The 54,809-nt window shown below is 71.0% G+C and carries 54 protein-coding genes, 1 tRNA gene and 4 pseudogenes (1 of these 59 running past the window's edge); 26 read left to right on the top strand and 33 right to left on the bottom strand.

Features of this window, described 5'->3' with window-relative positions; genetic code table 11:
* Positions 1-158: 158 nt before the first annotated feature.
* The 4 genes and pseudogenes from VG296_RS33125 to VG296_RS00210 form a co-directional block, all read left to right on the top strand.
* A pseudogene (locus VG296_RS33125) lies at positions 159-314 on the top strand (IS481 family transposase); the annotation flags it as partial.
* Between the two features lie 193 nt (positions 315-507).
* On the top strand, positions 508-1,419 hold the full coding sequence (locus VG296_RS00200) for an AraC family transcriptional regulator (RefSeq protein ID WP_349259409.1): 912 nt from the start codon (positions 508-510) through the stop codon (positions 1,417-1,419).
* A gap of 113 nt (positions 1,420-1,532) precedes the next feature.
* Entirely contained in the window at positions 1,533-2,012 is a 480-nt protein-coding gene (locus tag VG296_RS00205) for a nitroreductase/quinone reductase family protein (protein ID WP_325561700.1), read from the top strand.
* A pseudogene (locus VG296_RS00210) lies at positions 2,009-2,221 on the top strand (aldo/keto reductase); the annotation flags it as partial. The gene VG296_RS00205 and the pseudogene VG296_RS00210, both read left to right, overlap by 4 nt.
* A 137-nt stretch (positions 2,222-2,358) precedes the next feature.
* Here VG296_RS00210 and VG296_RS00215 read toward each other — a convergent pair.
* Together VG296_RS00215 and VG296_RS00220 are read right to left on the bottom strand one after the other, a co-directional pair.
* Positions 2,359-2,433: transfer RNA gene (locus VG296_RS00215), tRNA-Val, on the bottom strand.
* Positions 2,434-2,506: 73 nt separating this feature from the next.
* Positions 2,507-3,244 (bottom strand): helix-turn-helix domain-containing protein, encoded by a 738-nt coding sequence (locus tag VG296_RS00220; protein WP_325561704.1) that lies wholly within the window; start codon positions 3,242-3,244, stop codon positions 2,507-2,509.
* A 164-nt stretch (positions 3,245-3,408) separates the two neighbouring features.
* On the opposite strand from VG296_RS00220, the gene VG296_RS00225 reads away from it, so the two are divergent.
* The 4 genes from VG296_RS00225 to VG296_RS00240 all read left to right on the top strand — a co-directional run bounded on the left by VG296_RS00225 (position 3,409) and on the right by VG296_RS00240 (position 9,047).
* Positions 3,409-4,932 carry an MFS transporter gene (locus VG296_RS00225; protein WP_325561706.1) on the top strand — a complete coding sequence of 508 codons (1,524 nt, stop codon included), beginning with the start codon at positions 3,409-3,411 and terminating at the stop codon, positions 4,930-4,932.
* Between the two features lie 126 nt (positions 4,933-5,058).
* On the top strand, positions 5,059-6,018 hold the full coding sequence (locus VG296_RS00230; protein WP_325561709.1) for a cation diffusion facilitator family transporter: 960 nt from the start codon (positions 5,059-5,061) through the stop codon (positions 6,016-6,018).
* Positions 6,019-6,135: 117 nt separating this feature from the next.
* Entirely contained in the window at positions 6,136-7,647 is a 1,512-nt protein-coding gene (locus VG296_RS00235; RefSeq protein ID WP_325561710.1) for a TldD/PmbA family protein, read from the top strand.
* A complete protein-coding gene (locus VG296_RS00240) occupies positions 7,644-9,047 on the top strand; it encodes a metallopeptidase TldD-related protein (protein ID WP_325561712.1) in 1,404 nt (467 codons plus the stop codon). Before VG296_RS00235 ends, VG296_RS00240 begins: the two co-directional genes overlap by 4 nt.
* Here the strand turns inward: VG296_RS00240 and VG296_RS00245 are convergent.
* Positions 9,027-9,638: a hypothetical protein gene (locus VG296_RS00245; protein WP_325561714.1), complete on the bottom strand. Its 612-nt coding sequence runs from the start codon at positions 9,636-9,638 to the stop codon at positions 9,027-9,029. The genes VG296_RS00240 and VG296_RS00245 overlap by 21 nt on opposite strands.
* 80 nt (positions 9,639-9,718) lie before the next feature.
* Here VG296_RS00245 and VG296_RS00250 point away from each other — a divergent pair, with 80 nt between their 5' ends.
* Complete coding sequence (locus tag VG296_RS00250) at positions 9,719-10,204, top strand: GNAT family N-acetyltransferase (protein ID WP_325561715.1); 486 nt, start codon at positions 9,719-9,721, stop codon at positions 10,202-10,204.
* Between the two features lie 45 nt (positions 10,205-10,249).
* Here the strand turns inward: VG296_RS00250 and VG296_RS00255 are convergent, their stop codons facing one another.
* Positions 10,250-10,963: an HAD family hydrolase gene (locus tag VG296_RS00255; protein WP_325561716.1), complete on the bottom strand. Its 714-nt coding sequence runs from the start codon at positions 10,961-10,963 to the stop codon at positions 10,250-10,252.
* A 75-nt stretch (positions 10,964-11,038) separates the two neighbouring features.
* On the opposite strand from VG296_RS00255, the gene VG296_RS00260 reads away from it, so the two are divergent.
* Complete coding sequence (locus tag VG296_RS00260; RefSeq protein WP_325561718.1) at positions 11,039-11,443, top strand: YccF domain-containing protein; 405 nt, start codon at positions 11,039-11,041, stop codon at positions 11,441-11,443.
* Between the two features lie 107 nt (positions 11,444-11,550).
* On the top strand, positions 11,551-12,393 hold the full coding sequence (locus VG296_RS00265; protein WP_325561720.1) for a methyltransferase domain-containing protein: 843 nt from the start codon (positions 11,551-11,553) through the stop codon (positions 12,391-12,393).
* 12 nt (positions 12,394-12,405) lie between these two features.
* Here VG296_RS00265 and VG296_RS00270 read toward each other — a convergent pair whose 3' ends face one another.
* From VG296_RS00270 to VG296_RS00280, 3 genes are read right to left on the bottom strand one after another with little or no spacing between them, the layout of a single operon-like run.
* Positions 12,406-13,074: a M15 family metallopeptidase gene (locus tag VG296_RS00270; RefSeq protein ID WP_325561722.1), complete on the bottom strand. Its 669-nt coding sequence runs from the start codon at positions 13,072-13,074 to the stop codon at positions 12,406-12,408.
* 10 nt (positions 13,075-13,084) lie between these two features.
* Positions 13,085-13,453, bottom strand: a complete 369-nt coding sequence (locus tag VG296_RS00275; protein WP_349259410.1) for an MmcQ/YjbR family DNA-binding protein — start codon at positions 13,451-13,453, stop codon at positions 13,085-13,087.
* Positions 13,443-14,318, bottom strand: a complete 876-nt coding sequence (locus tag VG296_RS00280) for an LLM class flavin-dependent oxidoreductase (RefSeq protein WP_325561726.1) — start codon at positions 14,316-14,318, stop codon at positions 13,443-13,445. The genes VG296_RS00275 and VG296_RS00280 overlap by 11 nt, the downstream gene beginning before the upstream one ends.
* A 218-nt stretch (positions 14,319-14,536) precedes the next feature.
* Here VG296_RS00280 and VG296_RS00285 point away from each other — a divergent pair, with 218 nt between their 5' ends.
* Positions 14,537-15,490, top strand: coding sequence for a 3D domain-containing protein (locus VG296_RS00285; protein WP_325561728.1), 954 nt, complete (start codon positions 14,537-14,539; stop codon positions 15,488-15,490).
* On the opposite strand, the gene VG296_RS00290 is transcribed toward VG296_RS00285, so the two are convergent.
* The 9 genes from VG296_RS00290 to VG296_RS00330 form a co-directional block, all read right to left on the bottom strand.
* On the bottom strand, positions 15,465-16,169 hold the full coding sequence (locus tag VG296_RS00290) for a GntR family transcriptional regulator (RefSeq protein ID WP_349259411.1): 705 nt from the start codon (positions 16,167-16,169) through the stop codon (positions 15,465-15,467). The two genes, VG296_RS00285 and VG296_RS00290, sit on opposite strands and share 26 nt — an antisense overlap.
* Positions 16,170-16,234: 65 nt before the next feature.
* Positions 16,235-17,236 (bottom strand): proline racemase family protein, encoded by a 1,002-nt coding sequence (locus VG296_RS00295; RefSeq protein WP_325561731.1) that lies wholly within the window; start codon positions 17,234-17,236, stop codon positions 16,235-16,237.
* Between the two features lie 75 nt (positions 17,237-17,311).
* Positions 17,312-18,211 (bottom strand): dihydrodipicolinate synthase family protein, encoded by a 900-nt coding sequence (locus tag VG296_RS00300; protein WP_349259412.1) that lies wholly within the window; start codon positions 18,209-18,211, stop codon positions 17,312-17,314.
* A 14-nt stretch (positions 18,212-18,225) separates the two neighbouring features.
* Positions 18,226-19,635, bottom strand: coding sequence for an FAD-dependent oxidoreductase (locus tag VG296_RS00305; RefSeq protein WP_325561735.1), 1,410 nt, complete (start codon positions 19,633-19,635; stop codon positions 18,226-18,228).
* A complete protein-coding gene (locus VG296_RS00310) occupies positions 19,622-19,930 on the bottom strand; it encodes a (2Fe-2S)-binding protein (protein WP_325561737.1) in 309 nt (102 codons plus the stop codon). Before VG296_RS00310 ends, VG296_RS00305 begins: the two co-directional genes overlap by 14 nt.
* Complete coding sequence (locus VG296_RS00315) at positions 19,927-21,096, bottom strand: FAD-dependent oxidoreductase (RefSeq protein ID WP_325561739.1); 1,170 nt, start codon at positions 21,094-21,096, stop codon at positions 19,927-19,929. The genes VG296_RS00310 and VG296_RS00315 overlap by 4 nt, the downstream gene beginning before the upstream one ends.
* Before the next feature lie 127 nt (positions 21,097-21,223).
* Entirely contained in the window at positions 21,224-22,069 is an 846-nt protein-coding gene (locus tag VG296_RS00320; RefSeq protein WP_325561741.1) for a class II fructose-bisphosphate aldolase, read from the bottom strand.
* Positions 22,066-22,968, bottom strand: coding sequence for an ROK family protein (locus VG296_RS00325; protein WP_325561743.1), 903 nt, complete (start codon positions 22,966-22,968; stop codon positions 22,066-22,068). Before VG296_RS00325 ends, VG296_RS00320 begins: the two co-directional genes overlap by 4 nt.
* Entirely contained in the window at positions 22,965-23,840 is an 876-nt protein-coding gene (locus VG296_RS00330) for an SIS domain-containing protein (RefSeq protein ID WP_325561745.1), read from the bottom strand. Before VG296_RS00330 ends, VG296_RS00325 begins: the two co-directional genes overlap by 4 nt.
* A gap of 174 nt (positions 23,841-24,014) precedes the next feature.
* Here VG296_RS00330 and VG296_RS33130 point away from each other — a divergent pair.
* The 6 genes and pseudogenes from VG296_RS33130 to VG296_RS00360 form a co-directional block, all read left to right on the top strand.
* Positions 24,015-24,080, top strand: a pseudogene (locus VG296_RS33130) (hypothetical protein); the annotation flags it as partial.
* Positions 24,074-24,654 (top strand): annotated as a pseudogene (locus VG296_RS32635) (hypothetical protein); the annotation flags it as partial. The pseudogenes VG296_RS33130 and VG296_RS32635, both read left to right, overlap by 7 nt.
* Before the next feature lie 40 nt (positions 24,655-24,694).
* Positions 24,695-24,886: an AAA family ATPase gene (locus VG296_RS00345; RefSeq protein ID WP_325561750.1), complete on the top strand. Its 192-nt coding sequence runs from the start codon at positions 24,695-24,697 to the stop codon at positions 24,884-24,886.
* Entirely contained in the window at positions 24,835-25,062 is a 228-nt protein-coding gene (locus VG296_RS00350) for an AAA family ATPase (protein ID WP_325561807.1), read from the top strand. Before VG296_RS00345 ends, VG296_RS00350 begins: the two co-directional genes overlap by 52 nt.
* Positions 24,999-25,301 carry a hypothetical protein gene (locus VG296_RS00355; RefSeq protein WP_325561751.1) on the top strand — a complete coding sequence of 101 codons (303 nt, stop codon included), beginning with the start codon at positions 24,999-25,001 and terminating at the stop codon, positions 25,299-25,301. The genes VG296_RS00350 and VG296_RS00355 overlap by 64 nt, the downstream gene beginning before the upstream one ends.
* A 290-nt stretch (positions 25,302-25,591) precedes the next feature.
* A complete protein-coding gene (locus VG296_RS00360; RefSeq protein ID WP_325561753.1) occupies positions 25,592-26,320 on the top strand; it encodes a hypothetical protein in 729 nt (242 codons plus the stop codon).
* Positions 26,321-26,452: 132 nt separating this feature from the next.
* On the opposite strand, the gene VG296_RS00365 is transcribed toward VG296_RS00360, so the two are convergent.
* The 3 genes from VG296_RS00365 to VG296_RS00375 form a co-directional block, all read right to left on the bottom strand.
* Complete coding sequence (locus VG296_RS00365) at positions 26,453-28,093, bottom strand: plasmid pRiA4b ORF-3 family protein (RefSeq protein WP_325561755.1); 1,641 nt, start codon at positions 28,091-28,093, stop codon at positions 26,453-26,455.
* Positions 28,094-28,346: 253 nt separating this feature from the next.
* Positions 28,347-29,345 (bottom strand): hypothetical protein, encoded by a 999-nt coding sequence (locus VG296_RS00370; protein ID WP_325561757.1) that lies wholly within the window; start codon positions 29,343-29,345, stop codon positions 28,347-28,349.
* A complete protein-coding gene (locus VG296_RS00375; protein ID WP_325561759.1) occupies positions 29,342-30,052 on the bottom strand; it encodes a 5'-methylthioadenosine/S-adenosylhomocysteine nucleosidase in 711 nt (236 codons plus the stop codon). The genes VG296_RS00370 and VG296_RS00375 overlap by 4 nt, the downstream gene beginning before the upstream one ends.
* A gap of 105 nt (positions 30,053-30,157) precedes the next feature.
* Here VG296_RS00375 and VG296_RS00380 point away from each other — a divergent pair, with 105 nt between their 5' ends.
* Both VG296_RS00380 and VG296_RS00385 read left to right on the top strand, forming a co-directional pair.
* On the top strand, positions 30,158-30,853 hold the full coding sequence (locus VG296_RS00380) for a PhzF family phenazine biosynthesis protein (protein ID WP_325561761.1): 696 nt from the start codon (positions 30,158-30,160) through the stop codon (positions 30,851-30,853).
* A 65-nt stretch (positions 30,854-30,918) separates the two neighbouring features.
* Positions 30,919-31,908, top strand: a complete 990-nt coding sequence (locus VG296_RS00385) for an aminoglycoside phosphotransferase family protein (RefSeq protein WP_325561763.1) — start codon at positions 30,919-30,921, stop codon at positions 31,906-31,908.
* A 1-nt stretch (position 31,909) separates the two neighbouring features.
* On the opposite strand, the gene VG296_RS00390 is transcribed toward VG296_RS00385, so the two are convergent.
* From VG296_RS00390 to VG296_RS00400, 3 genes are all read right to left on the bottom strand, one after another.
* On the bottom strand, positions 31,910-33,649 hold the full coding sequence (locus tag VG296_RS00390) for a bifunctional 3'-5' exonuclease/DNA polymerase (RefSeq protein ID WP_325561765.1): 1,740 nt from the start codon (positions 33,647-33,649) through the stop codon (positions 31,910-31,912).
* A gap of 40 nt (positions 33,650-33,689) precedes the next feature.
* Positions 33,690-35,825 carry a prolyl oligopeptidase family serine peptidase gene (locus VG296_RS00395; RefSeq protein ID WP_325561767.1) on the bottom strand — a complete coding sequence of 712 codons (2,136 nt, stop codon included), beginning with the start codon at positions 35,823-35,825 and terminating at the stop codon, positions 33,690-33,692.
* Between the two features lie 99 nt (positions 35,826-35,924).
* On the bottom strand, positions 35,925-37,355 hold the full coding sequence (locus VG296_RS00400) for an alkaline phosphatase family protein (protein WP_325561769.1): 1,431 nt from the start codon (positions 37,353-37,355) through the stop codon (positions 35,925-35,927).
* A gap of 259 nt (positions 37,356-37,614) precedes the next feature.
* On the opposite strand from VG296_RS00400, the gene VG296_RS00405 reads away from it, so the two are divergent.
* Both VG296_RS00405 and VG296_RS00410 read left to right on the top strand, forming a co-directional pair.
* Positions 37,615-38,361 carry a hypothetical protein gene (locus VG296_RS00405; protein ID WP_325561771.1) on the top strand — a complete coding sequence of 249 codons (747 nt, stop codon included), beginning with the start codon at positions 37,615-37,617 and terminating at the stop codon, positions 38,359-38,361.
* 1 nt (position 38,362) lies between these two features.
* The gene (locus VG296_RS00410) at positions 38,363-38,968 is read left to right on the top strand and encodes a hypothetical protein (RefSeq protein WP_325561773.1); all 606 of its coding nucleotides are present in this window, start codon (positions 38,363-38,365) and stop codon (positions 38,966-38,968) included.
* Between the two features lie 41 nt (positions 38,969-39,009).
* Here VG296_RS00410 and VG296_RS00415 read toward each other — a convergent pair whose 3' ends face one another.
* The 3 genes from VG296_RS00415 to VG296_RS00425 all read right to left on the bottom strand — a co-directional run bounded on the left by VG296_RS00415 (position 39,010) and on the right by VG296_RS00425 (position 41,470).
* Positions 39,010-39,471 carry a MarR family winged helix-turn-helix transcriptional regulator gene (locus tag VG296_RS00415; RefSeq protein WP_325561775.1) on the bottom strand — a complete coding sequence of 154 codons (462 nt, stop codon included), beginning with the start codon at positions 39,469-39,471 and terminating at the stop codon, positions 39,010-39,012.
* Positions 39,468-40,907, bottom strand: coding sequence for an MFS transporter (locus VG296_RS00420; protein ID WP_325561777.1), 1,440 nt, complete (start codon positions 40,905-40,907; stop codon positions 39,468-39,470). Before VG296_RS00420 ends, VG296_RS00415 begins: the two co-directional genes overlap by 4 nt.
* Positions 40,908-41,035: 128 nt before the next feature.
* The gene (locus VG296_RS00425) at positions 41,036-41,470 is read right to left on the bottom strand and encodes a cystatin domain-containing protein (RefSeq protein ID WP_325561779.1); all 435 of its coding nucleotides are present in this window, start codon (positions 41,468-41,470) and stop codon (positions 41,036-41,038) included.
* A 322-nt stretch (positions 41,471-41,792) separates the two neighbouring features.
* On the opposite strand from VG296_RS00425, the gene VG296_RS00430 reads away from it, so the two are divergent.
* Together VG296_RS00430 and VG296_RS00435 are read left to right on the top strand one after the other, a co-directional pair.
* Positions 41,793-42,233, top strand: a complete 441-nt coding sequence (locus VG296_RS00430) for a thioredoxin family protein (RefSeq protein ID WP_325561781.1) — start codon at positions 41,793-41,795, stop codon at positions 42,231-42,233.
* Positions 42,234-42,272: 39 nt separating this feature from the next.
* On the top strand, positions 42,273-42,761 hold the full coding sequence (locus VG296_RS00435; protein ID WP_325561783.1) for a DUF4395 domain-containing protein: 489 nt from the start codon (positions 42,273-42,275) through the stop codon (positions 42,759-42,761).
* A gap of 7 nt (positions 42,762-42,768) precedes the next feature.
* Here VG296_RS00435 and VG296_RS00440 read toward each other — a convergent pair whose 3' ends face one another.
* Positions 42,769-44,577, bottom strand: a complete 1,809-nt coding sequence (locus VG296_RS00440; RefSeq protein WP_325561785.1) for a gamma-glutamyltransferase family protein — start codon at positions 44,575-44,577, stop codon at positions 42,769-42,771.
* An 82-nt stretch (positions 44,578-44,659) separates the two neighbouring features.
* Between VG296_RS00440 and pip the strand changes: the two genes are divergently transcribed.
* Positions 44,660-45,655, top strand: coding sequence for a prolyl aminopeptidase (gene pip / locus VG296_RS00445; protein WP_325561787.1), 996 nt, complete (start codon positions 44,660-44,662; stop codon positions 45,653-45,655).
* Here the strand turns inward: pip and VG296_RS00450 are convergent.
* From VG296_RS00450 to VG296_RS00465, 4 genes are all read right to left on the bottom strand, one after another.
* Complete coding sequence (locus VG296_RS00450; protein WP_325561789.1) at positions 45,652-46,209, bottom strand: low molecular weight protein-tyrosine-phosphatase; 558 nt, start codon at positions 46,207-46,209, stop codon at positions 45,652-45,654. The genes pip and VG296_RS00450 overlap by 4 nt on opposite strands.
* Before the next feature lie 220 nt (positions 46,210-46,429).
* The gene (locus VG296_RS00455) at positions 46,430-47,278 is read right to left on the bottom strand and encodes an ABC transporter permease (RefSeq protein WP_325561791.1); all 849 of its coding nucleotides are present in this window, start codon (positions 47,276-47,278) and stop codon (positions 46,430-46,432) included.
* Positions 47,238-48,092, bottom strand: a complete 855-nt coding sequence (locus VG296_RS00460; protein WP_325561793.1) for an ABC transporter ATP-binding protein — start codon at positions 48,090-48,092, stop codon at positions 47,238-47,240. Before VG296_RS00460 ends, VG296_RS00455 begins: the two co-directional genes overlap by 41 nt.
* Positions 48,092-48,547 carry a MarR family winged helix-turn-helix transcriptional regulator gene (locus VG296_RS00465; protein ID WP_325561795.1) on the bottom strand — a complete coding sequence of 152 codons (456 nt, stop codon included), beginning with the start codon at positions 48,545-48,547 and terminating at the stop codon, positions 48,092-48,094. The genes VG296_RS00460 and VG296_RS00465 overlap by 1 nt, the downstream gene beginning before the upstream one ends.
* Positions 48,548-48,645: 98 nt before the next feature.
* Between VG296_RS00465 and VG296_RS00470 the strand changes: the two genes are divergently transcribed.
* Positions 48,646-51,801: a putative bifunctional diguanylate cyclase/phosphodiesterase gene (locus VG296_RS00470; RefSeq protein WP_325561797.1), complete on the top strand. Its 3,156-nt coding sequence runs from the start codon at positions 48,646-48,648 to the stop codon at positions 51,799-51,801.
* Here VG296_RS00470 and VG296_RS00475 read toward each other — a convergent pair.
* The 3 genes from VG296_RS00475 to VG296_RS00485 all read right to left on the bottom strand — a co-directional run.
* A complete protein-coding gene (locus VG296_RS00475) occupies positions 51,798-52,547 on the bottom strand; it encodes a class I SAM-dependent methyltransferase (protein WP_325561799.1) in 750 nt (249 codons plus the stop codon). The two genes, VG296_RS00470 and VG296_RS00475, sit on opposite strands and share 4 nt — an antisense overlap.
* A 134-nt stretch (positions 52,548-52,681) precedes the next feature.
* Positions 52,682-54,361, bottom strand: coding sequence for a SpoIIE family protein phosphatase (locus tag VG296_RS00480; RefSeq protein WP_325561801.1), 1,680 nt, complete (start codon positions 54,359-54,361; stop codon positions 52,682-52,684).
* 86 nt (positions 54,362-54,447) lie between these two features.
* Positions 54,448-54,809, bottom strand: the 3' portion of a protein-coding gene (locus tag VG296_RS00485) for a helix-turn-helix domain-containing protein (protein ID WP_325561803.1). 196 nt of this gene lie beyond the right edge of the window; only the last 362 of its 558 coding nucleotides appear in the window; its start codon lies beyond the right edge, outside the window; the stop codon is at positions 54,448-54,450.

Here is a 54,809-nt window from a genome sequence, read left to right on the forward strand (position 1 = left end):
AATCTGATCCACTACGGCGAGGCCGACAAGGGCGGGCACTTCGCGGCCTTGGAACAGCCCGAGATCCTGGTCAGCGAAATCCGCACCGGCCTGCGCACCCTTCGTTCCTGACGCCAACGCGCGAGCTCAGGAGCGCACGCGTCTCACTCGGGCTCAACTTGGGAATGACCCCGGTTCCCTCGACAGCGGCGCCGGCGCGAATCTTCCGCGACGCGAACGTCGTCCGGGCCGAGCCGCGGAAGAAGCCGCGGGCCTCCTACCGACGATTCGTCTATCCCGCCCCGAACGCGTCCTGGCAGCTGGACGCGACCGACAAGTTCCGCGCCCTCGGATGGCCGACGGACGATGATCGCCAGGGCGTGCAGCGAGAAAGCCGACCGCCCCGCTCGACCGCACTGGCAGGGACAACTCGCCGTGCTTGTCCGAAACGCGCGACTTCTTGCACGATCCTCCCGCAGGCGGCCCGCCGACGCGCCGGGGGCAGCGGGTTCGTGCTGGAATCGTGGAATGCCGACTGCCGTCGAACCCCTTCTGGTCGAGCTTCGCGACCGGCTGGAGCGGCATGCGCGCCCCGATATGGCCACGGCGGTTGAGGGCGTGCGTATCTGCAGGATCGGGCCGGACGCTCAACCGGGATCGTCGATGTCGGGCACGGTGCTCGCGCTCGTCGCCCTGGGCGGCAAGCGGCTCGCCCTCGGCGACCGCGTCTACGATTACGGTCCCGGCCAGTACCTGGTGGCCTCGGCCGACCTGCCGGTGACGGGCAGCGTCATGCCCGGCAGTCCGGCGCTCGGCTTCGGGATGAGCTTGGATCCGGCTGTCATCGCGGAACTACTCGTCCAAGCCCAGCCGGGCGACCTGCCCGGGTCCACCGGCGCGGCCCGCCCCGGCATCGCGGTCAGCGACGCCTCGCCGGACCTGCTCGAGGCCGTCGTGCGCCTGCTGCGGCTGCTGGACCGGCCGGGCGATCGCAGGGTGCTGGCACCGCTCGTCACCCGCGAGATCCACTGGTTGCTCATGACCGGCGCGCAGGGCGAGGCAGTACGACAACTCGGCCTCGTGGACAGCAGCCTCAGCCACATCACCCGGGCGGTGCGGTGGATCCGGGAGAACTACACCGAGGCGTTCCGGGTCGAGGATCTGGCGCGGCTGTCCGGGATGAGCGTCTCGGCGTTCCACCGCAACTTCCAGGCGGTGACGGCGATGAGCCCGATCCAGTTCCAGAAGCAGTTCCGGCTTCAGGCCGCACGGCTGCTGCTGGCCAGCCACCCGCATGACGTGACCGGCGTCGGCTCGCAGGTCGGCTACGACAGCCCCTCGCAGTTCAGCAGGGAATACCGGCGCCAGTTCGGTCTCCCTCCGAGCGCCGACGCCGCGCACCTGCGCGAGCACCCGGATCTCGCCACCGCACTGCCGTAACCCGACAGGTTTGTGCAACGATGCGAGCCGATCTTGCTGTCGTCGCCCCGCCAACGCTGATTATCTGGACTTGCCCGGAGCGGATCGCGCAGCGAGCACACAGGAGGATGATCATGGAAGAGGCGACTCTCGCCGCCGTCGCCCGCGCCCTGGCGATCGGGCCGGACTCGACCCGAGCCGAGCGCACGATCGACATCACCACGATGGGACGGCGCACCGGCCGAGCGCGCCGGATCGAGGTGTGGTTCCACCGCGTCGACGAGCGCTGGTACATCACCGGCATGCCACACCCGCCACGCAGCTGGTACGCGAACCTGCGCGCCGAACCGCGCTTTACCGTGCACCTCAAACACGGGATCACCGCCGATCTGCCCGCGACCGCGATGCCGGTCGACGGACCAACCCGGCGCCGGGTGATCACCTCCGTGCTCGACCTGCAGAACCGCCCCGAGGTCGCCGGCCGGCCGGCCAGGCGGCAGGACTTCGGCGACTGGCTCGCCCACAGCCCGCTGGTCGAGATCGTGTTCGACGACGAGCGGCTGCGCGTGAACGCGCCCGACCAGACCCGTAAGGAAGGCGTGAACCAGGCATGAAGTACCGCACGCTGGGCCGGACCGGAATCCAGGTCAGCCCCTGCGCCCTGGGCACGATGATGTTCGGCGCCGCCGGAAACCCCGACCACGACGAGTCGATCCGCATCATCCACCACGCGCTCGATGCCGGGATCAACTTCGTCGACACCGCCGACATCTACTCCGACGGTGAGTCAGAGGAAATCGTGGGCAAGGCGCTCAAGGACCGCCACCGGCTCCGCAACGGCGAACGACCTTGCGTGGATAAAACCGCCGCATTTCGCTGACCGATGGCTTTGCGCAACGGCACAGACACTCGCGCGAGTGAAAAGTTGATAACTCCTGGTCGGAGCATACGTGCAGACTATGGTGGGCGATACTGGGATCGAACCAGTGACCTCTTCGGTGTGAACGAAGCGCTCTCCCGCTGAGCTAATCGCCCGGGACGGGGAAAACAGTAGCAGCCGCCGGGGCGGGCTGGCCAATTGCTTGTGACGGGCGGGTGAACGCGCAGTTCAGCACGGCTTGGGGCGCTGCCTGGGGGTTTGCCGGGAGCCGTACTTCCAGCCGGTCATGCAGACGTCGAGCTGGGCGTCGTCGATGGGGGGCTGGGTGAGCGGGATGGTGGCGCCGGCGGGGCGGGCGCGCAGGCCGTCGAGGGTGATGGACAGCTGGCGGCGCCAGATGTCGGGGGCGACGGCGGCGGTGAACTCGACCATGCTCACGCTCGCGATCATTATGATGCCGAGATCGGTGGTGGCCACGTCCTCCCGCAGGTCGCCCTCCTGCTGGGCCCGGCGTACGAGGTGGTCGACGACGGGAGTCACCTTCGCGCGGATGATGTCGTCCTTCTCCGGGCCCCATTCGTTCAGGTGGGACTCCCGGGTGAGCATCACGTCCCGCAGGCCCTTGTCGTTTCCCTGCTTCTCGAGCATCTCCGTGATGAAGTACACCAGTCCGTCCCAGGCGCGCGGCAGTTCGGCGGCCTCGTCGACGATGCGCTCGATGGAGGCGACCGTGTCGTCGAGCAGGGCGTCGATCAGCGCGTCGCGGTTCGGGAAGCGGCGGTAGACGGTGCCCACGCCGAGCCCCGCCTCCTTCGCGATCTCGTCGAGCGACGCCTCGAGGCCTCGCTGGGCGAAGACGACCTTCGCCGCGCCGAGGATCAGCTGGCGGTTGCGCTCGGCGTCCCGGCGCAGCGGACGGGTCGCGGTCGCCGCGTCCGGCGCCGCCATCTCGGATTTCGCGTTCATTACGGCTTGCTCCTGCCTGTGTTCCGCCTCCCGGGCCACCCGGGTAAACCTTCGGCGCACCTAAATGGAACACCTGCCTCCATGTGGAGGCAAGCTCTCCGCTTCCATGGTACAGTCAATTTTAGAAACGGAACGATCTCCTCCGGATGCATGGGAAAAGATCCATGGCAGAAATCCAGACGACGGGGACGGGCGCGCAGATAGCCGACGCCGGCCCCGCATCCCAGCAGCACGACGAGAACCACTCCAAGCGTTGGCTCATCCTGGCCGTCATCGGCCTGGCCCAGCTGATGATCGTGCTGGACGTCACCATCGTGAACATCGCGTTGCCCGACGCGCAGAAGGCGCTCGGCTTCTCGAACGGCGACCGGCAGTGGATCGTCACCGCCTACTCGCTCGCGTTCGGCAGCCTGCTGCTCCTGTTCGGCCGCGTCTCCGACGTCATCGGCCGGCGCGCGATGTTCCTGATCGGCCTGGTCGGCTTCGCCGCGGCCTCCGCGCTCGGCGGCTCGGCACCCAACTTCGACGTGCTGGTCCTCGCCCGTGCGCTGCAGGGTGTCGCCGGCGCGATGCTGGCCCCGGCCGCGCTCTCGCTGCTGTCGACGACGTTCACCGAGGCCAAGGAGCGCGCCACCGCGTTCGCCGTGTTCGGCGGCATCGCCGGTTCGGGTGCCGCGATCGGCATGCTGCTCGGCGGCGTGCTCACCGAGTACCTCAACTGGCGCTGGACGCTGTTCGTCAACGTCGCCATCAGCGTCATCGCGATCGCCGGCGCCTTCAGCCTGATCCCGCGCCACCCGCGCGAGGCCAACCGGCCCTCGCTCGACATCCCGGGCACGGTCCTGGTCTCGGCGGGCCTGTTCGGCATCGTCTACGGCTTCTCCAACGCCGAGTCGCACCCGTGGAGCGCGCCGGGCACCTGGGGCTTCCTGCTCGGCGGCATCCTGCTGATCGTGGCCTTCACCTGGTGGCAGACCCGCAGCAAGCACCCGCTGCTCCCGCTGCGCGTCATCCTCGAGCGCAACCGAGGCGGCTCGTACCTGGCGATGTTCCTCACCGGCATCGGCATGTTCGGCGTGTTCCTCTTCCTGAACTACTACCTGCAGGAGATCCTCAAGTACTCGCCGGTCATGACCGGCGTGGCGTTCCTGCCGATGGTCGCCGCCCTGATGGTCACCGCGACGATCAGCACCACGCAGCTCTACCCGAGGATGGGCGCGAAGATCCTGGTCTTCGGCGGCATGCTGATGGCCGGCGGCGGCATGGCCTGGCTCACCGGCATCAGCCTGACATCCAGCTACGCCGCGAACATCCTCGGCCCGCTGCTGGTGATCGGCGTCGGCATGGGAGCGGTCTTCGCCCCCGCGATGAACGCGGCCACCTCAGGCGTCCAGGCCCACGACGCGGGCGTCGCCTCGGCGATGGTGAACACCGCCCAGCAGATCGGCGGCTCGATCGGCACCGCGCTGCTCAACTCGCTGGCGACCACCGCGCTGACGAGCTACCTGGTCGGCAAGAACGCCTCCAGCCAGATCGTGCAGGCCAACGCGGCGATCCACAGCTACATCGTGGCCTTCTGGTGGGCCGCGGCGATCTTCGGGGTCGGCGCCATCGTCTGCGGCCTGATTCTCCGGTCGGGCAAGCCGGATCCGGCCGATCCGGACGCGGCCCCGGCCATCCACGCGTAACGACGAGGCGTAAAGACGAGGCGTAACGACGAGGCTGCGCATCCGGAGCAAAACAGAATATGAACACTGTTGTGGTCCCCTCTCACAGGAGAGGGGACCACAGCGTTTTCGAGTACGATCTCTCCGGTGAGCACATCGGGAGGCAGCAAGGCGGTCGTTGCCGCGCTCGGGTCGAACGTGGCGATCGCCGTGGCGAAGTTCGTGGCCTGGGGGATCAGCGGATCCTCGTCGATGCTGGCGGAGGGCGTGCACTCGCTGGCCGACTCCGGCAACCAGATCCTGCTGCTGATCGGCGGCCGCAAGGCGCAGCGCGCCGCGGACGAGGAGCACCCCTTCGGCTACGGGCGCGAGCGCTACATCTTCGGATTCCTCGTCTCCATGGTGCTTTTCACCATCGGCGGCCTGTTCGCCGTCTACGAGGGCGTCGAGAAGATCAGCCACCCGCATCCGCTCGACGACTGGTACTGGCCGCTCGGTGTCCTGCTGTTCGCGGTCTGCGCCGAGGGCTACTCCTTCCGCACCGCCGTGGGCGAGTCGAGGCACGCCAAGGGCGCCCAGAGCTGGGTCGGGTTCATCCGCACGGCCAAGGCGCCCGAACTGCCGGTCGTGCTGTTCGAGGACTTCGGCGCACTGATCGGCCTCGCGCTCGCGCTCATCGGCGTCGTGCTGTCCGTGGTCACACATGACGGGGTGTGGGACGGCGCGGGCACGCTCGCGATCGGCGTGCTGCTGGTGTGCGTCGCGCTGGTGCTCGCCGTGGAGACCAAGTCGCTGCTGCTCGGCGAGGCCGCGGCACCGGCCGTCGTCGCGGGCATAAGGAAGGTCCTGGCGGACGGCGATCTGGTCACCCGGGTGATCCACATGCGGACGCTGCACCTCGGCCCGGAGGAACTGCTCGTCGCCGCGAAGATCGCCGTGCGTCCGGACGCCTCCGCCGTGGACATCGCGAGCGCGATCAACAAGGCCGAGGCGCGGGTCCGCGCGGCCTACCCCGTCGCCCGGGCGATCTACCTCGAGCCGGACATCTACAGCGTCGCCGAGGCCGCCGCCGGACCCGACCCGGAGGCCACGCCCGGCGGCCGGTGAGAGCTCGCATATCAGCACACGACCGGGCACTGTCCTTCACGGCGCAGAGATCATTATTCTCCCACTCGGGTAGTCAATTGGTGCGCGAAGTCAGGGGCGCGTAGTAGTTTCGGTCCCATGCCTAGTCTTGATCCGACTTTCGCCGCGCTGCCGCTGCGGGAACTGGCCGAGGCCGCACTGGCCAAGGCCCGAGAGCTCGGCGTTGACCACGCCGACCTGCGCTCCGAACGCATCCGCGAGCAGTCCATCCGCCTGCGCGACGCCGAACTCGACGGCGTCAACGAGTCCGTGGACAGCGGTCTCGCCGTGCGCGTCGTGCACCGCGGCACCTGGGGCTTCGCCGCCGGGACCGTGCAGACGCCCGAGGCCGCCGTGCGGCTGGTGGAGCAGGCCGTCCGGGTGGCCGAGGTCTCCGCGCCGGTGAACACCGAGCCGGTGGTCCTGGCCCCGGAGCCCTCGCACGGCGAGCGGGAGTGGATCTCCGCGTACGAGGTCGACCCCTTCGAGGTCTCGGACGACGAGAAGATCGCGCTGCTCGGCGGCTGGTCGAAGCGGCTGCTCGAGCACGACGCGGTCGCGCACGTCGACGCGTTCGTGCTCGCGGTCAAGGAGAACAAGTTCTACGCCGACACCAACGGCACCGTGACCACGCAGCAGCGGGTCCGGATGCACGCGGCGATCGAGGCGGTCGCGATCGACAAGGCGACCGGCGCGTTCGAGACGATGCGCACCCTCGCCCCGCCGGTCGGCCGCGGCTGGGAGTTCCTGCGCGGCGTCGGCTGGGACTGGGAGGCGGAGCTCGCCGCATTGCCCGGCCTGCTCGCCGAGAAGCTGGCCGCGCCGTCGGTCGAGCCGGGGGAGTACGACCTCGTCATCGAGCCGTCGAACCTGTGGCTGACCATCCATGAGTCGATCGGCCACGCGACCGAGCTGGACCGCGCGCTCGGCTACGAAGCCGCGTACGCGGGCACCTCCTTCGCCACGTTCGACAAGCTCGGCGCGCTCAAGTACGGCTCCCCGGTGATGCACGTGACCGGCGACCGTACGGTCGAGAACGGCCTGGCCACCGTCGGCTTCGACGACGAGGGCGTGCAGACCCAGCAGTGGGACCTGGTGAAGGACGGCATCCTGACGGGCTATCAGCTCGACCGGCGGATCGCCCAGCTCAAGGGCCTTAACGGCGGCCGCTCCAACGGCTGCGGGTTCGCCGACTCGCCGGGCCACGCGCCGATCCAGCGGATGGCGAACGTCTCGCTGCAGCCCGCCGCGGACGGACCGTCCGCCGCGGAGCTGATCGCGAAGGTCAAAAACGGCCTGTACATCCAGGGTGACAAGTCCTGGTCGATCGACATGCAGCGCTACAACTTCCAGTTCACCGGCCAGCGCGCCTACCTGATCAGGGACGGCAAGCTCGCCGGGCAGGTCAAGGACTTCGCCTACCAGGCGACGACGACCGACTTCTGGGGCGCCATGGAGGCGGTCGGCGGGCCCGGGACCTACGTGCTCGGCGGCGCGTTCAACTGCGGCAAGGGCCAGCCGGGGCAGGTCGCCCCGGTCTCGCACGGCTGCCCCACGGCGCTGTTCCGCGGAATCAGGATCCTCAACACGGTGCAGGAGGCGGGCAAGTGACCGTATCACCTCAGCAGCTGGCGGAGCGGGCGCTATCCGCCGCCACGGCGGACGGCACCGTCGTCCTGATCGAGGAGTCCACCACCGCGAACCTGCGTTGGGCCAACAACACGCTGACGACGAACGGCGTGGCCGCGAACCGGCGCGTCACCATCGTCTCCACGCTCGGGAGCGGTGCGGGCGTCTCGGCCGCGTCCATCACCAAGGCGGGCGTGACCGAGGACGACATCGAGGAGCTGGTGCGCGAGAGCGAGGCCGCCGCGCGCTCCGCGAGCCCCGCCCCGGACGCCCGTCCGCTGCTCGGCCCGGACGACGCCTCGGCGCTGCAGGGCGTGCGCTGGGAGGACGCGGCCGTCGGGACCGACATCGAGGTCTTCGCGCAGCTCGCTCCCGCGCTCGGCGAGTCCTTCGAGTCGGCGCGCTCGGCCGGGCAGCTGCTGTTCGGCTTCGCCGAGCACACCGCTGTGACCACGTACCTGGCCACCAGCACCGGCCTGCGGCTGCGGCACGACCAGCCGACCGGGAAGCTGGAGCTGAACGCCAAGACCCCTGACTTCGTGCGCTCCTCCTGGGGCGGCGCGCAGACCCGGGACTTCACCGACGTGGACGTGGTGTCGCTGGCTGCCGGGCTCGGGCAGCGGCTGGACTGGCAGAAGCGCCGGATCGAGCTGCCCGCCGGGCGGTACGAGACGCTGCTGCCGCCGTCCGCGGTCGCCGACCTGATGATCTATCTGTACTGGACCGCCTCGGCCCGGGACGCCGCCGACGGCCGCACGGTCTTCTCCGCATCCGGCGGCAAGGGCGGCACGAAGGTCGGTCAGCGGATCGGCGTGCCGGGGCTGCGGCTCTGGTCGGATCCGGCCGCCGCCGGGCTGGAGAGCGCGACCTTCAACGCGGCCGCGGCCTCCTCGTCGCAGTCCTCGGTCTTCGACAACGGACTGCCGCTCGCCTCGACCGACTGGGTGCGCGACGGCGTGCTCGAGCGGCTGCTGACGACGCGTCACTCCGCCGCGGAGACCGGCCTGCCGCTCACCCCGCCGATCGACAACCTGCTGCTCGACGCGGGCGGTTCGGCCAGCCTGGAGGAGATGACCCGCTCCACCACCGACGGCCTGCTGCTGACCTGCCTCTGGTACATCCGCGAGGTGGACCCGCAGTCGCTGCTGCTGACCGGCCTGACCCGGGACGGCGTGTACAAGGTCGAGGGCGGCGAGGTCGTCGGCGTCGTCAACAACTACCGCTTCAACGAGTCCCCGGTGGACATGCTGAGCCGGATCGCCGAGGCCGGGCGCACGGAGATCACCCTGCCGCGCGAATGGAACGACTACTTCACCCGCGCGGCCATGCCCGCGCTGCGGGTGGCGGACTTCAACATGTCGTCAGTCTCGAAGGCCAGCTGACGAGGGCCAGTTCAGTTCGATGAATCGGCGCCAGGCGAGGTCGACCCGTTCGGCCTCGCCGGTCGCCAGCAGGTCCAGGAACAGGCCGCGCAGAGTGGCCAGCGCGAGGGTGACCTCGGCCTCCGAGGGCGCTGTGCCGTCGGGCGTCGTGAGCATGCGGCGCAGCGGCGGTTCCCAGTCGCGCACCGAGTCGGCCGCGAAGGTGGCCCAGGGTTCGCCGCCGCCGAGTGAGCGGCTGTAGCTCTCGAAGAACAGCCGTCCGATGCCCGCGTGTTCGGGCTCGCACATCCACGCCCACAGCCGGCCGAGCACCTCGCTCGGCGCGGCGGATTCCTCCATCGCGCGGGCCACGACGTCCAGCTGCCGCACCCGCGAGGCGGCCAGCACCTCGCGCAGCAGGCCGTCCTTCGAGCCGAACAGGTAGATCAGCACCCGCGGGCTCGACCCGATCGCCGCGGCGAGCGGACGCAGCGAGAGCTCGGAGAGATTCGTGCGCACGGCGTACTCGATGGTGCGTCCGAGCAGTTCGGCCCGCCGCGGCGAGCCCGTGGGCGCCGCCGCCGCGTCCAGGGCTTCCATCGATCCTTCCATGCCGCTATCTTTGCCCATGAGAGCTACTGAAACAAGCGTTTCAGTAGCTCGGCTGAACGGGAAGAGCGGAGGCAGTGACGGTGATCATTCGTTTGGCGACGCGGCCCGGTGACCTCGGCGAGGTCATCGCGTTGCATGGTCGCCTGTACGCGGACGAGTACGCGATGGACCAGTCGATGGAGGCGTACTGCGGCGCGGGCATCAGCCGCTTCGCGCTCGATCGGCTGGAGAAGGGGGCGCAGGTCGGCGAGATGTGGGTGGTCGAGGAGGACGGCCGGATCCTCGGCTCGATCGCGATGCTGGAAGAGGACGGGATGGGGCGGCTGCGCTGGCTGCTGCTGCATTCGGACCTGCGCGGCAGGGGAGCGGGCCGGAAGCTGGTCGAGACCTCGATGGACTACGCCCGGGCGCGCGGGTTCCCCGGGGTGTTCCTCACGACGATCTCAGGGCTCGATGCCGCGCATCACCTGTACCGGCAGGCGGGATTCGAGCTGACCGGCAGCGAGCCGGTGAGCAAGTGGGGTATCGAGACGGACGAGCAGCGCTTCGATCTGAAGTTCGGCTAGGTAGTTCATAGGTGGTTCAGCCAGGTTCGGCACGGTTCTTCGCACCTACGCGGCCGCCGCCGTCAGCTCCGCGAGGATCGCGGGGATCTCCGAGAGGTTCTCGGCGCGGCGGCCGGTCCACGCGGTGTCCGGGCGGCCAGGCGCGTGGTGCGCCTCCCAGTCCTCGCCGGCGAGCAGGACAGGGTGCATGCCGACGGCGGCCGAACCGGCCAGCTCGTCCCCACCGCCGTCGCCGACGTACAGGCACGCCTCCGGCCGCACGCCGAGGCGCTCGGCCGCCGCGAGGAACAGCCGCGGATCGGGCTTGCGCGTGCCCTCGCTGCAGGAGAAGACCGCCGCGTCGAAGAACTCGGCGAGGTCGAGCTCGTCCCACAGGTCGGCCAGATCGTGCGTGCAGTCGCTGACCAGGGCGATCTTGTATCCGTCGGCGCGCAGGGCCCGGAGCGTCGCCAGGGCGTCCGGCCGCAGCTCCTGGGCGCTGCGGTATGCCGCGTAGCGCAGCTCCACCGCCTCGGCCAGCTGCTCGTCGGTCGGCACGCGCCCGGCCCGGGTCGCGACCACCCGGAAGGTCTCGCTCAACGAGCCGAACGCGCCGGTCAGCCGCTCGTCCCAGGACGCGTCGAGGGCCGCGAGCCATGCCTCCTCGGGCAGGTCGAGCGCCGCCGCGCACGCCCGCTTCTGCGAGTCCCAGACCTCCCTCGGCCAGCTCGGCGTCAGCGTGCCGTACATGTCGAAGACCACCGCGGAGATCCGAGCCATGTCCGGGAACATATCAGGGTCGATGCAGGGACTCTCCCGGAGGCGCGATCCGCCCGGATTTGCGAGGCTGGGAGCATGCGCGAAGTCCTCAACCTGATCCTGAACATCATCTGGCTCTTCCTCTGCGGGCTCTGGCTCGCGATCGGCTACACGATCGCCGCGTTGATCTGCTTCGTGCTGATCGTCACGATCCCCTTCGGCATCGCCTCGCTGCGCATCGCCTCCTTCGTCATCTGGCCCTTCGGCCGTACCGCCGTGGCCCGCGAGGACGCCGGGACCGCGTCCTGCGTCGGCAACGTGATCTGGCTGGTGGTGGCCGGGATCTGGCTGGCCATCGGGCACCTGGTGACCAGCATCGCCCTGGCGATCACCATCGTCGGTATCCCCTTCGCCTGGGCGAACCTCAAGCTCATCCCCATCTCGCTGATGCCGCTCGGCATGAAGATCGTGCCCAGCGACCAGGCCTTCGCCAGTTGGTGAGCCGCGTCGACGGCGCCAGGTACGCCCAAGTATCTTGACATCGAGATAGGCCGCTGGCAAGGTATCTCGATGTCAAGATAAGTCGCTCGTCAATCGGGGACCCAGCCATGTCCACGCCCGCCGCCGGCAGCACGCAGAGCACCGCCTGGAATCCGCACCACTACCTGCGGTTCGCCGCTCAACGCGCGCAGCCCTTCCGCGACCTGCTCGCCCGCGTCCGGGCCGACGGCGAGCCGGAGCCCGCGCACGTCGTGGACCTCGGCTGCGGGCCGGGCAACGCGACCGAGCTGCTGACGAAGCGCTGGCCGGGCGCGCACGTGCTCGGCGTCGACAACTCCGCGGAGATGATCGAGGCGGCCGCGACCCGTGCCGTGCCCGGCCGACTGGAGTTCCGCTTCGGCGACGTGCGCGAGGTGACGGCCGATCAGCTCGGCGGACCCGTGGACGTGCTGATCACGAACGCCACACTGCAGTGGGTCCCCGGCCACCTCGACCTGATCCCGCGCTTCGCCGGACTACTCGCCCCCGGCGGCACGTTCGCGCTCGGCGTGCCCGGCAACTTCAATTCGCCCTCGCACACCCTGTTCGGCGAACTGCAGAAGGCACCGCGATGGGCCGGTCGGCTGACGGGGCTCGAGGTGCGCCCGAACGTCCCCGAGCCGGAGGACTACCTGCGCGCGCTGGATGCCGCCGGGCTCGCCGCCGAGGCCTGGGAGACGACGTACCTCTACGTCGTCGATGGCGAGGACGGCGTATTCGACTTCGTCAGCTCGACCGGACTGCGCCCGGTCCTGATCGAGCTCGGCGGTCCGGACTCCCCGGCCGCGATCGAGTTCTGCGACGAGTATCGCGCGCTGCTGCGCGCCGCCTACCCGGCGACCACGATCGACGGCCGTACCGTGCAGCTCCTGCCGTTCCGCCGGATCTTCGCCCTCGGCGTACGGCGGTGACCCGCGTTCAGGCTAGTCGTCGAGCGGTCCGCGGTACTCGATCGGCCCGTAGATCGCCTCGGTGCGCTGGGACATCAGGGCCCAGTACCGATCCCCGTAGGAGTAGTGCCACCACTCGGTCGGATAGTTGACGAATCCGGCCGAGTGCATCGCCTCGACGAGGACCGCGCGGTTCGCCGCGGCCTCGGGCGGCAGGCCCGCGGCCGCGGTGTAGCACTTGCCGTCGGACTGCTCGGGCGTGGCGTCCAGGATCGTGCCCATGTCCAGCTCGCGGCCCTCGTCGTCGCAGAGGGTCAGGTCGATCGCCGCGCCCGCGGTGTGCGGGGCCAGTTCGGGCGGGGAGACGAAGCGGCTCGCGGCCGCGCGCAGCTGCTCGGGCGTGTACTCGGGGTTGAGCTGGGCCAGTTCCTCGCTGTACCCGTCGAAGTACTTGCGCTGCAGCTCGAGCGGCCGGTACGCCTCGACGACGAGCAGCCGCAGCCCCGCGGGCAGCAGCTTCTCCGCCTGGGCGAGCCGTTCGGCCGCCCCCGCGCGGAACTGCCGGGGCGCCCCCAGCGGGTCCTCCTGGCGGATGTCGATCAGGAAACCGGCCTCTGCGAGATCGACGAGCGGCTCGCCGTTGTCGACCACGGGTATCCGGGCCACCCGGGGATCCGCTATCAGCACGATGTCACCACGCATGGATCAGACCTTACTTCCCGAGGGCCACGTCGCCCAAAGTGATCCGCACGGCCTTCGGCAGCTTGGCCCGGACCAGGTCGTACGAGTCCTCGATCATCTCGCGGACCAGGTCGTCGGGCACCGAGCCGTCGATCAGCACGGTGTTCCAGTGCTGCTTGTTCAGGTGGTAGCCGGCGGTGATGGCCGGGAATTCGATGCGGAACTTGACCGCGACCTCGGGGACGCACTTGAGGCTGATCCGCGACGGCGCCTCGTCCAGTGCGCAGAGCGCGAAGACCTTGCCCGCGACCTTGAACACGGACAGCTCCGCCGAGAACGGGAACGTCTCCTCGGCGCCGGGCTGGTCCAGGCAGAACGCCTTGAGCTGCTCAGCCGTCAACATGGCTGAGCCCTTCGGTGGCGATCCGCTCGAAGACGCGCATGTCCGCGGCGAATTCGCTGTCCGGGATCGGCCAGTGCAGCACGAGCTCGGTGATGCCGACCTCCCGGTAGCGCCCGGCCCAGTCGACGAAGGCCTCGAAGGACGCGAGGGGATCCTCCTGCTCGCCGCGGCCCATGCCGAGCAGCGTGAGTTCGAGCTCGGCGACGTCCCGGCCGCGCGCCGCGCACGCCTCGCGCAGCCGCTCGATCTGCCCGGCGACGACCTTCGGACCGTCCTGCTGCGCCCCGAAGGTGATCCAGCCCTGGCCGAGCTCGGCGGCCAGCCGCAGCGCGCGCGGGCCGATCGCCGCGACGTGGAACGGCATCCGCGGACGCTGCGTGCTGCCCGGCAGCATCTCCGCCTCGAACGCCCGGTAGTGCGCGCCCTCGGTCGCGGTCGTCTCCGACTGTGTCAGCAGCTTGTCGAGCAACCGGGTGAACTCGGCGAAGCGGTCCGCGCGTTCCTTGGCCGACCAGGGCTGCTCGCCCAGTACAGTCGCGTCGAAGCCCCCGCCGCCGGCTCCGATGCCGAGCGTGAAGCGCCCGCCGGACAGCTCGTCGAGGGTCATCAGCTCCTTGGCGAAGGGAACCGGGTGCCGGAAGTTCGGCGAGGCGACCAGCGTGCCCAGCCTGATCCGCTCGGTCACCGCGGCCGCCGCGCTCAGCGTCGGCACCGTGCCGTGCCACGGCGTGCCGCGGAAGGACTGCCAGGTCAGATGGTCATAGGTGTAGGCCGCGTGGAAGCCCAGCTCCTCGGCGCGGCGCCACACCTCGCGGCCTTCGCGCCACGGGAAGACCGGCAGGATCACGGTGCTCAGATGCATGCGTCGATCTTAACCGCGGCCGGGGACAGCGCCGCGGGTCGCGCAAGGGGGTCGCTTCGCGGATCAGCTCGCGTCCGCCAGCGCGGAAAATTGGTCTGGACAATAGTGGTCTAGACCCTTGACCGGCCCCGCATTCGGCGCTTGACTGCGAATGCTGCTACCCTCCGCGGCCACCCACCCGCGGATATCGCTCCTGGTCAAGGAGGACTCAGCCACCCATGCACGCTGCGCATCACGCTGCCCTGAGGCGGCTGCAGACCCGCACCCGCACGCGCCCCCGGACGACGGCGCGGCCGACTCCCGTCTCCCGCCGGCGCACCCGTCCGAGGACGCGGCCGCGGTCCCGCTCACGTCTGTGGCTCGCGGCCGTCGGCACGGCGAGCGCGGCGCTCGGCGCCCTGGGGTTCGCGCCGCTCGCCGTCGCTGACGCCGCGTCGAGCTCGTCGTCCGCCGCGGCCCCCGCCGCAGGCGCGACGCACGCCGCGAGCGCGTTGCCCGCCTGCCCGTTCTGGGACGCCGGAGTCACGCCGCCCACCCGCACCGTCTCGCCGTGGACGCCGCCCCTGCAGACCGCGGCCGCCGTCAACTTCACCAACCGGCCGGCCGCCCCGACGCTCACCGGCACGCTGTCGAACGGCGCGGTGACCATCACCGTCAGCCCGGTGGCCAACGCAGTGGCCTACCGCGTGTGGCGGGACGGCGTCGACATCGGATACATCAGCTACTGGGGCCAGACCGGCCCGCTCACCGTCACCGACACGTCACCGTGCCAGGGTGCGTACTACGACGTCGTCGCCATGTACGACACGAGCGAGTCCGACGCCTCGCGCGGCCAACTCTCCGTGCCCTACTGGCTCGGTACGAACGGGACGCTCGCGCCGGGCGCGGGTGACGTCCCCGTCGGCACCCAGATCCCGGTGATGGTGACCTCGTACAACGACGTCGGCCTGACCGCGTCGGGCTTCAACTCGCAGCTCGGCGTCTGCGCGACCGACCCGCGCGTCATCCCGTGGGGCACGTACTTCACGGTCCCGGGCTACGGCACGTGCTACGCGGCCGACATCGGCGCGTGGATCCAGAACGACACCGTGGACGTATGGCTGCCCGGCGGCCAGGCGAACGGTTGGGGCGTGCAGGACCGCACGGTCACCGTGATCGCGAACCCGTACTGACGGGCTCGTTGGCTGTCGGCTGCTCGGCCAACGGCTGCGATTTCGCCCAGAGGGTGCGGACGTGCGAGAGGTGGTGCGTCATGCACGCACGCACCGCCTCCTCGTCGCCCGCGATCAGGGCGTCGAGCAACTCGAGGTGCTCGCGGGCCGAGGACTCCAGCTTGCCGGCATCGGCGAGTTCCTGCAGGCCGAAGAGGCGAGAGCGCTTTCTCAGGTCCTCGACGACGGCGACGAGATGCTCGTTGCCGGCCATCGCGAGCAGGGCGAGGTGCAGGCGGCGGTCAGCCTCCAGATAGCCGATCAGGTCTCCGGTGATCGCGGCCCGCACGATCAGCTCCGCCTGCGGACGCAGCGCCTCCAGCCGCTTCCGGTCGGCCGTGCGGGCGAGCCCGACCACGACCGGGATCTCGATCAGTTCCCTGATCTGCGTGTACTCATCCAGCTGGCGCTCGGACACCTCGGTGACGCGGAAACCCTTGTTGGGCAGCGTTTCCACGAGACCTTCGCGCACGAGGTCCAGCATCGCCTCGCGGACCGGCGTGGCCGAGACGCCGAAACGCGCGGCGAGACCAGGGGCCGAATACACCTCGCCGGGCTTGAGCTCGCCGGCGATCAGCGCGGCACGCAGCGCGTCGGCGACCTGGTCGCGGAAGCGGCGTCGGCCGCCGAGGGGCGCCAGGGCGGAGCCGTCGCCATTGCCCGTGGCGCGGCCGTCGCCGTTGTCGGTGGCTCTGTCGACGCTGGTCACAGCAGGAATCCGGCGGGGAACGGGTCGGTCGGGTCGAGCATGTATTGCGCCGTCCCCGTGATCCAAGCTCGGCCGGTGACCGATGGCAGTACGCCGCGGACCTCGCCGATCGTCGTCTCGCCGAGCAGCCGTCCGGTGAAGCGCGTTCCGATGAAGGACTCGTTGACGAACTCGCTGCCGATCTCCAACTGGCCACGCGCATGCAGCTGCGCCATCCGAGCGCACGTCCCGGTGCCGCAGGGGGAGCGGTCGAACCAGCCCGGATGGATCACCATCGCGTGCCGGGAATGCTCGGTCGTGGCGTCGGGTGCGAGGAACTGGACGTGGTGGCACCCGCGCACGGTCGGATCCAGCGGATGCACGGGCTCGTCCTCGGCGTTGATCGCGGCCATCAGCTCCAGACCCGCGGCGAGGATCTCGGTCTTGCGCTCGCGGTCGAACGGCAGGTCGAACTGCTCCAGCGGCAGGATCGCGTAGAAGTTGCCGCCATAGGCGAGGTCGTACGTCACGCTGCGGCCGTTCGGGAGCGTGATCTTGCGGTCCACGGCCGCGCAGTACGCGGGCACGTTGGCGAGCGTGACCGCCGTGGCGGCGCCGTCCTCGACGTGCACCTGCGCCGTGACCAGTCCCGCCGGGGTATCCAGGCGCACGGTCGTGACCGGCTCGACGACCGGCACCATCCCCGTCTCGACCAGCACCGTCGCCACACCGATCGTGCCGTGCCCGCACATCGGCAGGCAGCCGGAGACCTCGATGAACAGCACCCCGTAGTCGGCGTCGGGGCGGGTCGGCGGCTGCAGGATCGCGCCGCTCATCGAAGCGTGGCCGCGCGGCTCGCGCATCAGCAGAGTGCGCAGGTGGTCGAGGTGCTCCATGAAGTGGATGCGCCGAGCAGACATGGTCTCGCCCGGGATCACACCCACGCCGCCGGTGATGACGCGTGTCGGCATGCCCTCCGTGTGCGAGTCCACCGCGTGTAATACCAATCGGCTACGCATGCGAAAGATCCTTCCTTCTCACCGTACGACTACGCAAGGCCACGGTCCCGCCAGGCTCGGCTACGCGAGGCACGGCTACGCGAGCCCCAGTGCGACGGCCTGCTCGGTCGCATTGCGCACCGCCTTCTCCTGTTGCTCGGTAAGCGGGCTGCGCGGTGCGCGGCACGGACCGCCGTGCCGCCCGACGATGTCCATCGACAGCTTGATGGCCTGCACGAACTCGGTCCGTGAGTCCCAGCGCAGCAGCGAGTGCAGCTGCCGATAGAGCGGGAGAGCTGTCTCTATATCACCGGCGACTGCTGCCTGGTAGAGCTTCACGGTCGAGGCGGGAAGCGCGTTCGGATAGCCGGCGACCCAGCCCTTCGCCCCGGCGATGGCCAGCTCCAGCAGCACGTCGTCCGCGCCGATCAGCAGGTCGAGGCCGGGCGCCGATTCGGCGAGCTGATACGGCCGCCGAACGTCGCCGCTGAACTCCTTGACCGCGACGATGTGCCCGTCATGGTAGAGGTCTGCGAGCAGTTCGGGGACCAGATCGACCTTGGTGTCGAACGGGTTGTTGTAGGCCACGATCGGCACGCCGGCCTTCGCGACTTCGGCGTAGTGCGCGCGCACGATCGAGGCGTCGGCCCGGTACGCGTTCGGTGGGAGCAGCAGCACGGCGGGACATCCGGCTTCGGCGGCCTGCTCAGCCCAGCGCCGCGCCTCCGCCGAACCGTACGCCGCGACCCCCGGGATGACCCGGTCCGCGCCGACCGCGTCGACGGCCGTCCGCACGACCTGAGAGCGCTCTGCGGGCGTGAGCGTCTGGTACTCGCCGAGAGATCCGTTCGGCACGACGCCGTCGCAGCCCTCCGCAACGAGCCACGCGCAGTGTGCGGCGTACGCGTCGTAGTCCACGCTCAGATCCTCGCGCAGCGGGAGCGCGGTGGCGACGAGGACGCCGTGCCACGGTATGCGGGTCTCGGTGCTGATCACGGTCTCGCTGCTGGTCACAGGACGGTTCCTTCGCTTCTCGGGGATTCTGCGAGCACGCCGAGCGGCACCGGCCGGGCGAACGGCGAGGGCGCCGAGGTCAGCGCGCAACCGGCGACGCCCGCGACGCCGGGGCCGCAAATCCGTCCCTGGCACCAGCCCATGCCCGCACGCGTCAGCAATTTGATGGTCCGCAGGTCGGTCGCGCCGAGCTCGGACGCGGCTTCGCGCACGGATGCGGCGGTGACCTCCTCGCAGCGGCAGAGCACTGTTTCGTCGTCGACGCGCGAGGTCCAGTCGGCTGGGGCTGAGTACGCGCTCTCCATCGCCGTCGCGAAGTCGGTGAGTCTGCGCCTGAGCCGCGTCCTGGAGTTCGCGGCGCTCCCAGCGCCCGTGATGGTGCTGGTTCTGCCTCCCGCACCGCTGCCGCGCAGCCTCGCCGCGGCCGAACGCCCAGCGATCTCGCCTTCGACCAGCGACAACGCCGCGCCGCCGATTCCGGTCGTCTCTCCCGCCGCCCAGAGGTTCGGGATGTTCGTGCTCTGTTCCGCGTCGACGGCGACCGAGCCGCTTGGGCTAAGCCGCGCACCGAGCGTCTGCGCGATCTCCGTGTGGGGGAGCATGCCGTGGCTCACGGCGAGCGCGTCGCACTCGATCCGCCGCTCGCGGCCATCGGGCCCTGCGACGGTGACCGCATAGAGCCGATCATCTCCATGAGCAGCGATGACCGAGTGCCGGAATCGCAGTAGCACGCGGTGCCGCGCGAGCTGAGCCGAGTAGCCCGCGCCCTCCATCATTTTCCCGACGTTCCGAGAGAGCGCTCGCGCATGCTTGCCGAACGCGCGTGGATCGGAGGAGTCATAGAACCCCGCGACCTCCGCACCCGCTGCCGCCAGCCCGGCGGCGACCGGAAGCAGCAGCGGCCCCGACCCGGCCACGACCACTCGGCGGCCGGGAAGAACAAGGCCCGCCTTGAGCATCGCCTGCGCGCCGCCGGCCGTCAGCACGCCAGGCAGGGTCCAGCCGGGAAACGGCAGCACGCGCTCGTAGCCGCCGGTCGCAAGTACAAGGCCGGCAGCGGTCACCGTCTCAGAAGTCTTCTGGTCCGGCCCGACGAGTGCGTGGACCGCGAACCCATCCGCGGAAGCTTCGACGTGCCACACGTGGCGTTCGGTCAGGAACGTGATCCGCCCGGACTCTCGATGCGCCGAGAGCCGATCCCGCAGCGTCTCCCACGTCGACCAGGCGTGATACAGCCGCTCTGGCCGCCGCGCACGGAGTTGTGGCGCCGTCTGCCGGTAGAACTGACCACCCGCGTCCGCCGCGCCGTCGATCAGTACGACGCGCACACCCTCATCGGTGGCCGTCAGCGCCGCGGCAAGGCCTGCCGGACCCGCGCCGATGACTGCCAAGTCATACCGAGCCATGGCCGTCACCTCGCTGCGTCGTGATCGCGTCGCCCGGACGAGCGGGCACTAAGCAAGCACTCTGATTCGGCACGCCGTTCACCGTGACCAGGCAGTCGAAGCACACGCCGATCCCGCAGAACACACCGCGCGGCCGAGCGTCCACCCGCGTTGTGCGCCATGCCGTGATTCCTGCTGACCAGAGGACGGCCGCGATCGTTTGGCCACTGAGCGCGTCCAGCGGAGTGCCGTCGAACGTCACCTGGAACGAGAGTTCGGGCCGGGCCGCGACGAGCGTCAGGGGATTGCGTTTCATGCCGGGCTCCCGGTCTCGAAGCGTTCCGGGCGGAAAGGTGTCAGGTCCAGATCAGGGCTCTTGCCGGTGAGGATCTGCGTGATGAGATGCCCGGTCGCGGGTGCCAGGCCGATACCCGCGCCCTCGTGGCCGCACGCGTGCAGCAGGCCCGGCGCGCGCGGATCGGGCCCGATCGCCGGAAGGTGGTCGGGCAGGTACGGCCGGAACCCGAGATAGCTCCGCATCGCCTTGACCTGTGCCAACGCCGGGAAGAGTTCGATGGCCCGCCGCGCGAGGAGCCGCGCGACCTCGAGGGAGAACGTCCGGTCGAATCCGACGCGCTCCCGGCTCGCCCCGATCAGCACCGGCCCGGCCGCCGTCCCTTCGATCACCGCCGAGGACTGGAGCGCTGCCGAACCGCTGGCGACGTTCGCCACGTAGTCCGCCGCGTACACCTTGTGCCGGATCAGGCGCGGCAACGGCTCGGTGACCAACACGAATCCGCGCCTTGGCATGACCGGCAGGTGCGCGCCCGCGAGCTGGGCGACGTCGCCGCCCCACGTGCCCGCCGCGTTGAGCACCCACGATGCCCGCACTGTGCCACGATCGGTGACGACGCCGGTGACGGCGCCGCTCGCGTCGCGTGTCAGGGCCGTGACCGTCGTGCCGGTGTGCAGCGTGGCACCGCGGCGTCTGGCGTCGCGGATCAGCAGAGCTGCCGCGCGGGCCGGCTGAACCTGCGCGTCCTGGGGGTAGTAGACGCCGCCGGCAAGCCCGCGCGCGATCTGCGGCTCCAGCTCCGAGAGTGCGTTCTCCGGCACGGACTCGGCGACGACGCCCGAACGACGCTGCTCCGTCGCCAAGGCTTCGAGCGCTGCGAGACCCTCTGGCTTGGCGGCGACGACCAAGCCGCCCTTCGCCTCGTATTCGAGCTGTGATCCGAACTCCGCGTCCTCGGCGATTTCGCGCCACAGCCGCGTCGAAAGCAGCGCGAGGTCGAGCTCCGGCCCCGGTTCCTTGTCCGATACGAGCAGGTTCCCTTCACCGGCCCCGGTCGTGCCGCCCGCGACCGCGCCCCGATCCAGTACGGCGACACGCAGTCCGGCCCGTGCCGCGTACCAGGCGCACGCGGCACCGGTCATCCCGGCGCCGATGACCACGAGATCGCGCTCTCTCGGCAGCTCCACACCAGTAAAATGTCACATGGCAGCGTATCTGCCAAGGCCGAAGCGAAGGCTGCGGTCACGAGTCTCGGTCACGAGCCGCAGCCACGAGCCGCAGCCACGACTCGCGGGACTGCTACGAGGTCCGCCGCTACGAGATCACCGTGATCAGCTGCGCGACCGTGTCCGTGAGGGCCGAGCGCGCGGACTCGAGGTACTTGCGCGGATCGACCGCCTTCGCGTCGTCGGCCAGGAACGAGCGGACCGCCCCCGTGTACGCCATGTTCAGCGCGGTCCCGATGTTGACCTTGACGATGCCCGCGCGCACGCCTTTCGCCAGGGCGTCGTCCGGCACGCCCGACGAGCCGTGAAGGACCAGCGGGACCAGGACCGCGTCGCGCAGCTGCTCGATCAGCGCGAAGTCGAGTCCGGCTGTGCGCTTGGTCATCGCGTGCGAGCTGCCGACCGCCACGGCCAGCGCATCCACGCCGGTCGACGCGACGTATGCGGCCGCCTCATCAGGGTCCGTACGCGCTCCCGGCTCGTGTGCGCCGAGGTGCACGCCGTCCTTGCCACCGACCTGCCCGAGCTCGGACTCGATCAGCAATCCGTTCGCGTGCGCCCAATCGGCGGCACGCCGCGTGAGCTCGACGTTCTCCGCATACGACGAGTGCGAGGCGTCGAACATCACCGAGCTGAATCCCGCGTCAGTAGCCTGATGCAGCAGCCCGTCGTGCTCGACGTGGTCCAGGTGCAGCGATACCGGCACGTTCGCGGCCTCGGCCATCGCGTGCGCGGCCAGGGCGATCGGTAGCACGCATCCGTCGTGGAACTTCACGGCGTTCTCGCTGATCTGCAGGATCACCGGACGTCCGGCCCGCTCCGCGCCCGCGACGATGCCCTCGGCGTGTTCGAGCGTGATGACGTTGAACGCGGCGACGGCCCGCTTCTCGGCGCGCGCGTCGGCCAGGAGGGATCCCGTCGAAGCCAGAGTCATGATTTGCCTATCAGGTCGAATGCGATCAGTGCGGCGCCCAGCACCGCCGCGTCATCGCCGAGGGCCGCGCACACGATCTCCGGCATGCGCTGGAACGTGATCCGCGCGGCGAGCTCGCGGCGTACGGGTTCGAGCAGTTGCTCTCCCGCCTGCGCGATGCCGCCGCCGAGGACGACGAGGTCCAGGTCGAGCAGCGTGATCGCGCTCTCCAGCGCTGTGGCCAGCGCGGATGTAGCAGCTTCCCAGACTTCTGACGCACGGGGTTCGCCGGCCGCGGCACGCTCGGCGACCTCACGTGCGCTCACTCCGCCGTCGCCGTACTGCCGCGTGATGCCCGGCGCGGATGCGATCGTTTCGAGGCAGCCGCGTTGCCCGCAGCCGCACAAAACGCCCTGCGGATCGACGACGACGTGCCCGAGTTCGCCCGCGCGGTGATGCGGGCCCAGGCGCGGTGTGCCGTCGAGGCAGAGCATCCCGCCGACGCCCGTGCCGAGCGTGACGAACAGGTAGTCGCGGCAGCCGACAGCCGCGCCGGCCCGCCCTTCCGCGAGGCCGCCGATCCGCGTGTCGTGCCCGAACGCGACCGGTACGCCCAGCCGCGCGGCCATCGCGTCACGCAGTGGGAGAGCGCGCCAGGTCGGTGCGACGGAGAACTCCGCGATACCTGCCGCGTCGTCCACGATCCCGGGAATGGCGAGCCCGACCGCGTCGACCGGCCCGTGCTCCGCGATCAGCGTCCCGGCGAACTCAGAGAGCGCTTCCACAGCGGTCTCGTCCGGCGGTGTCGGCCTACGGACCGCGTACTCGGCATCGGTGACCGTGCCGTCCGCGCGCCGCGACCGGATCGCGGCCTTCATCGTCGTGCCGCCGACGTCGATCCCCAGCACCCGCGCGGTCACGGCAAGACGACTGACCGGGTCAGATGACGCGGCTGGTCCGGGTCCAGGCCGCGCGCCTCGGCGATCGCCACCGCGAGCCGCTGAACGCGGATCAGGTCGGCCATCGGATCCGACAGAGCGCTCTCACAGCGTCCGCCGGTCGCGGAGATCTGCGCGGTGAGCCCGGCCGGCAACGGGCCGAACGCCCAGGCCACGCGGTTCGGCCCGGTGATGCTGATCGGTCCGTGCCGGTACTCCATCGCCGGGTACGACTCGGTCCACGCGCCCGCGGCCTCGCGCATCTTCAGGGCGGCCTCTGCCGCGAGCCCGATCGTCCAGCCCGTGCCGAGGAACGTGAACTGCTCGGCCGCGACGAGCTCCGGAGAGAGCGCCCTCTCGACGGCCGTGCGCGCGTCCGCGATCGCGGAGCTCAGATCCTCGCCGAGGTGCGCGCGCAGCAGGGCCAGGGTCGAGGTCGCGAAGCGCGTCTGGACCACGGACTTCTCGTCGGCGAAGTCGAGCACGACGACCTCGTCGGCCGCCTGCATCACCGGCGTGCCCGGATCCCCGGTGATCGCCGTCGTCGGCGCGTTCCCGCGCAGCGCCGCGAGCAGGCCGAGGACCTCGCTCGTGGTACCCGAGCGGGTGATTGCCAGAACCCTGTCGTAGCCGCGTGCCGCCGGGAACTCGGAGGCTGCGAACGCGTCGGTCTCGCCTTGTCCGGCGTCCTCGCGCAGCGCGGCGTAGCTCGCGGCGATGAACCACGAGGTGCCGCAGCCGACGACGGCCACGCGCTCGCCGGGCTGGGGCAGCCCCTTCGCCCCCGGCGCCAGTGACGCCGCCCGCTCCCAGCACTCCGGCTGGCTCGCGATCTCCGCGGTGACATGGCGCACGGCCGGGCCTCCCTCACGTCCTCGATGATCGAAACTGCGCATTTTCTGCGCGATACTGCTCGAACAGTCCCACGATCAAGCAACTTTGGCAAGCGAGGACGCCGGTCGCGGTCGGCGTCCTCGCGCGTCTAAACCGGTTCCCTTCGCGGGCGCACGTCCGGGACACTGCTGGGCATGCTTGTCACGATCACCGCCACCCGGCCGACCGGAGCGGATTGGCCCGCCACCGACCTCGGCTACCTGCTGGCCAAGAATCCGGCCGCCGTGCAGGACTTCTCGCACGGTTTTCGCTGACGTACACGGACGCAGCGTTGAAGGGCTATGACGCGGCCGTGCTGATGGAGGTCATCGAGCATGTGGATCCGCCGCGTCTCGCTGCGCTGGAGCACGCGGTGTTCGGCACGGCGCGGCCCCGCGCGGTCGTAGTGACGACGCCGAACGCCGAGTACACCGTGCGCTACGAGACGCTCGAGGCGGGCCGGATGAGGCACCGCGACCACCGGTTCGAGTGGACGCGGGCCGAGTTCGCGGCGTGGGCCGAGGGGTGGCCGAGCGGCGCGGATACGTGGTCGAGCTCCGGCCGGTGGGGGAGGTCGACGCGGAGCTGGGCCCGCCGACACAGTTGGCCCTGTTCGCAGAAATAACAGGCCCAACCAGTGCGCAGGATGCGCCCGTCCAGGCCAGTAAGCACGGCGAGCCCGGCAAGTTCGGCGAATCCGGCGAATCTTGCGAGTCCGGCGAGTTCGGTAAGTGCGACGAGTCTGGCGAACCCGGCGAGCCCGATGAGACTGCTCCGGCCAAGGAGGCGAACTAAGCCATGCGTACGTACCCTGACAGTCCCCGAGCTCTCGCTCGTGGTCCTCGTCGGCACGACGGGATCCGGCAAGTCGACGTTCGCCGCCCGGCACTTCAAGCCCACCCAGATTCTGTCCTCGGACTACCGCCGTGGGCTGGTCAGCGGCGACGAGAACGACCAGTCCGCGAGCGCCGACGCATTCGATCTGCTGCACCACATTGCCGGGGTTCGGCTGCGGCGGGGGTGCTGACGGTGATCGACGCGACGAACGTGCAGCCGAAGTCGCGGGCCGCGCTGATCGCCGTCGCGCGGGCCCATGACGTGCTGCCGGTGGCGATCGTGCTGGACGTGCCCGAGGAGGTGTGCAGTGCAAGCCGTACGAGGGGCTGGTGCGGGACGGCCGCCGGATCGTGCAGCCCGGGGTGAAGTGCCGTGGCCCGGAGTACCTGCGGATCATCTACGGCCCGGAGTACCTGGAGCCGCGGAACCTGGACCGGCTGCGGCGGCGTTCGCTGGGCCGGAAGCAGTCGCTTGCGCTGCGCGAGTACGTGCTCGGCCTCGAGTCGCTGGAGCGGTTCGTGGCCGGGGAGCCGCTGTACCGGGTGCACGAGGCGGTGTTCGCGGTGCTGGCGCTGGAATCGGAGCCGGTGGACCCGCGGCTGTGAGGCGCCGTCTCCGGCCGTGAGTCGGAGCTGAGGATTCTCATCGGCCTCGCTCATCAGGAACGTGTGATGACTCGTCCATATGAAGGACAGCCATTCGGTCCATAGGGTGAGTGAGGCCGTCTTTCCGGGGCAAATCGCCCCTGGGTGAGCGCTGATCTCGGATTCAGAGTTCCCTGGGGAGGCGTTAACATGCACCTCGTACGCTGACTGAATGTGCACATCATCAGGTGACCGCTTGGGCGCATGGGGCCCGGAAGGCCCTGTGTACCGAGGAGATGGGGAGCGAAGGAATGTCAGGTCTCGCCGACGTTCTGAAGAACGAATACACCGGGAAGCTGCTGGACCTCACCGGTGTGCGCAAGCCGCCGTTCATCCCGGACTTGAACACCAAGCACTATCGCACCGCGCTCGTCGAGGCCGGCGGCGGCTACGTGCAGCTGCAGAAGTACTCGGGCCCGCAGATCCCCGCCTCGGAGTGGGAGAGCCTGGAGTACACCACGTACAAGAGCGACCCCTTCACCTTCTTCGCCCCGATCACCTCGCCGTCCGGCAAGGTCGAGATGATCGGCGCGCAGGAGGTCGGCAAGGAGGAACTCGAGTGCATTCCGACGCCGAACGCGGAGAAGTGCCCGACGATCATGGCTTGGCTCGAGTCGACCGGCGCCCGCTACGGCCGGGTGCAGCTGCTGCGCATGAAGCCGAACACGATCCGCGAGTCGCGCTGGGGCCTGCACCAGGACAACAACAACCTGAAGAACCCGGACACGAACGGCTGGATCGTGCGGGTGTGGCACGAGTTCACCGATGACTCCACCAGCCGGCTGCTGGTGCGTTCGGAGCGGTTCAACAAGAAGACCGAGTACCAGATCCCGCTGGCGGCCGGTCAGCAGGCGGTCGTGGACTCCGAGCGGCTGTGGCACGGCGGCGCCCATTCGGGGACGCACACGCGGTACGCGCTGATCGCCAGCTTCGAGTCGTCCCCGGCGCTGAACGACTGGATCCAGTCGCAGCTGCCGTAGTTCGTCACGGCTTCGCCACAGAATTCGGTGCCTGAGTTCGCGGGTTTCGGGTTCGTGTGGCGGATTTCCGGATTCGGGCCCGGTGCGAGGAGACTCGCGCCGGGCCCGAGCCGTGAGCAGGTTCCGGGACCGTCAGCTGGGTCCGCCGACGTCCCAGTGGCCGCCCTGCCAGCGTCCCTCGTTCAGCCGTCGGTTGAGTTCGTCGCGGTCGAAGACGTCGGCGCCGGCGTCGCCGTGTTCGCGCAGCGATTCCTGGTACTCCCACAGTCCGCCGCAGTCCTCGGGGGGCGCGGCGCGGCGTCCGCCGATGCAGCGCGGGTAGTGAACCTCGGGGTCGCCCTGGTAGGTGCGTTCGACGCGTACGACGTGCTCCCAGTAGTCGCCGTAGTCGTAGACGTAGGTGAGCTTCGCGCCGGCGCCGGTGAGGATCTGTTCGATCGTCACCTCGTCGTCGAGGCCGTGTCCGAGGTCCACGTCGCCGTCGCCGAAGTCGCCGTATGCGGTTTCGAAGACGTGCAGGTGGTAGCCCTCCCACTCGAAGACGGTCTGGATGACGTCGTGCAGGGCGGCGAGGGTGAGGTCGCCGGGGATCTCGACGCGGCGCCAGATCGGCGGCTTGGCGCCCTTGAGGTCGATGCGCAGCCGGTAGACGGGGGCGGGTGCGTCCAGCGGCAGGCGGCGCAGCGGCGGGCTGATGCGGGTCAGGCCCGGGCCGGGGGCCGGGACGTCGCGGTGCGGGTGGTCGGCGATGAACACGACGGCGCCGAACGCGGCCGGGAACTCGGGGAAGACCATGTCGGAGTCGTATTCGAATCCGTCGGGGTAGTCCTCGTCCGACCACAGGTCCGCGTCGGGCACCGGGCGCGGCGGCGCGGGGAGCGCGTCGAGCCGGTTGCGCAGCGCGGCGAGCATCGTGGGGTAGGGCGGGGCGCCGAGCACGCCGGGGGTGGCGGCCTCGTCCCACTGGGCGAAGCGGGCGTCGAGGTCGAGTCGCGCGTCCTGGAGCGCGCGGGTGCGTATGGCGGTCTCCAGCAGGCGGCGTGCCTCGGCGGGTTCGAGTTCCGTGACGGTGACGGTGTCGAGTTCGTCGCGGGGCACGAGTTCGCCGACGATGTCCGCGAGGCGCTCGGGCAGGACCTCGGCGGGCAGCGGGGCGATGGCCTCGGCCGGGCCCTCGTCCTCGTCGCGGACGACGACGGCGAACGCGTGCCGCCGTCCGGCGCGGCGGAAGGAGAGCAGGTAGAGCAGGTCGCCGTCGAGTTCGCGGCGTACCCGGAGGCAGTCCTCGACGTGCAGGGCGCGGTCGAGTTCCTCGAACCAGTCCGGCGGCAGGATCCCGGCGCGCCACAGCCGGGCCGCGCCGCGGGCGGCGGCCGCTCCGGCCTCGCCCTCGGCGAGCAGCGCGAGGCTGGCCAGGACGGCGAGGGACAGCTCGTCGGCGCGCTCCTCGAAGTGGGCGACGAGCGTCGGGACGACGTCGGGCGGCAGCGAGCCGACGAGGGCGGCGTTCTGCGCCATGTCGAGGATTCCGCAGAAGCTCGAGACCATCATCTCGAACTCGAAGGGGTCGTCCTGGTCGGCGATCTCGGCCAGGTCGGCCAGCAGCGCCCCGGCGAGGTCCGCGGGGTCCAGGCCGAGCGAGCGGGGCCGTGGCACGGTCTCCTCGGGCGGCGCGGGCTCGGGATGCGCGGCATTGCGCCGGGCCCGCCGCACGATCCGCGCTGGCCGGCGGAGCCGATCGGCCGCCTCGCCCTCGGGGGAGTCTTTGCTCACGTCGCCAGTCTTCCACAGCGGGCGGTGGCCTGAATCCACTTTGACCAAGGTGGTATGGGCGGCTGAGGACCCGGCAGCGTGAATTCTTAGGGATGCTCAGCGGAATCCCAGAAACCGTTTAGCGACACTGAAATCCGGACCACGCGGTATGGTCACGGCGAGGTCACGAAACCGCCTCGGCCTCGCCGTGTGCCGCCCTCGGAGCCTTCGGCGCCGCCGCCGCCCCGGCCAGCGTCGCAGGGTCCTGTGTCGCTCAGCCGGGGAGCGCGTCCGGGCTGTACTTCTCGATCTGCTCGAGACTGAAGCGGGCGTCGGCGGCGGCCGCGTGCCGCAGCGGGTCCTGGCCGGTGTAGGAGCCGGTTTCGGCGAGGGTTCCGGCGACCTCGCGGTGCGCCTGGTGCAGCAGCGCGTCCTGGGCGAGGCCCTCGGGGTTGGCGACCATGAGGTATTCGCCGGTGCTGCAGCCGAAGTTCCCGGCCGTCAGGTTCACGCCGTCGTGCTCGATGCGCTGGGAGAGCAGGTGCCCGCCGAGCAGGTCGAGGACCTGCTGGTCGTGGGCCCCCGGCAGACGCGGCTTGACCAGGCGCAGGTCGCAGACGTACAGCTCGGCGGCGTTGGTCGCGGAGTGCGTCTCGGTGATCTGCTCCGGGGACGCGGTGGCCGTGAGCCCCAGTTCGATCAGTTCCAGGGCCGACTCGGCGGAGTGCAGGTCGTACTGTCCGCAGGCCTCGGGCGTGGAGAACGGCACCGGTTCGCCCGCGCGGAACTTCTCCCGGACGACCGCGAGGGCCGCCCGGTACGCGGCCAGCAGCTTCGCGGTCGAGAGAGTGCTCCCTGCGGCGTCCGGCAGCACGAACGTGGACCGGAATCCGAGCGGCAGCCCGGCGGCGCCCATGGCGTCCGCGGCATTCAGCAGGCCTGGAATATAAGGGCTCATATCGATCAGGCGGGCGGCGAAGTCCGGCCCGAGGCCGGTCGCCTCGGCCAGCCGGGCGCGCAGGTCGCCGCCGTCCGGGGACGCGAGGGCGTGCTCGATCGAGTGGATGCCCGCGAACAGCCGGTCCCGCGCGGCTCCCGGCTCGGCCGGATCGACCGTGGTGACCGGGAAGAAGTCGTGCTGCAGGCGCAGCGGCCCGGTGCCGGTGACGCGCTTGTCGGCGCCGAGGGTGCCGCCGGTCATGGCGACGTGGTCCTTGCCGGAGGAGTGCTTGGCCAGGTATTCGACGCTGATGGCCGCGGTCGGGGCGGTCATCGGGCGGTTCCCGCCGGCTCGGCGTGCGCGGCGGAGACGCAGCGTGACCGCAGGATCTGCTCGGCGACGACGGCGAGCTTGCCGAGCGCGAAGGGCAGGTTCTCCTCGAAGGCGTCCGGAGAGTCGCCGTCGCAGTAGTCGGAGGGTGCCTTGTAGCTCTCGAGCTGTCCGAGCAGGCCGTTGCGCAGCAGCGTGTGCGCGATCGCGGTGAGCTCCATGTCGACGAAGTCGGCGTCGAAGCCGGCGAGCTCGGGGTGGAAGCCGTCGCGGCCGGTGACGAACGTGTCGCCGGACAGCAGGCGCGCGGTGGGCAGCGGCCGCGGGGTGTTGCCGGTGAGCGGGTACTCGTGGATCTCGGTCTCCGGGATCTGGCCGATCTTGTAGCCGAACGCGGTGACATCGACGTCGAAGAACGCGCAGGTGGAGACGGCGTGCACGGCGCCGATCGGGATGTCGTGGTTGAGGCAGCCGACCACGCCCATGTTGATCACGCGCTCGGGGGAGAAGCGGTCGACCACGTGCTGGGTGGCCGCGGCCGCGTTGGTGGTGCCGATGCCGCTGACGATGACCACGGCCTGCGTCGCGTCGTCCCCGCGCCGGTAGACCGGGAAGGGCGCGAGGCTGAGCTCGGTCCAGGAGGGCAGATCGAAGACGCCCTCGGCCTCCTCCATCATCGCGATCACGAACGCCACGGGTGTCTGAGTCATGCGATCATGTTACCTTCCGCGTTCGGCGCGCCGCGGGCGCGCGGGGTGCCACGGCGCCCCGATTGGCCCTCGTGCCCGCCGGGTGACGGGCCGTAGGCTGCCGCTATGACGATGAATGTGCTGGTGGTGCGGGTGTTCGCGGACGAGGGCGGCCGTTACGGCAACGAGCTGGGTGTGGTCCTGGACACGCAGGGCCTCGACGGGGAGCTCGGCCCGAAGCTGACGGCGCGCCTGGGTTTCTCCGAGACCGTGTTCGTGGACCGGATCGACGACGAGGGCGCGCACGTGCGCATCTTCAACCCGACCGCCGAGATGAAGCTCGCCGGCCATCCGCTCGTCGGCACCTCCCGGGTGCTGGCCGAGGCGGCCGGCACCCAGCCGGCGGTGCTGCGCCCGCGCCTGGCCGAGCCGGTCGACACGTGGCGCGAGGGCGACGTGACCTGGATCCGCGCGAACTCCGCGTACGCACCCGACTTCGACTTCGTCCAGCACACCTCGCCCGCCTGCGTCGACGAGCTGCCCGTCCCGCCGCTCGAGGAGCAGGCCCACCACCAGCACTGGTCCTGGATCGACGAGCCCGCGGGAATCGTGCGGGCCCGGACCTTCGCCGGCCGCATCGGCATCCCGGAGGACGAGGCCACCGGCGCCGCCGCCATCCTCCAGGCCCAGCGGCTGGGCCGCGAGGTGACGATCCACCAGGGCCGCGGCTCCCTCCTGCACGTGCGGCCCGCCAAGGCACCGGGCTGGTCCGAGGTCGGCGGCCGCGTCGTCACCGAGCCCTCGCGCGTCATCGAGCTCTGAGCCGTCGGGAGGAGCGGGAAATCGCCGTGGCGGATCGCTAGGGTGGCGATATGTAGGGTGGCGATATGCGCCTGGAATCCGTCGACCGTGCCGCCGACGCGTACCAGCGGCCGCTGACCGAGCAGCAGATCCAGTCGATGGCCACGCGGCTGCTGGGCGAGGTGGACGTGGTCGCGGCCGTCGAACTCGGCGACGGCACGTACAACACGACGTACCGCGTCGAGCTGGAGCGGGGACCGGCGTGCATCCTGCGCGTCGCGCCGGAACCCGCGCGGCAGTTTCGCAGCGAACGCGGGTTCATGCGCAGCGAGCACGCGGCCGCCCCGTACTTCGCGCCGATCGCCACCCTGCTCCCGCGGACGCTCGGAGTGGACTTCACCCACCAGGTGATCGGCCGGGACTACATGTTCCAGTCCTTCCTGCCCGGCGTCCCCGCGCGCGAAGGCCTGCGGCAGTACCCGCGCGAGGCGTGGCGTCCGTTCTTCCGCCGGCTCGGCGAGATCAGCAAGCGGATCCACGCCGTGCGCGGCGAACGATTCGGCCCCGTCGGCCGTCCCGGCCACCCGACGTGGAGCGAAGCGGTGTCCGCGATGCTGCGCGACATCATCGCCGACCTCGACGACGCCGGTCTCGCCGCGGACGACGCGCGGGAAGTGCTCGCGATCGCCCTGCGCGGCAAGGACATCCTCGACGAGGTGCGCGACCCGCGTCTGCTGCACGGCGACCTGTGGACCATCAACGTCATGCTCGCCGAGCACGCGCCCGAGCCGACCGTCACCGGCGTGTTCGACTGCGACCGGGTGATCTGGGGCGACCCCGAATCCGACTGGGCGATCTACCGCGCCACCCGCACGACGGGCGTCGGCAGCGCCGCCGAGCGCGAGACCTTCTGGGACGGCTACGGCCCCCTCGACCCCTCGCCGCACGCCCGATGGCGCCGATCCCTCTACGAGGCCAGGAACATCGCGGGCCTGCGCCTCGAGCGCAGCCGCCTCGGCCTCGACATCTCAACCTCCTACGACGAGCTTCGAGCCGCACTCGACCGCCTCGGCTGAGCTACTTCGCGTCGGCGTAGCAGGGGACGGTGGCGAGATGGAGGGGGAAGCGGACGGGGGTGGAGCCGAACACCAGGCGGGCGGCTTCGAGGGCGGATTCGGTGACGGCGGCCCGCACGTGCTCGGCCTCTGATCCGGCGCAGTGCAGGACGACCTCGTCGTGCAGGAAGAACACCAGTTCGGCGGGGGAGTCGGCGAGCTTCTGGCGGAGGGTCGCGATCAGGGCGAGGGCCCATTCGGCGGCGGTGCCCTGGACGACGAAGTTCCTGGTGAACCTGCCGCGGTCGTGGCGGACCTGGTCGGCCTTGGCCTCGCCCTCGGCGCCGGCGACGAGGCGGTTCCAGCGGGCGGAGGGCGGGGGGCAGGCGCGGCCTAGGCGGGTGTGCACGACGCGGCCCTCGATGCCTGACTTGGCGGCGTCGTCGACGAGGCCGATGGCGCGCGGGAATCTGCGGCGCAGGGTGGCGAGCAGCGGGCCGACCTCGCCGCTGGTCTGGCCGTACATGGCGCCGAGCATGCCGAGTTTGGCCTTCGCGCGGTCGCCGCCGAAGACGTCGCCGAGTTCGGTGTAGAGGTCCTCGGCCTGCGCGGCGGTCGCGAGGCCGCGGTCGCCGGACATCGCCGCGAGGACCCGCGGCTCGAGTTGGCCGGCGTCGGCGACGACGAAGGTCCAGCCGGGGTCGGCGACGACGGCGCGGCGCACCATCGCGGGCAGTTGCAGCGCTCCGCCGCCGCGGCTGGCCCAGCGGCCGGTGACGACGCCGCCGACGACGTATTCGGGGCGGAAGCGGCCGTCGCGCACCCAGGCGCGCAGCCACGTCCAGCCGTTCGCCGAGTAGAGCCGGGCCAGTTCCTTGTACTCGAGCAGCAGCGGCACTCCGGGGTGTTCGAGTCCGCGCAGCTCCCAGGCGCGGGTGGTGTGCGCGGGCAGGCCGTTGGTCGACAGGGCCTTGAGGAGCTGGGTGGGGGAGTCGGGGTTGAGGGCGGGGGTGCGGAAGGCCTCGGCGACGTGTTCGACGAGGGTTTGGAGCTTGGCGGGGCGGGCGCCGGGGCCGGCGAAGGCGGGCATGGGGCCGAGGGCTTCGGTGAGGTTCGCCGAGTGGAGTCCTGGGTCGAGGGGCAGCCCGGCGTGGGTCATCTCGGCCGCGGCGAGGCCTCCGGCCGATTCGGCGGCGGCCAGCAGCCTGACCTCGCGCCCGGCGGCGTCGAGTTCGGCGAGCTGGGCTTGGTAGACCTCGATGAGCGCGGACAGCGGCTCGACCTCGGTGGGCAGGCCGGTGTCGTCGGCGGAGAAGAGCGCGTCCTGCTGCGGACCGCCGCCGCCGACCGCCTCGGTCGCGGCGGTCATCCGGCCCACGTCGGGGACCGGCAGGTCGTGCAGCCGGGCGTAGGCGGCGCCGAGTGTGCGCGGCGCGCCGAAGCGTCCGGCGCGGGCGGCGAGGATCTCGTCGACGAGCACGACGTCGTGGCAGCGCGAGATCCGGATGCCGGCGCGGAGCAGACCCGGGTACAGCCGCGCGGTGTCGGCCCAGATCCAGCGGGGGCGGTGGGTGGACTCGAGTTCGCGGATGGCGGAGGGGAGGTCGGGCACGTCGCGGACCTCGGCGACGGTCACCTCAGCCGCGGGGCGCGCATCCGGGTCGTGCGCGGACGGGGACGCGGCGGACGGGGACGGCGCGGGTTCGGCCAGCAGCGCCAGCCTGCCCCCGCCGTCCTCGTCCGCGCACACGACCCATCTCATGGAAACGATTGTGCACGGCCCTACCGACAAAGATCGGCGGTCAGCGCTCCGGCGTGCCGTCCAGGCCCAGTTGGCGGGCGAAGAACGACAGCTGGTCCGCCCAGAGCGTGAGCGAGCGGGTGACGGACCGGGTGCTGTGTCCGACGTTGTGCTCGCGGCGCACCAGGATCGGACGCTCGTCGATCGCGGCGGACGTGGCGTGCTGCAGGGCCGCGGCGAGCTTGCGGGCGTGCAGCGTGTCCACGCGCGTGTCGCCTTCGAAGATCGTGAACAGCGTCGCAGGGTACGCGGTGCCCTCGTGGACGTTGTGGTACGGGGAGTAGGCGCGCAGCCAGCCGAATTCCTCGGGGACCTCGGCCGAGCCGTACTCGACGTTCCACAGCGCGCCGAGGCCGAACAGTTCGTAGCGCAGCATGTCGAGCAGCGGCGCCGAGCAGACGACGGCCGAGTACGCGTCCGGGCGCTGCGTCAGCGCGGTGCCGACGAGCAGCCCGCCGTTGGAGCCGCCGAAGATGCCCAGCTGCTCGCGTGTGGTCCAGCCCTCGGCCGTGAGGTGGTCGCCCGCGGCGTGGAAGTCGTCGAACACGTTCTGCTTCTTGTCGAGCCGCCCGGCGCGGTGCCAGGTCTCGCCCTCCTCGGTGCCGCCCCGCAGGTTGGCGATCGCGAAGACGCCGCCCGCCTCGACCCACGCCAGGCGCAGCGCGGCGAAGTCGGGGGAGAGGGTGAGGGAGAAGCCGCCGTAGCCGTAGAGGATCGTCGGTCGCGGGCGGTCCGGCTCGCCGGCGGGCGCGAGGATCGTCAGCGGGATCATCGTGCCGTCCTTGGACGGGTAGAGCACGTGCCGCACGTGCACCGTCGCGAGCTGGACCGCGCCCGGAGTGTCGGCCCACGTCGTGACCTCGCGGGTGCGGGCGTCGAAGGCCAGCACCTTGACCGGGGTCACGTGGTCGACGTAGCCGAACCAGGCACGCGCCCCGCCGTCCTGGTTGCCGTAGAGGGCAGAGATCGTGCCCGCGCCGGGCGTCGCGACGTCAGCGATCAGCTCGCCCGAGCCGAGGTCGAACAGATGCAGCCGGCTGACGCCGTGCCAGGCGTAGAGCCCGAGCACGGCGGGCTTGGCGAGCCCTTCGCCTTGGAGGATGACGAAATCCTCCAGCACCGCCGTGGGATTCTCCGGCAGTACGTCGCGCCACCGCTCGTAGGCGAGGGCGTCCGGGTCGGCGACGCATAGCCGCAGGTTCGGCGCGTCGCGGTCCGTGCTCAGGTAGAACTTCCCGTCGTGCCCGAAGTGGATCTGGACCTGCGCCTCCACGCCCTCCTGCACGGCGATCCAGCGCGGCTTTTCGGGCCCGGATTCGGTGAGGTCGGCCAGGTGCAGGTCGTTGCTGACCGAGGTGCCGCGGTAGGTGCTCACCGCGAGCCACCGGCCGTCGCGCGAGACGGTCAGGCCGTAGAAGTTCGTCTTGTCCAGCCCGTCGCCGAACACGAGCACGTCCTCGGCCGGGTCCGTGTTGAGCCGGTGCAGGTAGACGCGCCGGTAGTACTGCCTCTCGTCCTCCGGCACCAGTTCGGGGGCGAGCCGGCGGGTGTAGTAGTAGGCCATGCCGTCCGGGAGCCAGGCGACCTGCGAGTAGCGGGCCCGGTCGATCGGGCCGTCGACGAGGTCCCCGGTCTGCACGTCGATCACCCGCAGCAGCGCCTCCTCGGTGCCGCCCGCCGACACGAGATACGCCAGCAGCGCCCCGTCGCGCGAGGGAAACCACAGGTCGAGCGTCGTCGCGCCCGTCGGGTCGATCGCCGTCGGGTCGATCAGCACCCGCTCGACCCCGTCCTGACCGGCCGTCAGCAGCACGGAATGCTCCTGGCCCGGGGCACGGCGGGTGAAGAACCGCCGCTCGCCGCGCCACACCGGGGCGGTGACCTCGCCCGCGTCGGCGAGCTCGCCGACCCGCGCCCGGAACGCCTCGCGCCGCACGCCGCCGTCCGGCGCCGCGTCCTGGAACGCGGCGAACAGCTCGTCCTGCGCGGCCGACCACGCCACGGTCCGCGCGGCGGCCGGATCCTCGAGCCGGCGGTACGGGTCGGCGATCCGCTGCCCGTGCAGCTCCTCGACGAGATCCAGCCGCTCGGCGAGCGGATACGCGGACGGCGGGAACGCGGAATCAGTTGTCGACATGCCGTGATCGTAATCGGTGCGTCAACCGAGTAGGGCCTACCGAATCCGCGGCGGCCCCTCCACGGACGGTGCGTCGGACGCCGCGTCGGACGCCGCCTCTCAGATGGTCGGCTTCCAGCCCCACTGCTGCTCCGGCGGGGTCTGGCCCGCACCCGGCAGGCTCGGTGCCGGGTAGTCCGCGACCTCCTGCCGGGCCTCGGCGTGCAGTTGCGCCGTGTTCGGCAGGCTCGGGAAGCCCGGGTCCGCGGAGTCGAAGCGGAACGCCGAGGTGAAGTCGCCGAACGTGCGCCGCCGCCAGTCGCTGATGTTCGTCTCCTCGACGCCGGTGAAGCGCTCGAGCAAGCGCAGCGAGGAGGTGTGGTCGAAGCGCTCGGTGCACACCCAGCCGCCCGCGGTCCACGGGCTGACGAGGATCGTCGGGACGCGGAAGCCGCTGCCGACCGGCAGGCCGCCGATGAACTCGTCCGCGGTGCCGGGGCGCGGGGTGGGTGGCGGCACGTGGTCGAACAGGCCGTCGTTCTCGTCGTAGCTGAGGATGAACACGGTCTTCGCCCACACCTTCGGGTTCGCGGCGATCGCCTCGATCTTGCTCGCGACGAAGTCCGCGCCGGCCGCCGGCAGGTAGTCCGGGTGCTCGGACTGGGTCGAGGTCGGGATGATCCAGGAGACCTGCGGCAGGTCGTCGTTGCGCGCGTCGTCCTCGAAGGCCCCGGCGGGCCGGCGGGCCATCCCGTTGTCGTACAGCGGGTCTCCGGGCCGCGCGTTCTGGAACCTGGCGAAGTTCTCCAGCATGTTGCAGCCGTAGTTGTCCCGCTCCTGGTAGACCCGCCAGGAGATCCCGGCCGCCTGCAGCCGCTCGGCGTAGGTGGTCCAGGTGTACGCGCCGTTCGGGTACGAGTTCGAGGTGATCGGCCCGCCGTGCACCCCGTTCGGGTCGATCGTTCCGGTCATCCAGTAGAGCCGGTTCGGCCACGTCGGGCCGAGCACCGAACTGAACGAGTTGTCGCACACGGTGAACGCGTCTGCCAGCGCGAACTGGAAGGGGATGTCCTCGCGCTCGTAGTAGCCCATGACGTACGGGCCGTTGACGCCGTCCGCCGCGCGGTGCGCGGGCAGCCACTGGTCCATCGCGCCGTCGTTCCACGCCTGGTGCTGCACCGCCCACGCGTGGCTGGTCGACGGGATCGCCTGCGCGCTGGTGGTCTTCGTGTCGAGGTGGAACGGCAGGGTGTGGCCGTCCGGGTTGGCGGCGTCCGGCTGGTAGAACACGGACTCGCCGGTCGGCAGGCGCAGCGCCTCCGGGTCGCCGAAGCCGCGCACGCCGGGCATCGTGCCGAAGTAGTGGTCGAACGAGCGGTTCTCCTGCATCAGCAGGACCACGTGCTCGATGGCGTCGAAACCGCCGACCGTCCGCTGGTCGGCGAGGGCCCTGCGCACGGAGCCCGGCAGCAGGTCGAGTCCGGCGGCCGCTCCCGCGACGCCCGCGGCGGTGCCCAGCACGCGCCGCCTGGTGTAACGGTTGTCGGGCATGGATGACAGTCCCCTCTATCGGGAGGTGAGCACTCCCGAAACATTCTCAACCCTGCTCCCACGGAACTGACCGCACATCAGGGTGAGTCGAACGGGTCGTCAAGAGCGCGAGTACGGATGCGTATCCGGCGCACGAGAACCACAGCGCGATTCAGCGCGATCTGTAAATCCCCCGAACCGGTGGATTCCGCTTGAACGCTGAGGGGATGTGCGTTCGAGGAACCGGCTGGTTCAGTACTTGGTGGGAGGGGATTGCGTCGTGGGCATCGCGGTGCTGATAATTCTGGTATTGGCCGCCATAGCGGCTTTGGCGGTCACCGAAAAGGTGCGTAAAGAGCACAAACCCGAGCGGAAAGACGCATCAGCACTCGACTACGTCAACACTTTCATCTCTACGTTGTATATGATTCTTCTGGCGCTCGTCGTCGTGGTGCAGTGGCAGAACGTGGACCAGATCAACGCCGACGTACGCACCGAGGCCACCGCGTTGACCGCGCTCGTGCAGACCGCCGACCGGATGCCCGCGGCGGAGGGCGCCACGGTCCGCGCCTCCGCGATCGACTACGCGAACGCCGTCCTCGGGCACGAATGGCCGCCGCCCGCGGAAGCCGTCAACGACGCCGCGGCCCAGGCGCTGAACACCGGTCAGGCCGCGGTCACGCACCCCGTGGCCGCCAACACCTCGCTCGGCACGATCGAGGACCAGGCGATCGGCGAGTACCAGGCGCTGTCCGCCGCCCGCGCGGACCGGCTCGCCGCCTCGAACTCGGAGACCTCCCCGGTGCTGCTCATCGCGCTCGGCGCGCTCAGCTTCATCACGATCCTGACGCCGCTCGCGCTCGGACTGCGCGGCGACGCGATCGCCTTCGCGGGCCTGACCGTCTCCACGCTGCTGGTGTGCCTGTCGTTCTGGTTCGTGCTCGACCTGGAGTCGCTCTATCACGGCCTGATCCATACGGACGCGACACCGCTGCACCAGTTCCTCGCCGCACCGGGCTCGAACTGAGATGGGCCGAAGATACGTCCAGGGCCGCCGCGCGGCCGCGGTCGTCGGCGTGTGCGCGGTGGTCGTCGCGGTCCCGGTCGGGCTGGCCGAAGCCGCGGCCGGCACACCGGGCCCCGGGTCCGTGATCACGGTCACCGACTGCGGCGACGGCCTGACGCTCACCCTCGGCGGCACGTCGATCGTGACCGTGGGCCTGCCCGGGGACGACTGCCCGACCGGGACCGCGACACCGACGCCGTCGGCCTCCGCGACGGGGTATCCGGTCTGCACGCTGCCCCCGCCGCCGTCGACCCCCGCGCCCAGCACATCCCGCGCGAGCACACCCGCGCCGCGCGTCGCGCAGACGTCCGCGCCGCCGGCCCCGAGCCCGCGGACCGTGCCGCAGGCCATCCCGACGCCGCCCGCGCCCACACCGCCGCCGACGCCCACGCCGACCCCCAGGCGGACGACCCCGAAACCGGCCACGTCGTCCCCGGAGATGATCGTGCCGACCGCGCAGACCTTCCACACCACGCCGTTCAAGCGGCTCAGCACCGTGCTCGTCGTGTTCATCATCGCGATCGTGCCGGTCAGCATCGCGCGGATGCGGCACCGGCGCCGCGACTGACGATATTTCCGTGCCGGAGCCTGCGGCGGAGGATCGGCGGATCAGGACGGTTCGCCGTCGCCCGTCGTCGGCAGGCTCGCCAGAATCCTGGTCAGCTCGGCCAGATCCGCGTCGGGCAGCAGCGCGAGCACGGCCGGCGGACGCGTCAGGATCTCCTCCGAACGCAGCGCCACCTCGCGCCCCTCCTCGGTCAGCGAGACGATCCGGCAGCGGCGGTCGCGCACGTCCACCGTGCGCAGCACCAGGCCGCGCTCCTCGAGCGCGTCCACGACCTGCGTCATGTACGGCTTGTCCACCACCAGAAGCGCGGCCAGGTCGCGCATCGGCATCGGCTGCTTCAGCAGCCTGCGCAGCGCCTTGACCTTCACGAAGCTCAGACCGGCCGCCGCCGAGACCTCCGCCCGCCGGTCGTCGTCGTAGACCATCGTGCGGATCCGGTCCCAGATCAGCCGCAACTCCTGCTCGCGGCCGATATCGACGCTGGTGTCAATGCTCGTGCTCATGATGCCGCCTGCCCCACCGTCACCCTCGCCGCCCCGTCGGACGGCGTGAAGATCGCCGCCGTGCGCGCGGCGCTCGCCTTGGCCGTGCGGCCCGTCGTGATGATACCGAGCACGCCGATCAGTACGGCGCAGCCGACCGCCACCCACCAGCACACGTGGCTCGCGTGGGTGAAGGTGCTCCCCGAGGCGAGGATCGAGCCGAAGATCGCGACGCCGAGCGAGCTGCCGGCCTGACGGCTCGTCGAGGCGACCGCCGCCGCGACACCGGCCTGCGACCGCGGCATCCCGGACACGGCCGTATTCGTGATCGGCGCGTTGACGAACCCGAAACCGACGCCCATCAGCACGTACGCGACCGCGACCACGAGCAGCGACGTGGTCGGCGTGAACGTGGTCATCAGCAGCGCGCCCAGCACCAGGAACACCGAGGACAGCATCAGCGGCAGGCGCGGGCCGCGCGTGCCGACGATGCGCCCGGAGATCGGTGAGAACAGCATGTTCGCGGCGGCCATCGGCAGCGTCATCAGGCCGGTGCGCACGGCCGAGAAGCCGCGCACGTCCTGCAGGTACAGGGCATTGAGGAACAGGAACCCGGCCAGGCAGAGGAACGCCGAGACGGCGATGACCGTCGCGCCGGCGAACGGCATCGAGCGGAAGAACCGCGGGTCGATCAGCGGCTCTTCGCGGCGGTTCTCGTATCTGACGAGTCCGGCGACGGCCAGGATCGCGAGGACGAACAGTCCGATGATCAGGCCGCTGCCCCAGCCGCGCCGCGGGCCCTCGATGATCGCCGAGGTCCCGCTGGCGAGCGCCACGATCACGAGCGTCTGGCCGAAGGGGTCGAAGCGGCGGGCCCGCGGTGCCTTCGACTCGGGCACGAACAGCGTGGTCAGCACCAGCGCCGCGATCCCGACCGGCACGTTCACCCAGAAGATCGCCCGCCAGCCGACCGCGGAGACCAGCGCGCCGCCGATCACCGGGCCGAGCGCCATCGACAGTCCGAACACCGCGCCCCACACGCCGATCGCCCGCGCCCGCTCCTTCGCGTCGGTGATCGTGTTGGTCACGATGGACAGCGCGACCGGGTTGAGCATGCTCCCGCCGAGCGCCTGCACGACGCGCGCCGCCACCAGCCAGCCGAGCGAGGGGGCGACCGAGCACATCAGCGAGCCGAGCGTGAACAGCATCAGCCCGATCCGGAATATCCGCCGCCGCCCGAGCCGGTCGGCGGTCGATCCGGCCAGGATCAGGAACGAGGCCAGCACCAGCGTGTACGCGTCCATGATCCACTGCAGGTCGGTGAGCTGCGCGTGGAAGTCGCTCCCGATGGTGGGCAGTGCGACGTTCACGATCGTCACGTCGAGCCCGACGATGAAAAGGCTCATGCAGCAGATCGCGAGCACGAGTTTCCGCCGCTGCGGCGACAGGTCCGGCACGAGGCACCCCCCAAGGTGCTTAGTTATGCTATGCGAATTGTTAATACCGTATAACTAATTGGGGGAGCCTGCAAGGCGGGCCCGAGTCGGGGCGGGGCGCGGTTTCGCGCGGCGCGGCGATCAGCGGTTCAGCTGTCCGAGTCCACGGCCTGGCAGTCAAAAGAGGTGAGCACGTCCGCGGGCTTGAGCCAGGGGCGCGACCAGACGACGACGGTGCAGTCCTTGCGCGCGCCGAGGATCGAGTCCTGGACCTCGGCGATCCGCATCCGTACCCGGTAGTCCGCGCCCTCCACGACCTGCGACTCGGCGCGCGAGATGCGCTCGACGACGTACGGGTGCCCGAACTCCCGGCCCAGGACCGTCACCGCGAACGTCGCCGCCAGTCGCACGCTCGGGGCGTCCGGGCTCTGCCGCGTCCACCCGCCGGGGGCCGGCGCGGGGATCATCGGCATCGGTGTCGGCACCGGAGCCTGGCCGGCGGCGGTCAGCGGCGCCACGCCCGGCACCGTGGCGATGGCCAGGGTGAGCGACGCGAGTCTGCGCGGGAAGAGCTTGAGCTTCATGCCAGATACATAACGTACATAACGGGCTACGTGCCGCGCTCCGCGGCACGCCACGCCCGGCGAGCGCCCGTCCGAGGGAGTAATCGGATCATGGGCTCGCACCGGCGAATCCCGATGACCTTGGACGCGGCGATGACCAGGAGTTATCATCGTGGGCATGCAGTCGTTCCGTAGCCGCGCCGTGCCGCTGGTGCGCCGCGAGCACATCGACTACGGCCTGGTGTGGTCGGCCTCCTGTCCGCCCTGCCGATGAGCAACCGCGCCCGCTCCGCGCTCTCGCCCACACCACCCTTCTCGCCTGCATCCCTTCTGGACGGACATCGTGAACCCCGGTCTGATCATCGCCGCACTCGTGCTGCTCGCCGCGAGCGCCTTCGGCCTGTGGCGCAGGCGGACGGACGGCGTCATGCGCTCTCGTGAACCGCGCTCCGAAGACGCGGCCGGCGCGCCGCTGACCGAGCCGACGCTCGGCGGGCCGCTCGGCGCGCGGGCCACGCTCGTGCAGTTCAGCTCCGCGTTCTGCGCGCCGTGCCGGACCACGCGCGTGCTGCTCGCGAAGGTCGCCGAGGACGTCGACGGCGTCGCGCACTACGACCTCGACGCCGAATCCCACCTCGACCTCGTGCGCGAACTCGGCATCCTGCGCACCCCGACCACGCTCGTGCTCGACCCCTCCGGCCGGGAGACCGCCCGCGCCGGGGGAGTGCCGCGCCGCGAGCAGGTCCTCGCCGCCGTCGGCTCGGCCGCCGCCGCGGCCGCCTGACGCGCCCACACCCTTCCTCTCCCCGCAAGGATCCCCGCCATGGCCCAGCACACGCAGACCCCTGATACCGGCGACAGCACGGATCGCGGCGCGGCCCCGCTCAAGCCGTTCATCGACCCGCGCGGCCCGCGCTTCGGCGCCGCGATCACCACCGTCGTGCTCGTCGTCGTGCTGGCGACCGGCTGGGGCTGGCTGCTCGCCGCCCAGGCGATCGTCTTCGCGCTCAGCGCCTTCTCCGACCTCAGGCTCGCGCCCTACGGCTGGCTCTACCGGCGCTTCGTGCGCCCCCGGCTGGGCCCGCCGACCGAGCTGGAGAACCCGGCCCCGCCGATCTTCGCGCAGTTCGTCGGGCTCGGCTTCGCGCTCGTCGGCTCCTTCTGCTACCTGGTCGGCTGGGACGTGGCCGCCATGATCGCCACCGGGCTCGCGCTCGCCGCCGCGTTCCTGAACGCCGCCTTCGACTACTGCCTCGGCTGCGAGGTCTACCTGCTGCTGCACCGGGCGGCGCCGCGCCGCCGCCCGGCCTGACCAGAATTCAGCGGCCCGCCGCGTAACCCTGCATCGACCGCGGGTTCGCCCCGGCCCGCAGCACCCCGGTCGCCGGGTCCCGGCTGACCGCCGAGAGCCGGCCCAGCGACCACGCCCCGGAGCGCACCGCGCGGTGGCCGCGCTCCGCGAGCTCCGCGAACACCTCGTCACCGAATCTGTCCTCGATGACGAGGTCCCGCGGCGCGCGCTTGCGCGGGGCGAAGGACGCGGGCATCGCGCTGCTGTGCCACGCCGGCGCGTCGATCGCGGCCTGCAGGTTCAGCCCGTCCCCGATGTGGTTGAGCAGGAACAGCAGCTGCCACTGGTCCTGCTGGTCGCCGCCCGGCGTGCCGAAGGCCGTCACCGGCACGCCGTCGCGGGTGAGCATCGACGGGGTGAGCGTGGTGCGCGGACGCCTGCCCGGGGCGAGGCTGTTCGGCAGCCCCGGCTCCAGCCAGAACATCTGCGCGCGCGTGCCGAGGCAGAACCCGAGCTGCGGGATCGTCGGGTTCGACTGCAGCCAGCCGCCCGAGGGCGTGGCCGACACCAGGTTCCCCCGGCGGTCCACGACGTCGATGTGGCAGGTGTCCCCGCGCGTCCGTCCCGCCGAGTCGACCTGTTCGACCTGCGCCATCGCATCGGTCAGCTCGCCGCTGTCCGCATACGCCTCGGGCAGCGCGAGGAATCCCGGCAGCCGCGGCGTGCGCCCGCCGGGACCGCCCGGCCGCAGCTGCGCGGACGCCTGATCCCCGACCAGTGAAGCCCGCGCCTTGAGATACTCCGGGTCGAGCAGATCCGGCAGCGCCGCGTACGCCTCGGGCGCGTCACCGTAGTACGCCTCGCGGTCCGCGAACGCCAGCTTCGCCACCTCCACCACCCGGTGGACCCGCTCCGCGCTGCCGTGCGGCGGCAGCTCACCGAGCGCGTCCAGCATCCCGAGCTGCTGCAGCAGCACAGGACCCTGACTCCAGGGCCCGGCCTTGTGCACCGTCACGCCGCGCCAGTCCAGGCTGATCGTCGGCTCATACGAGGCCTTCCACGCCGCCATGTCCGCGCCGCCGAGCAGGCCACGATGCGCGTGGCCGGTCTCGTCGAACACCTCGCGCGCCGCGAACCCGTCCACGGCCTCCGCGACGAAACCCTCGTACCACGCCCGATACGCGGCCTCCAGCTGCGCCTCGCGGTCCGCGCCCGCAGCCTCCGCCTCACTCAACACCCTGCGATACGTCGCCGCGAGCACGGGCAGCCGCAGCATCTCGTGCCGCAGCGGCACCCGCCCGTCCGGCAGCCACTGCGCCGCCGAATCCGGCCACCGCGTACGGAAGAGGTCCGCTACGGCGCCGATCGTGCCGACCACGCCGGCGACCAGCGGGTGGCCGTGCTCGGCGTATCCGATCGCGTAGTCGAGCACGTCGCGCAGCGGCAGCGTGCCGTGATCGCGCAGCAGCGTCAGCCACGCGCCGACCGCGCCCGGCACGACCGCCGCCAACTGCCCGCTTCCGGGAATCAGCGTGAGCCCGAGGCCGTCGAAGTGCTCGATCGTCGCCGCGGACGGAGCCGGGCCCTGGCCGCACAGCACCCGCGGAACCGGGTCCGCGGCCGTCGCCAGGATGATCGGCACATCGCCGCCCGGCCCGTTCAGATGCGGCTCGACCACATGCAGCGTGAACGCGACGGCGGCGGCCGCGTCGAAGGCGTTGCCCCCGCGCTCGAGCACGGCCATGCCGGCGGCCGTCGCCAGATAGTGCGTGCTCGCGACCATCCCGAAGGTCCCCGCGAGCTCCGGACGGGTGGTGAATGCATCCGTGGGCGCCATGCGGCCGATCATAACCGCGTGATCAGCAGCGGGTAAGGGGCTAAAGTGGGGCGCTCCCATTCCACCGACGAGGAGTATCTCCATGTCCAGATTCCCCGTGACCGAACCCTTCGACTCCGGCCTGCTCGAGGTCGGGGTTCGTTCACCCCGCGCAGCGGACGGCAACCAGGTCTACTACGAGCAGGTCGGCAACCCCGAGGGCATGCCCGTGCTCTACGTGCACGGCGGCCCCGGCGCCGGATGCAGCGTCAGAGCGCGCGGCGCGTTCGACCCGCAACGACACCGACACATCCTGTTCGACCAACGCAACTGCGGCCGCAGCCTCCCGCACGCCGGCGACCCGGCCACGGACCTGAGCGCCAATACCACCGAGAACCTCATCGCCGACATGGAACTGCTGCGCGAGCACCTCGGCATCGACGCCTGGATGCTGTACGGCGGCTCCTGGGGCTCCACGCTCATCATCGCCTACGCCGAGCGGCACCCCGAGCGCGTGACCAGCGTGCTGATCCCGTCCGTGACCACGACCGACCGCGAGGGCGTGTACTGGCTCTACGAGGGCGCCGGCCGGATCTTCCCCGAGGCGCAGGATCGCTTCCGCGAGTACATCCCCGCCGCCGAGCGCGGCGAGGACGTGTTCGACCTGCTCGCCGCCTACGGCAGGCTGATGGCGCACCCCGACCCGGACGTGCGTGCCCGCACCGCGCAGGAGTGGATGACCTGGGAGGACGCGGTCATCTCGCAGGAGGCCAACGGCTCGCCCGGCGCGTACAGCGCGCGGGTCGACGACGCCCGGCTCGCCTTCGTGCGCATCTGCGCGCACTACTTCTCCAACATCGGCTTCCTCGAGGACGGCGAGCTGATCCGCAACGCCGGGAAACTCGCCGGAATCCCGGCGATCTTCGTGCACGGCCGGATGGACCTCGGCTGCCCGGCCAAGACCGCCTGGGACCTCGCCAAGGCCTGGCCCGGCAGCGAACTCGTCGTGATCGAGGACTCCGGGCACACCGGAAGCACGGCCTTCGAAGCGGCGATCAAGGACGCGATCGAGCGGCTGACGGCGATCAACCCCGGCTAGCGGCGCAGCGAGCGGTCGTCCACCTCGACCTCGGCGTCCTCGTCGAGCAGCTCGTCGGCCTCGTCCTCGGGCTGCTCGGCGAGCGCCGCGCGGATCTCCCGGATCAGCCGCGGCATCGCCGCCTCGCAGAGGTCGAGCACGTGCTCGAAGTCCGCGTCCCCGCCGTAGTACGGGTCCGGCACGTCCTGCCGGGTGCCCGCGGCCGGATCATAGGATCGCAGCAGCCTGAGCTTCGCCGCGTCCTGCGGCCCGCGCGCCAGCTTCCGCAACTGCTGCAGGTGCCCGGTGTCCAGCGCCAGGATCAGGTCGTAGCCGTCGAACCAGTCCGGCTTGAACCGCCGGGCCCGGTGCGCCGAGGTGTAGCCGTGCCGGCGCAGCACCCGCACGGTCCGGTGGTCGGCCGGGTCCCCGACGTGCCAGCCGCCGGTCCCGCTGCTGTCCACTTCCACCCGCGCCCCCAGCCCCTCGCGCCCGAGGTGGCCGCGCAGCACGTGCTCGGCCATGGGGGACCGGCAGATGTTGCCGGTGCACACGAAGGTGACGCGGTACGCCATTCCCGATCCTTCCGTTGACGTCAAACCCCAGCCTAGATGCAGTCCTCGCCGAGATCGGCTGAGGGACACACCGGTACACGGCGTGCCTCGCGGAACTCGGTCAACGACCGCGGGCCGCCGGGGAGAACGACGGAACCGTTGTCGGTGTATCGGGTAGGTTATCGCGCCCCGCCCACGAGTACAGGGGCCGAGGGGGCGCCGTGCCGGGCGCCGTGCCCCGTCAGCCCTTGACCAGCCGCGGCATCAGCATCGAGGCGACCGCCACCGCGAGCACGGCGGACCCGGCCAGCACGCCGAGGTCGAGCGGCAGGTTCGTGGCCGAGCCGATCAGCAGCGCGCGCAGCCCGTTCACCTCGTACGTCAGCGGATTGATCCGGGAGATCGGCTGCAGCCAGCCCGGCATCACCGAGATCGGATACAGCGCCGAGGAGGTGAAGAACAGCGGCATGGTGATCGCCTGGCCGATGCCCATCAGCCGGTCCCGGGTGAGCACGATCCCGGCGATCGACATCGACAGGCAGGCGAAGAACCCGGAGCCGAGCACCACGATCAGCAGCACGCCCAGCAGCTTCAGCGGGTTCCACGTCATCCCGACGCCGAGCAGCGCCGCCATGATCAGCACCACGACCGCCTGGATCACCGCCTTGGCGCCCGAGGCGAAGGCCTTCGCCGCCACCAGCGCCGCGCGCGGGGTCGGGGTGACCATCAGCTTCGTCAGCACGCCCGCGTCGCGCTCCCAGATGATCTGGATGCCGTAGAAGATCGCGATGAACATCGCCGACTGCGCGATGATGCCCGGCGCGAGGTAGTCCAGGTACGGCGTGTTCCCGGTCGGGATCGCGTGGATCTTGGTGAAGGTCTCGCCGTACACGGCGAGCCACAGCAGCGGCTGGATCGCGCGGGAGTAGATCTCCGAGCGGTCGTGCCGGATCTTCTGCAGCTCCACGATGCACAGCGCGACCATGCGCGCGGGCAGCACGCTCCAGCCGGTGCGCACCGGGTGAGCCGTCGTCAGCAGCGCGTCGGCCTCAGCGGACGCGGTTCGCCGTGGCGCGGGTACTACGGACATCGCGCATCCCTCCTTCAACTGCCTCGTCGAGCCCGGCACCGCCGGAGTAGTAGCGGAACACGTCCTCGAGCGACGCCGCGTCCCGGCGGCTGTCCGGGAGCGAGGCGATCAGCTCCTCGGGGCTGCCGACCGCCTGGATCCTGCCCTGGTGCATCAGCGAGATCCGGTCGCAGTGCTCTTCGGCCTCGTCCATGTAATGCGTCGTCACCAGGACGGTCATCCCGGTCGCCGCGCGCACCTCGGCGATGTGCTTCCACACCGAGTCGCGCGCGATCGGGTCGAGGCCGATCGTCGGCTCGTCGAGGATCAGCAGCCTGGGGGAGGAGACCAGGGCCTGGGCCAGTTCGAGCCGGCGCACCATGCCGCCGGAGTACGCCGAGGCCATCCGGTCGGCGACGTCCAGCAGGCCGACGGCGTCGAGGGCGCGCTCGACCTTCGCGGCGCGGACCGAGCGCGGCACGTCGAACAGCCGCGCGAAGTTGGTGACGTTCTCCCGGCCGGTCAGGCCCTGGTCCGCGGACAGCTGCTGCGGGACGTAGCCCAGCGAGCGGCGCACGCCCATCTGGTCGCGGGCCGGGTCGCGGCCGAAGACCCTGACCATGCCGGCCGGGATGGGAAGCAGGGTCGTGATCGCGCGGATCGCGGTGGTCTTGCCCGCCCCGTTCGGGCCGAGCAGCCCGTAGACCGAGCCGGGCGCGACGCGCAGGTCGATCCCGTCCACGGCGCGGTTCTGCTTGTAGGCGTAGACGAGGCCGGTGACCTCGAGGGCGGGTATCTCAGCGGTCTCAGTGGTCTCAGCACTCTCAGTGGTCATCAGGCTTCCCGGTCCGTGCCGATGAGGTCCGTCAGGGCGCGCAGCGCGGGCAGCGCCGCGGCGAGCGCGTCCACGTCCTGCTCGCTGAGCCGGTGCAGCTGACGCTCGAACAGTTCCGCGCGCTCGTCGGCCCACAGGGCCAGCCGCTCCTCGCCCGCGCCGGTCGCGCGCAGCACGGCGCCGCGCCGGTCGGTGGGGGAGGTCTCCCTGGTCAGGTAGCCGAGCCGGGCGAGCTGCTGGACCTGCGTGGACACGGAGTTCCCGGCCAGCCGCAGCTCCTTCGCGGCGGCCGATACGCTGATGCCCGGTCGCTCCACGACCAGGCGCAGCAGATCGCCCTGCGCCCCGGCGAGCGGTTCGAGGGCGAGCCGCGAGCGCACGTGCCGGCGGATCGTGCGGTGCAGCCCGGAGAGGCAGGCGGAGAGGTCGTCGGCCAGGCCCTTGGGGTCGTCCATGGAGCCAGGGTAATTCCAAAGCAGAGCTAATGACTAGTGCCGCGCCCATCCGGCCTGCCCCACTCGTGCGAACAGCGGAAAGGGCGCAAGCTTGAGGCATGCGTGCCCGGCCCGCGCTCCGCTGGTACCTGGCCTTCGAGGCCTGCCTGCTGCTGGTCTGCCCGCTGTTCCCGCCGCTCGGCCGCGCCGTCATCTGGCTCCTCGTCGGGGTCGCGGCGATCGGCGCGATCTCCGTGGGACCCGCGCTCAGCCGCCTCGACCGGCTGCCCGCCTGGCGGCTGCTCGCCTTCGCCGGACTGCTGCTGCTCGCCAGCAACTACGTCGTGCTCGGCGACGACCTGCGCGGCGAGATCACCGTCCCGTCCACGGTCGACTTCCTCACCTGCGGCGCGTTCCCGCTGGCCGCGATCGCAGTGCTCGTCATCGCGATGCGCGGCAGCCCGCTCGTGCTGTGGGCCCGGCTGGTCGACACGCTGATCGTGCTCGCCGGCCTGAGCCTGTTCACCTGGACGCTGCTGGTCGTGCCGCTCGCCGGACAGTCGCTGCCCTCGACGACCGTGCGCGCCTACGCGGTCACCTTCGCGCTCGGAGACGCGTTCATCCTCGTCGTCCTCGGCCGGCTGCTCTACCCCGTTCCCGCGCGCGCGCCCGCCGCCGTGTGGCTGCTGCTGGTCGGCACGGTCATGATGCTCGCCGCCGACGTGCTGTTCAGCCTCGTCGAGCTCGACGCGATCCGGGTCGAGCGCGACTCGGGGCTCGGCATCGGGCAGACGACGGTGTGGACCGTGGGCCTGGTCTGCTGGGGCGCCGCGGCGCTCAGCCCCTCGGCCGCCGCGATCGTGCAGCCGATCGTGACCGTCCCGCGGACCCCGCCGCCGCGCCGCTCCGCGCTGCTCGCGATCGCGGCGATCGCCCCGGCCGTCGCCGTCGCGCTGGCTACCGCCATCGACCAGCCCGGCGAAGGGGCCGTGATCGCGGTGTTCGGCACGGTGATCGCGCTGCTGCTGGTCGCCCGGCTCAGCCTCGCGCTCGCCCAGGCCGACGCCCGGCTGCGCGCCGAACAGGTCCTCGGCGCCGCCGCCGACCGGCTCGTCGCGGCCAACGACGCGCGCGAGATCCTCGGCACCGTGCTGGACGCCGCGAGTGTGCTCGCCGGGCCCGGCGACCCGCGGATCGCCGTCGCCGCCGCGGCCGGGGACGACGAACTGCTCACCCTCGCGAACGAAGCGCCCCACACACCCCACACGCCCCACATGCCGCATCTCCCGTCAACGGCGTTCGCGTCGGTGCCGACGTCGCCGGCACGCGAGGCCGAGCGGGTCGAGGGCGCGAACCCGGAGGAGTGGGTCGACGCGTGCTTCGGCGCGGACCCGCACGCCACCCTCGGCCACGCCGCCGAGGAGGCCGGCGCTCCCGCCCCGCTCGCCCTCGGCGTCGCCCAGGGCCCGGTGGGCCTCGGCGAACGGCTCGGCCAGCTGCGCATCCTCGCGTCCCAGGCCTCGTTGGCGCTCAGCCGGCTCGGCCTGACCCGCGAGATCAGCCGCCGCGACAACGAGGCCTACTTCCGCGCCCTGGTCGACGACGCCTCGGACGCGATCGTGCTGGTCGACCAGTCCGGCCACGTCCGGTACGCCAGCCCGTCCACCGCCGCGCTCTTCCGCGAACCCGACCCCACCGCCCTCGATCTCGCGGACCTGTTCGGCGCGCACAACGCGGCGTGGGTCGGCAAGGCGCTCGCCGAACCGCCCGGCCGCGGCGGCGCCGCGACGCGGACGGACTGGATCCTCGACCGCTCAGGCGCCGGGCGGCTGGAACTCGAGGTCGCCTGCTCCGACCTGCGCGCAGAACCGACCGTCCAGGCGCTCGTGCTCACGCTGCGGGACGTGACCGCGCGCCGCAGGCTGGAGCGCGACCTGCGCCACCACGCGTACCACGACCGGCTGACCGGCATGGGCAACCGGCTCAAGTTCACCCGCCGGGTCGAGCTCGCGATGGCCACCGTCCGCCCGGACGCGGCGGTACCGACCGTCGTGCAGTTGGACCTCGACAGCTTCCGCGAACTCAACGAGGTGCACGGCCGGGAGTTCGGCGACCTCATCCTGATCACCACGGGCAACCGGCTGGCCCAGGCTCCGGGAGTGCTGGAGGCCGCGCGCTTCGAATCCGACGCGTTCGCGGTGCTCTTCGAGCTGCGTGACGCGTCGCCCGGCGCCTGCCTGGAACTCGCCGAGCAGGTGGCGCGCGTCGTGTCGGAGCCCTTCTCGCTGCCCGCCGGGCAGGTGCGGCTGACCAGTTGCGTGGGCGTCGCCACGGCCTCCGGCGAGACCCGCACCGAGGACGTGATCCGCAACGCCCGGCTCGCCCTGGAGGCGGCCAGAGCGGCCGGCCGCGACTCGATCCGCTGCTACGCCCCGCAGATGCTGCAGGCCCGCCTCGAACACGCCCAACTGCACAGCGACCTGCAGGCCGCGATCAGCGCCGGCCTGCTGGAACTGCGCTACCAGCCCGTCGTCGACCTCGGCACCGGGCAGATCGCGTCCTTCGAGGCGCTGGTGCGCTGGCCGCACCCGACGCGCGGCCTGATCACCCCGGACAAGTTCATCCCGCTCGCCGAGGAGACCGGCCTGATCGTCCCGCTCGGCCGCTGGATCATCGCCAGCGCGGCCCAGGCCGCCGCCGAACTGCGCGCCGGACCCGGCGCCGGGGACGTGCGGGTCGCGGTCAACGTCTCCGCGCGCCAGTTCTCCGTCCCCGGCCTGACGGCCGACATCGCCGCCGGCCTCGCCGACGCCGGGATCGGCCCCGACGCGCTGATCGTCGAACTGACCGAGAGCGCCCTGATGCGGCACGCCGAGGAGGACGGCCCGCACGACCTCAACGCGCTCAAGGGCCTCGGCGTCGGCCTGGCCATCGACGACTTCGGCACCGGGTACTCGTCGCTCAGCTACCTGCACGACCTGCCGTTCGACGCCCTGAAGATCGACAAGTCGTTCATCGACGAGATCACCGTCTCCCCGCGCCGGATGGACCTGGTGCGCGGCATCATCCGGATCGCCGACTCGCTCGGCCTCTACGTCGTCGCCGAGGGCCTCGAATCCGAGCAGCAGCGCGAACTGCTCGCCGAGGCCGGCTGCAAATACGCCCAGGGCTTCCTGTTCGCCCGCCCGGTGCTGCTCGAAACCGCCCGCGCACTGCTGCACGAACGCGGCCCCGTCATCACCGCCGAATGGCGCGGCGGCGAGCCGACGGCCTAGGGGCGCTTCGCCCGCACGACGACGCCCGGCCCGTGCGGGAATCCGCGCTGCAGATAGCGGAACGGCGCGGTGCCGTAGTGGGTGAGCGCGGACACCGCCGGATTCGCCGGCTGGAACAGCCGGCCCGACGCACCCGTGCGCTGCTCCATGCTGGCGTCGTTCAGCTTCTTGAGCTTGCGGCGGCTGATGGCGTTCCTGCCGAACTCCAGCAGGTAACCCAGCGGCGCGCCGTATTCACGCACCTTGACATCCTCGAAGCCGATGTTCCGGACGAGTTCGGCCAGCTTATCGGGGTCATAGCGCCGGAAGTGCCCGACGGCTTCGTCCGCCGCGGCATATCGTCGCTGGTGGGCCGGAACCGACAGCAGCAGCCAGCCGCCCGGGCGCAAATGCTCCGCCCATTGTGTCAGGGCCTTCTCATCGTCTTCGATATGCTCGAGAACCTCGAACGCGCACACCAGATCGAAGCGGTCCTCCGGCGCCAGCGTCGCGACCGACGCATTGCGCACCTGACCGTTCTCCAGCCGCGCGAACCGCCCCTCGGCCACGGCGAACGATTCCGGATCCGGCTCGAGGCCGACGTAGTGGTACCGCGCGGACAGGCGTGCGCCGAGCGCCCCCTGGCCGCAGCCGATCTCCAGCACGTCGGTGACACCCGGGGGCATCATGCGTTGGATGACGTCGTAGCGCAGCCAGGCGTTCGGAGTCAACGGTGCGAGACGGTTCAGCGATAGTTCGGAAGTCATCCTCGTCCTGCCAACGGATTTCAAGTTTCGTTCAGAATTGATCGGCCGGAAACCGGGCGCGAAACATGAATTGACGCGCCCTTAAGCGCTCTCAAGACTCGCCAGATCCTAGCTGGTCGTAAACGGAAACGCCATCAGCGGCGCATCCGGAACGCCATCATCGCCACGTCGTCGGCGGTCGCGGACTCGGGGGCGCAGGCCTGCGCGATGCGGGCGCAGGCGGCGGCGAGATCGTCGCCGCCGTCGGTTTCGGCGTTGCGCAGTTCGCGCATGGCGACCTCCGCCAGCCGCGCCAGGCCGTCGGTGAGGTCCTCGCCGCGCCGCTCGACGAGACCGTCGGTGTACAGCAGCAGGGTCGCGCCCGGCGGCAGATGGAACGAGATCTCAGTGGGCTGAGCCCCCTCCGACAGCAGGCCAAGCGGCGCGCCGAGCGCGTCGGTGTGGGTGAAGCGGGGGATGGCGCGCGGATCGACGACCAGCGGGGGCAGATGGCCGGCGCTGGCGAGCGTGCACCTGCGGGTGTCCGGCCGGATGTCGGCGAAGCAGGCCGTCGACGTGAGCCCGTAGTCCGTCGCGACGCACCAGTGGTCGAGCAGCGTGGCCAGCTCGAGCGGCCCCGGGGGAGCGGTGCCCTCGGCGGGCAGCGTGTAGGCGCGCACGGCGGAGCGCATCCGGCCCATCGTGCCGACCGCGTCGATGCCGTGGCCGACGACGTCGCCGATCACGAGGCTGAGCCTGCCGTCCGTCAGCCGTGCGGCGTGGAACCAGTCGCCGCCGACGTACATGCCGGTCGAGCCCGCGCGGTAGTACGTGGCGAGCTCGCCCCAGCCGACCTCCGGCAGCCGCGACTGCATCATGCTGCGCTGCAGCGCGACCGCCACGTCCCGGTCCCGCGCGCGTACCCGGGCATTGATGATCAGCTGGGCGACGATGCGGCCGCAGGTCTCCACGAGCTGCCGCTGGTGCGGGCTCGGCATCCGCACGGAGCGGAAGACGGAGACGACCGAGCCGAGCACGGTGCCGTCGGCCGAGGGCAGCGGGATGCTGTAGACCGACTCCGCCCCCAGCGCGCGCAACGCCTTGCGGTACGCGGGCGGCAGCCCCGGTTCGGTGTGCACGTCCACGAGCGTGGTCGGCAGGCCGAGCAGCGATCGGCGCGAGGTGTAGAGGTCCTTGGACTCGACCTCGTTGACGATCCGGATCTGCTCGGCGCTCATGCCGCAGCTCGCGGCCATGCGCAGCTCGCCGCCGTGCTCCAGGAAGATCCCGACCAGGTCCGCGCCGTCCAGTTCGGCGACCACCTCGGCCGTCTCGGCCAGCAGCTCGTGCAGCTCGGACCGGCTGGAGAGCCGCTCGATCAGCCGGTGCACCCGGTTCAGTTCCCTGACATGCGTGTCGAGTTCCCGCTGGATCTCGCCGAGCTGGTCCAGGAAGCGCCGATTCGTGGTCTCGTCGACGATCGTGGAGGCGTACGCGATGATCGTGCCGTCCGCGTCGAGGACCGGGACCGCGTCGATCGAGATCGACCGGTCGCCGGCGATGCCGTGGTACAGGTACTCCTGCCGCCCGACCTGCCGGCGCTCCAGGAGGCAGCGCTCCGGCGGCAGCGTGCCCGGCGGCACCGGGCGCCCGTCCGGCAGCGAGATCCGCCGCCAGTCCACCCGCATCAGCCGTGAGTCCGGGTCGACGGTGAACGGCTCGAAGAACTCCAGCATCCACTGGTTCGCCAGCAGCACCGTCCCGTCCGGCCGCACCGCGAGCAGGCCGACCGGGACCTGCTCGAACAGCGGTCCCAGGAGCTCTTCTGACCTCACCCTTTCAGGCTACGGCCGACGCGGCGCCGGGCATGCCGGGTGTGCCGAACGGTGGACGCCGCGGCGCGCCGGCCGCCGCGCGCCGACTACACCGACTGCTTGGCGCTGAGCACGCCCGCCTTCATCACCTGCAGCATCGCCGGGGCCATCTCCGGGTTGTCCTCGCAGGCCAGCGTGATGCCGTGCAGCATGCGCAGGAACGTGGCGGAGTCCAGGTCCTTGCGCGCGACTCCCGCGTCCTGCGCGAGCGCGAGCGTGTCCCCGGCGACGTCGTACATCCGCGTCTTGCACAGCGTGAGGCCCGGCCGGGTGTCGCCGTCCGCGAGCATCTCCCGGATCGCCTTCTTGATGCCGCTGTTGCGCATGCTGAACTCGAGGTGCAGGTCCATGTACCCGCCGAGCGCGGAGCTGGGGTCCGCCTCGGAGACCAGCTTCTCGGCCGCGTCGC

This window comes from Actinospica sp. (genome assembly GCF_035552695.1).
Taxonomy (GTDB): Bacteria; Actinomycetota; Actinomycetes; order Streptomycetales; family Catenulisporaceae; genus Actinospica.

What these genes read in the sequence shown, in the direction of transcription:
- VG296_RS00200 (WP_349259409.1), top strand. Translation starts at nt 508, where the DNA reads ATGCCGACTGCCGTCGAACCCCTTCTGGTCGAGCTTCGCGACCGGCTG.
- VG296_RS00380 (WP_325561761.1), top strand. Translation starts at nt 30,158, where the DNA reads ATGACGATGAATGTGCTGGTGGTGCGGGTGTTCGCGGACGAGGGCGGC.
- VG296_RS00450 (WP_325561789.1), bottom strand. Translation starts at nt 46,209, where the DNA reads ATGGCGTACCGCGTCACCTTCGTGTGCACCGGCAACATCTGCCGGTCC.
- VG296_RS00260 (WP_325561718.1), top strand. Translation starts at nt 11,039, where the DNA reads ATGCGCGAAGTCCTCAACCTGATCCTGAACATCATCTGGCTCTTCCTC.
- VG296_RS00475 (WP_325561799.1), bottom strand. Translation starts at nt 52,547, where the DNA reads ATGACTTCCGAACTATCGCTGAACCGTCTCGCACCGTTGACTCCGAAC.
- VG296_RS00305 (WP_325561735.1), bottom strand. Translation starts at nt 19,635, where the DNA reads ATGGCTCGGTATGACTTGGCAGTCATCGGCGCGGGTCCGGCAGGCCTT.
- VG296_RS00385 (WP_325561763.1), top strand. Translation starts at nt 30,919, where the DNA reads ATGCGCCTGGAATCCGTCGACCGTGCCGCCGACGCGTACCAGCGGCCG.
- VG296_RS00280 (WP_325561726.1), bottom strand. Translation starts at nt 14,318, where the DNA reads ATGCATCTGAGCACCGTGATCCTGCCGGTCTTCCCGTGGCGCGAAGGC.
- VG296_RS00435 (WP_325561783.1), top strand. Translation starts at nt 42,273, where the DNA reads ATGGCCCAGCACACGCAGACCCCTGATACCGGCGACAGCACGGATCGC.
- VG296_RS00220 (WP_325561704.1), bottom strand. Translation starts at nt 3,244, where the DNA reads ATGAACGCGAAATCCGAGATGGCGGCGCCGGACGCGGCGACCGCGACC.
- VG296_RS00205 (WP_325561700.1), top strand. Translation starts at nt 1,533, where the DNA reads ATGGAAGAGGCGACTCTCGCCGCCGTCGCCCGCGCCCTGGCGATCGGG.
- VG296_RS00265 (WP_325561720.1), top strand. Translation starts at nt 11,551, where the DNA reads ATGTCCACGCCCGCCGCCGGCAGCACGCAGAGCACCGCCTGGAATCCG.
- VG296_RS00360 (WP_325561753.1), top strand. Translation starts at nt 25,592, where the DNA reads ATGTCAGGTCTCGCCGACGTTCTGAAGAACGAATACACCGGGAAGCTG.
- VG296_RS00455 (WP_325561791.1), bottom strand. Translation starts at nt 47,278, where the DNA reads ATGTCCGTAGTACCCGCGCCACGGCGAACCGCGTCCGCTGAGGCCGAC.
- VG296_RS00470 (WP_325561797.1), top strand. Translation starts at nt 48,646, where the DNA reads ATGCGTGCCCGGCCCGCGCTCCGCTGGTACCTGGCCTTCGAGGCCTGC.
- VG296_RS00465 (WP_325561795.1), bottom strand. Translation starts at nt 48,547, where the DNA reads ATGGACGACCCCAAGGGCCTGGCCGACGACCTCTCCGCCTGCCTCTCC.
- pip (WP_325561787.1), top strand. Translation starts at nt 44,660, where the DNA reads ATGTCCAGATTCCCCGTGACCGAACCCTTCGACTCCGGCCTGCTCGAG.
- VG296_RS00440 (WP_325561785.1), bottom strand. Translation starts at nt 44,577, where the DNA reads ATGGCGCCCACGGATGCATTCACCACCCGTCCGGAGCTCGCGGGGACC.
- VG296_RS00410 (WP_325561773.1), top strand. Translation starts at nt 38,363, where the DNA reads ATGGGCCGAAGATACGTCCAGGGCCGCCGCGCGGCCGCGGTCGTCGGC.
- VG296_RS00370 (WP_325561757.1), bottom strand. Translation starts at nt 29,345, where the DNA reads ATGACCGCCCCGACCGCGGCCATCAGCGTCGAATACCTGGCCAAGCAC.
- VG296_RS00460 (WP_325561793.1), bottom strand. Translation starts at nt 48,092, where the DNA reads ATGACCACTGAGAGTGCTGAGACCACTGAGACCGCTGAGATACCCGCC.
- VG296_RS00375 (WP_325561759.1), bottom strand. Translation starts at nt 30,052, where the DNA reads ATGACTCAGACACCCGTGGCGTTCGTGATCGCGATGATGGAGGAGGCC.
- VG296_RS00235 (WP_325561710.1), top strand. Translation starts at nt 6,136, where the DNA reads ATGCCTAGTCTTGATCCGACTTTCGCCGCGCTGCCGCTGCGGGAACTG.
- VG296_RS00400 (WP_325561769.1), bottom strand. Translation starts at nt 37,355, where the DNA reads ATGCCCGACAACCGTTACACCAGGCGGCGCGTGCTGGGCACCGCCGCG.
- VG296_RS00295 (WP_325561731.1), bottom strand. Translation starts at nt 17,236, where the DNA reads ATGCGTAGCCGATTGGTATTACACGCGGTGGACTCGCACACGGAGGGC.
- VG296_RS00415 (WP_325561775.1), bottom strand. Translation starts at nt 39,471, where the DNA reads ATGAGCACGAGCATTGACACCAGCGTCGATATCGGCCGCGAGCAGGAG.
- VG296_RS00255 (WP_325561716.1), bottom strand. Translation starts at nt 10,963, where the DNA reads ATGGCTCGGATCTCCGCGGTGGTCTTCGACATGTACGGCACGCTGACG.
- VG296_RS00245 (WP_325561714.1), bottom strand. Translation starts at nt 9,638, where the DNA reads ATGGAAGGATCGATGGAAGCCCTGGACGCGGCGGCGGCGCCCACGGGC.
- VG296_RS00390 (WP_325561765.1), bottom strand. Translation starts at nt 33,649, where the DNA reads ATGAGATGGGTCGTGTGCGCGGACGAGGACGGCGGGGGCAGGCTGGCG.
- VG296_RS00285 (WP_325561728.1), top strand. Translation starts at nt 14,537, where the DNA reads ATGCACGCTGCGCATCACGCTGCCCTGAGGCGGCTGCAGACCCGCACC.
- VG296_RS00395 (WP_325561767.1), bottom strand. Translation starts at nt 35,825, where the DNA reads ATGTCGACAACTGATTCCGCGTTCCCGCCGTCCGCGTATCCGCTCGCC.
- VG296_RS00270 (WP_325561722.1), bottom strand. Translation starts at nt 13,074, where the DNA reads ATGCGTGGTGACATCGTGCTGATAGCGGATCCCCGGGTGGCCCGGATA.
- VG296_RS00320 (WP_325561741.1), bottom strand. Translation starts at nt 22,069, where the DNA reads ATGACTCTGGCTTCGACGGGATCCCTCCTGGCCGACGCGCGCGCCGAG.
- VG296_RS00425 (WP_325561779.1), bottom strand. Translation starts at nt 41,470, where the DNA reads ATGAAGCTCAAGCTCTTCCCGCGCAGACTCGCGTCGCTCACCCTGGCC.
- VG296_RS00310 (WP_325561737.1), bottom strand. Translation starts at nt 19,930, where the DNA reads ATGAAACGCAATCCCCTGACGCTCGTCGCGGCCCGGCCCGAACTCTCG.
- VG296_RS00225 (WP_325561706.1), top strand. Translation starts at nt 3,409, where the DNA reads ATGGCAGAAATCCAGACGACGGGGACGGGCGCGCAGATAGCCGACGCC.